The organism is Allorhizobium paknamense (genome assembly GCF_030815125.1).
Taxonomy (GTDB): Bacteria; Pseudomonadota; Alphaproteobacteria; order Rhizobiales; family Rhizobiaceae; genus Allorhizobium; species Allorhizobium paknamense.
In genome coordinates this window covers 1-47,220 of the sequence record NZ_JAUSWH010000023.1, presented here as the reverse complement: position 1 = coordinate 47,220, position 47,220 = coordinate 1, and the positions used below count along the sequence as shown (strand labels likewise).

Genomic DNA, 47,220 nt, shown 5'->3' with positions numbered 1-47,220 from the left:
ACAAACTCGCCGCCAACTTTCTCGGTTTCATTAAGCTCGCCAGCATAATGCTATGGATCAAATAACTAATTTGTCACTACAGCCTAGAGCATTTCCACGAAAAGTGTCGTCGCGGTTTTCCGTTCGGTAATGCGTAAAAACAGAAGCTTAGAGCCTGTCCAGTGAACCCGTATTCATCGGACAGGCTCTAGCACTAAAAAGCCGGTCTCATTCCTAGGAAATGAGACCGGCTTTTGCTGTTCGTGTTTTTCTCGGAGCCCGCCTCAGGCGGCCCGGCGCTGGACGGGCTGGATGGAGATATTGCCTTGCAAGTGAAAGCGGCTGATCAGGTTTCTCAGCCGGTCGGTTTCCGAGGCAAGGGTTGCGCTGGCCGCGTTGGATTCCTCCACCATGGCGGCGTTCTGCTGGGTCACCTGATCCATCTGGTTGATGGCCGTGTTGACTTCGGAAAGTCCCGTTGCCTGCTCGCGGGCCGAGCTTGCAATCGCCTGCATGTGCTCGTTCACCGCGACGATGTTCTGCTGAATGGTCTTCAGCGCGTCGCCGGTTTCGCTGACCAGTTTCACGCCGTTGCGAACCTCCTCGGAGGAATTGCGGATCAATTCCTTGATTTCCTTGGCAGCCTGCGCAGAGCGCTGGGCAAGTTCGCGCACTTCCTGGGCAACGACGGCAAAGCCCTTGCCTGCTTCGCCTGCACGCGCCGCTTCAACGCCCGCATTCAGCGCCAGAAGATTGGTCTGGAAGGCAATTTCGTCGATCACGCCGATAATATTGGAAATCTGACTGGACGACGCCTCGATCCGCGCCATGGCATTGACCGCCTCAGCGACGATTTCGCCTGAGCGCGAGGCGCTGGCATCGGCGGTCTGGGTTGCATGCCGGGCTTCCTCGGCGCGCTTGGAGGCATTGTTGACATTGGCGGTGATTTCATCGAGCGCGGCGGCGGTTTCCTCCAGCGAGGCGGCCTGCTGCTCCGTACGCTTCGACAGGTCCTGGGCGCTATGGCTGATTTCCCGTGTACCGCTATCGATCAGGTCCGTGGACTGGCTGACCGCAGACAGCGTGCCATTCAACTGGGCAATCGCTTCGTTCATATTGTTGCGCAGGGACTCGAAGTCCGCCGCGAAGGGCTTGTCCAGCTTGACGGCAAGATCGCCTGCGGCAAGAGAGGCCAAGGCTGCCCCGATGGTATCGACGGCATAGACGCGGTCGGTGACGTCCATAGCGAATTTGACCACCTTTGTCACCCGGCCCTTTTCATCGAGGATGGGGTTGTAGGAGGCATTGATCACCACCTTTTTGCCGCCCTTGCCGTAACGGACAAATTCTTCCGCCTGATATTTGCCGCTGCGCAGCGTTGTCCAGAACTCCTGATAGGCGGGGGAGGCCGCGTAATCCTTGTCCACGAACATGCTGTGATTCTGACCCTGGATTTCTTCCAGTCGGTAGCCGAGCGCATCCAGGAAATTCTGGTTGGCGCTGATCACCTTGCCTTCCGGCGTAAAGGCAATGATGGCCTGGACACGGCTGATCGCCTCCATCTGGTTCTGGAAGTCGAGGTTCAGCAGGCGTTCCTTGGCATTGGCCCATTCCACCACGAAACCGGTGATGGTCGCACCGCTTTTCAGCGGCGTGACGATCAGGTCGAAAGCCCGCTGGCCCACCCAGATGGTGGCGCGGTGCTGGGTTTTCAGGTTTGCCAGCATGTTGCGCTGGTGGCTGGGATTTTTATGGAAGATGTCGATGTTGCTGCCGATCAGCGACTGCATGTCGAAGCGCGGCAATTCCTTTTTCAGGTCGCTTTCCGCTTCGCTGAGAAGCGCCTTCACGGCGCCGTTCATATAGCGGATGTTCAGCTTGGCATCCGCGATCATGATATTGGCGTTGATCGTTTCCAACGCCTCGACTTTCGATTTGGTCTCTCTCGATAACCCGTACATAGCAACTCCTGCGCTTCAGCCCCCACCACGAGTCCTTCGCGGTTTGTTTTCCGAGCGCAAGAAAAGCATATACGCTAGAAGTTGCCCCCCGGATCACAGGAAACAAATTAAATATTAGGAGTAACGCAAATGTTAATGCAAAATCCGGATTTGTTCGGTTTTGCAGAAAAAACCCGCAAAAGCTGCGGGTTTTTTGGCGGAGCTGCTTCAGGATGTAAGTTAGGACGCCCTCAATAGAGAACGCTCGCCCCCATATCCGCAGGGCCTGCAACCCGGCGAAGGGGAGCGAACAATTCCCGGCCCATGCCGAATTCATTGTCGGAGAGATCGATTGTCACAGCTTCCCGGCTCTCGAATTCCTGCTGATCCACCAGAACTTCCAGCGTGCCGGCAATGGCGTCGAGCCGCACCATGTCTCCGTCCTTGATCTTCGCGATCGGCCCGCCATCCACGGCCTCGGGCGTCACATGAATGGCGGCGGGAACCTTGCCCGATGCGCCGGACATGCGGCCATCGGTGACGAGGGCAACCTTGTGGCCGCGATCCTGCAGTACGCCGAGCGAGGGTGTCAGCTTGTGCAGTTCCGGCATGCCGCACGCCTTTGGTCCCTGGAAGCGCACCACAGCCACGAAGTCACGGTTCAACTCGCCGCGCTTGAAGGCATCCTGCATCTCCTGCTGGCTATGGAAGACCAGCGCCGGGGCCTCGATGACGTGCCGCTCCGGCTTGACGGCGGAAATCTTGATGACGGATTTGCCGACATTGCCGGTCAGCATCTTCAAGCCGCCATTGGCCTGGAAGGGCGTTTCGATCCGGGCGAGAACCTTGGGGTCATGGCTCTCCTCAGGGGCGGGCTGGCGCGCCACCGTGCCGTCGGCATTCAGCTTCGGCTCGATCGTGTAGGCGGCCAGTCCCTGGCCATAGACGGTGCGCACGTCGTCATGCAGCAAGCCGCCCTTCAGCAATTGTTTGATGAGATAGCCCATGCCGCCTGCGGCGTGGAAATGGTTCACATCGGCAAGCCCGTTCGGATACACGCGGGCCAGAAGCGGCACGATATCGGAGAGATCGGAAATATCCTGCCAGGTCAGCTGAATGCCACCCGCCCGCGCCATGGCAATCAAGTGCATGGTGTGGTTGGTGGAGCCGCCGGTGGCATGCAAGCCGACAACGCCATTGATGATCGAGCGTTCATCGATCATCTCACCCGCTGGCGTGAACTCATTGCCGAGCGCGGTGATCTGCAGGGCGCGCTTGGCGGCCTCCTTGGTCAGGGCATCGCGCAGCGGCGTGCCGGGATTGACGAAGGACGCGCCCGGCAGGTGGAAGCCCATGATTTCCATGAGCATCTGGTTGGAATTGGCGGTGCCGTAGAAGGTGCAGGTGCCGGGGCCGTGATAGGACTTGGATTCGGCTTCCAGCAGTTCGGCGCGGCCCACCTTGCCCTCGGCATAAAGCTGGCGCACCCGCACCTTTTCGTCATTCGACAGGCCGGATGTCATGGGCCCGGCGGGCACGAAGACGGCAGGCAGATGGCCGAAGGTCAGGGCTGCGATCATCAGGCCGGGCACGATCTTGTCGCAGACACCGAGATAGACCGTGCTGTCGAACATATTGTGCGACAGGCCGATGCCTGCCGCCATGGCAATCACGTCACGGGAAAACAGCGAGAGTTCCATGCCCGGCTGGCCCTGGGTCACGCCGTCGCACATGGCCGGAACGCCGCCGGCCACCTGCGCCACGCCGCCTGCCTCGCGGGCGGCGTCGCGGATCAGCGCCGGATAGGTCTCGAAGGGCTGATGCGCCGAGAGCATATCGTTATAGGCAGTGATGATACCGAGATTGGGGACGGTGTCGCCGGCGAGCGCCGCCTTGTCCCCGGGGGAACAGACGGCAAAGCCGTGGGCAAGATTGCCGCAGGCGAGAGAGGCCCGGTGCACGCCCTTGGAGGCCGCCCGGCGAACGCGGTCTAGATAGGCCTCGCGCGTCGGCTTAGACCTTTCGACGAGGCGTTTGGTGATGGCTTCAATGCGATGATCGGCACTCATGGAACACGCTTCCTTCCCAAAGCACGCCCCGGAAAGGGAGGATGGATTTCCGGACGTGGATTTCAGTTAAACCGGCGGATGGAGCATTTCCTGCTCTACAGCCACCATCGCCCTTTGCGGGCACCCCTTTCGAATATCTCAAGCCCTTGATGCATTTGAGATATTCGAAATTCTTTCAAGGCGAGGATGCGTTAGCATCTTCGAGCCTTGATATTATGTGTCGTTCCTATTGCAGCCGCCCAGGGGGCGGCCGCAAGTGGGCTGCCTCACGGCGCCCAATAGATGTCGGTCTTTGCGGGCGCACGTTCAAGCACGGCCCGGATCGGCATCTCCGCCTCATCCGTGCCGGAAAGCGCCTTTTCCAGCACCGCTTTCTTCTCCGCACCTTCGATATGCAGCACCAGCAGGCCCGCATCGGCCAGGGCCGAGAAGGAGAAGGTCAGGCGTGGTTCGCCTGCGCCCGCCGCTTCCATGGTCATAACCCGGCGCGGGGCCGAAAGGTCGAGCGCTTCCGCAAGATGATTGCCGCCGGGAAAGAAGGAGGCCGTGTGGCCATCCGTCCCCATGCCGAGAATGACGGCATCGAAGGGAAACAGCCTCGCGGTTTCCCGTGTCGCCACCCTGGCGGCAGCCTCGATATCGGCTTCCGGATGGAAAAGCGGCACGAAACCGGCCTTTGCCGCCTTACCCTTCAGAAGATGCGTCTTGACCAGCAGATGGTTGGAGCGCGGATTGTCTTCCGGCACGAAGCGTTCATCCACCAGCGTGACGGACACCTTGCTCCAATCCATCGGCTTCTGCGACAGCGCCTCGAAAAACGCCTTGGGCGTGGAGCCGCCGGAAACGGCAAGCGTGGCCTTGCCGCGGGCGGCAACCGCCGCAGCCAGTGCCGCCGCCACCCTGTCGGCCAGACTGGCGGCAAGCGCGCCGCCATTGTCGAAGCTCAGCAATTCATGCGCCATGCCGTCGCTCCTCAGTCCACTTCATGCCAGGTACGGCCGTCGCGCTCGATCAACGCAATCGCCTGGCTCGGACCCCAGGTGCCGGAGGTATAGCCCTGCGCACGCTGACCGATCTCCTCCCAACCCTTCAGGATCGGGTCCACCCAGGTCCATGCCGCTTCCACTTCGTCGCGGCGCATGAACAGTGTCTGGTTGGAGCGGATCACGTCCATCAGCAGGCGTTCATAGGCATCGGGATTGCGCACGCCGAAGGATTCGGCAAAGCTCATGTCGAGCGGAACATGGCGCAGGCGCATGCCGCCCGGGCCGGGATCCTTGATCATCAGCCACTGCTTCACGCCTTCATCCGGCTGCAGACGGATGACGAGCTGGTTGGCCTCGATGCGGCCAGCGGCCTCATCGAAGATCGAATGCGGGATCGGTTTGAACTGGATGACGATTTCCGAAACCCGCTGCGCCAGCCGCTTGCCTGTGCGCAGGTAGAAGGGCACGCCCGCCCAGCGCCAGTTGTTGATTTCCGCCTTGATGGCCACGAAGGTTTCGGTGTCGGAGGCCGCTTCCAGCTCTTCCGCATAGCCCTTCACGGCGCCGCCAGCGGATGCGCCCGCCTTGTACTGGCCGCGCACCGTCATCTTTTCGACATTGGCGGTGTCGATGGGCTTCAGGGCGCGCAGCACCTTCAGCTTTTCATCGCGCAGCGCCTCGGAATTCATCGAGGAGGGGGCTTCCATGGCCACGAGGCAGAGCAATTGCAGAATATGGTTCTGCACCATGTCGCGCAGTGCGCCCGCCTTGTCGTAGTAGGTCACGCGGCCTTCGAGGCCGACGGATTCGGCCACCGTGATCTGCACATGGTCGATATGGGCGGAATTCCACAGCGGCTCGTAAAGCGCGTTGGCAAAGCGCAGCGCCATCAGGTTCTGCACCGTCTCCTTGCCGAGATAGTGGTCGATGCGGAAGATCTGCTCTTCCTTGAACACCTTGCCGATGGTGTCGTTCAGCGCCTGGGCCGACACGAGATCGCGGCCGATCGGCTTTTCCACCACGATGCGGGTGGATTTGGTGATCAGCTTGTGATCGCGGATACGCTCGGCAATGTCGCCGAAGATCGAGGGCGAAACGGCGAGGTAGAAGGCGCGAACGATGTCCTTGCCCTGGTCCAGCAGTTTCTTCAGGTCATCCCAGCCCTTGTCGGACTTGGCGTCGACGGAGATGTAGTAGAGGCGGGCGCAGAATTTATCGACTTCCGCATCGCTCCACTCGTCGGCTTTCAGGAATTCCTTCAGCGCCTTGCGGGCGAAATCCCGATATTCCTCATGGGCCATGGGCGAGCGCGAGGCGCCGATGATGCGGGTGGGTTCCGTCAACTGACCCGCGAGCTGGCGATGATAAAGCGCCGGCAGAAGCTTGCGTTCGGCAAGGTCGCCGGTGCCCCCGAAGACGACATAGTCAAAGGGTTCGACGGGAATAATCTGGCTGCTCATGCGCGCATCTCTCATTCTTGTCCGTTGGTGGGCTTATAATTCAATCGATTTAAAAAGGCCAGTGGGAGACCGAAAAATTATGGGCCACCGGCTTTTTCAAAACCTGTCCCGCAGCGCATACCAGCTGAGCGCCAGGAACAGAAGCGGTGAACGCAGACGTGCCCCGCCGGGGAAGGCCGGGATTTTCAGTGCCTTGAAAAGCTCGAGTTCCGAGGCCTGACCCAGCACCGATTTTGCAAAGAGCGTACCGCAATAATTTGACAGCATCACGCCATGGCCGGAATAACCGGCGACGGAAATCACCCCCGGCAGGACCTCCCGGGCAAAGGGCTGCCGGTTCATGGTGATGCCGACCGAGCCGCCCCAGGCATGGCTGATCTCGATCTCGTTCAGCGCCGGGTAAATCTCGGCGATCTGCTTGCGGATATGCTTCGAAATGTCGCGCGGGCTATCGGCGGTATAGGCCTCGCGTCCGCCAAACAGCAGGCGGCCATCCCGGCTCTTGCGGAAATAGCGCACCACGAAGCGGCTGTCGGCCACCGCTTCACGGCCCGGAATCACAGCGGGAAAATCATCGAGCGGCACGGTTGCGCCAATGAAGGAGCGGATCGGCATGACATGGGCGCTCGTGACCGGCTCCAGCCCGTTGATATAGGCATTGGTGGCAATCAGCACCTTCGAGGCGGTGATCGTCCCCCTGCCGGTCTCGATCAGCGTCTTGCCGCCGGATTGGCGAAGGGCTTTGGCGGGCGTCATCTCGTAAAGCTGCGCACCGGCATTGGCTGCCACCCGCGCCAGTCCCACCAGCAGTTTCAACGGATGGATATGGCCGGTGCCGATATCGTAAATGCCGCAATGATAATGGGTGGAACCGAGCCGCTCCGCCGTCTCCTGCCGGTCCATGAAATGCATGTGCGGATAGTTGAAGCGGGTGGCGGCGATCTCCACGCTGTCGCGATAGTCCTTTTCCTTGCCCTTCTTGTGCTCGACATTCATCTGGCCGGGCAGGAATTCCATGTCGATCTGGTGTTCGCGGGCAAAGTCGAGAAGATAGGCCTTGGCGTGCTCGGCCATGTCAAACAGCGCCTTGGCGCGCTCGAAGCCGAATTCGGCTTCCAACTCCTCCGGCCAGGCGCGCTGGCCGGTGCCGAACTGTCCGCCATTGCGGCCGGATGCGCCATCGCCGAAGCGGTTGCCGTCGATCAGCACCACCTTCACACCGGCTTTCGCCAGGGTGAAAGCGGCCTGCAGTCCGGTAAAGCCGCCGCCGATAATGGCGGCATCCGCCGTGATCGAGCCGTCAAGGGCGGGATAAAGGGGCCTTTCGCCCACGGTGGCCTGATACCAGGACAGGCCCGGTGCAATGGGGCTTTGCCACATGGGAGTTCCTTTCCAGTATTTTCCGTATTTCCGGATGGAAAACCGCTTCCCGATTTTGTCGGGACGATACTCCGGATCACACGTTCAGCAGCAGGAATTCCCGCTCCCACGGGCTGATCACCTGCATGAAGGTTTCAAATTCTCCCCGTTTGACGCCGGCATAGATATTGATGAAGTCCCGCCCGAAGACCTCCTCGAAATCCGGCTCGTCCTCCATCAGCGCCACGGCTTCCAGCAGGCCGCGCGGCAGTTCGATGGAGCCCTCATTGGCTGTATCCTCCGTCGGCGCGGTGGGCTCGATTGCCTTGCAGATGCCGAGATAGCCGCTGCCGAGCGAGGCGGCCAGCGCCAGATAGGGATTGGCATCCGAGCTTGGCAGCCGGTTTTCCACGCGCCGCGCCTGCGGATCGGAAATCGGCACGCGGAAAGCCGTCGTGCGGTTGTCATAACCCCAGGCATTGTTGACCGGGCAGGCCATGTCCGGCTGCAGGCGGCGATAGGAATTGACGTAAGGCGCCATCATCACCAGCGCATTCGGCACATATTTCTGCATGCCGCCGATGAAGGCGAAGAACTCTTTCGACGGCGACCCGTCCGGATTGGAGAAAATATTCTTGCCCGTCTCCACATCCACCACGGACTGGTGAATATGCATGGCGGAGCCCGGCTGGCCCTGCATGGGCTTGGCCATGAAGGTGGCGTAGATGCCGTGCTTGAGGGCGGCCTCGCGAATGGTGCGCTTGAAGAGGAAGACCTGATCGGCAAGCTCGATGGGATCGCCGTGACGCAGGTTGATTTCGAGCTGCGCCGGGCCTTCCTCATGGATCAGCGTGTCGATTTCCAGACCCTGCTTTTCCGAGAAGTGGTAGATATCGTCGATCAGTTCGTCGAATTCGTTGATCCCGGCAATGGAATAGCCCTGACCGCCGAGAATGGAGCGGCCCGACCGGCCCTTGGGCGGTTGCAGCGGATAATCCGGGTCGTCATTCTTGGCAACGAGGTAGAACTCGATTTCCGGCGCCACCACCGGCTTCCAGCCCTTTTTCTCATAGAGCGACAGCACGTTTTTCAACACGTTGCGCGGCGTGTAGCCCACCGGCTTGCCATCGGTATCGACAATATCGCAGATTACCTGCGCGGTGGGGTCGGTTTCCCAGGGCACCACCGAGAGGGTGGAGAGATCCGGCATCAGCTTGATGTCGTTGTCGCGCGCATCGTAGCGAAAGTTTTCCGTCTCATCCGGATATTCGCCGGAAATCGTGTGGCGGTAGAGCGCCGATGGCAGGGCAAGCGAGGTATTGCCGGTGAATTTCGAGGTGGGCATCATCTTGCCGCGCGGCACCCCGGCAAGGTCGGGGGTGATGCATTCGATATCCTCGATGCCGCGCACGCGCAACCAGCTTGCGGCTTCCTTCCAGGTCTTGACGCCGCGCTTTCCGTCGGTGTCCGGGGGCATCAGGGTTTTCTTGGATGCTGCGCCTTTGGGTCTGAGCATTGTCTTTCTTGCAGGCATGTCTCACCGAACTGGAGTTGATCCTTCATCCATCATAACGGCCTGAGAAGAATTGGCGAGAGGGCTCGATCATTTCCAGGAAAAGTGTGGAGCGGTTTTCCGTCCGGAAATGCGAAAAACAAACTACCGGCAGGGAATTGACATTGATTTCATATTCGCAAAGGAAACGGCGGGATCAAAAGGAGCCGGACCTTGGCGAAACAGGTGGATGTGCTGATCATCGGAGCAGGGGCCGCCGGGCTGATGGCGGCCATCTTTGCCGGACGGCGCGGCAGGCGGGTGCTGGTGATCGATCATGCCAAGGCGCCGGGCGAAAAAATCCGTATTTCCGGCGGCGGCCGCTGCAACTTCACCAATATCCATGCGGAGCCGAAAAACTATCTCTCGGCCAATCCGCATTTCGCCAAATCCGCGCTGGCGCGCTTCACGCCCCGGGATTTTCTCAAAATGGTGGAGCGTCATGGCATCGGCTGGCATGAAAAGACGCTGGGCCAGCTGTTCTGCAATGATAGCGCCCGCGACATTATCCGCATGCTGCTGAAGGAATTGGCGGAGGCCGGTGCGGTCCTTGAGCTACAGGTTGCGGTGGAGGCGGTGGAAAAGACCGAGACCGGTTTCCTGGCCCGCACGGGCGAGGGCGATATTCTCTCCTCATCGCTGATCATCGCCACGGGCGGCAAATCCATTCCGAAAATGGGCGCCACCGGCTTTGCCTATCGCATTGCCGAGCAGTTCGGTCTTCCGCTTGTCGAAACCCGCCCCGGCCTCGTGCCGCTGACGCTCGATCCCAACCTGTTGGCCGAACTTGCGCCGCTCTCTGGCATTGCCGTCGATGCCGAGGCAAGCCACGGCAAGACGCGGTTTCGCGAAGCGCTGCTCTTCACCCACCGGGGCCTGAGCGGCCCGTCCATCCTGCAAATCTCCTCCTATTGGCGGGAGGGGGACGGCATCGTGCTGACCATCGAGCCGGAGGTCGATTTTGCCGCGCTGCTGAAGGCGGCGAAGCGGGAGAATGGCCGTCAGGCGGCGCAGACAGTGCTGGCCCAGCATCTGCCCAAGCGCCTGGCGCAGTATGTGGCGGAGCGTCAGGCTCTGACCCGGCCGCTGGCCGATCTCGGCGACAAGGCGCTGGATGCGCTGGCGCAAAGCCTCCGGCACTGGGTGGTGGTGCCCGCCGGTTCGGAAGGCTACCGCACGGCAGAGGTGACGCTGGGCGGCGTCGATACCGGCGCGCTCGACTCGAAGTCCCTTCAGGTGAAGGCAGTGCCGGGGCTCTATTTCATCGGCGAATGTGTCGATGTTACCGGCTGGCTTGGCGGCTATAATTTCCAGTGGGCCTGGGCCTCCGGCCATGCGGCGGGGCTGGCGGCTTGATCACTCCGTTCCATCAATTCTTTTTTAGCCATTGATGAAATGCGCCTTACTCTCGCCTGCTTTTTTCAAGACTTATTAATTTTGCTGAGCCATCGTGATCTTTACCGCCGCTGATTTTCTGTTGTTTCCGGCGGATTGGGGTTAGGCTCTGCAAGAGAGATCGATTCTCTCTTCAATTTGGGAAAGTGCAGCCGATGAACAGACCCACGCATAAGGCTCGTGCCGTAGCAATTGCAAAAGCCCGGGAAGATCTGAACAAGGTTATTTTTCGCACGGCCATGCTGGGCATGGGCGCATCCCTGCTGGTGTACGCGGTGGCGCTTCTCGCCCGCTAAGCCTTTTGTCGTTGGTTGATGCGTGTCTGCTACAGGCGTGTGAGCGCTTGTCGATTTGAAAGATGCGACAAAACCAAACCATCGCCTTCAGGCGATGGTCCGATCATGCGGTATCACCCTCTCAAAACCCGGTGCGTGATTTTCAAATACGCAACGTGTCCCTTAACATTGACTCTGCCGCGCTTGATGAAGCCGCAGATACTGCCATGATAGCCGATCTACGGTTTTCTGTGCCATTGCTGCGCCGCAGCAATTTTCTATTAACTTTTACTCTTAATTCCCCCCTGAAAAGATCCCGGTGAATCTTCCGGGTTGCGCGCATTCAGACATTTTTAGGTGGTGCGTGCCACAAACCGCTTACGGCACATAGAGAATAAACTATACGTTAGCCGTCACTAAAGTGGGGAATCTTCATGTTCTTTGATCGGCTGCTTCAGCGATTCCGGATCCAGACAAAGGTTCTGGTCTTCATTATTCCTTTCATTCTCAGTCTTTCGGCTGTGGGGTTCACGGGCTTTTACGCCTCCAGCCTGTTGCAGGGGCGCATGGAAATGTCGGCCTCGGTGCTGAAGGCGCTGAGCGGTTTCAAGAATGTCTATGCCGGCATGACGCTTTTCCTGCAGCAAACCAGCGAGGAGAACAAGGCGGCGCTCGATCGCAAGGTCAGTGGCCAGCTTGAGGTTCTGCGCGGGTTGCAAGGCGCCATTCAGGGGGCCGAGGGGCAGGCGGAAATCGAGGCGGCGGTCTCCGGCACCACAGCCATGTCGGATCAGGTCAACCGGCTGTGGGGCCTTTACCGGGATGAAATGGCGCTGCGCCAGGATATGGAAAAGACACTGACGACGCTGGCCAGCCAGCAGTCGGACCTGTCGCGCTATGCCGAAGGCGTGCGCGCCGCAACGGCGGGAGACGAGGCCAAGGCCAAGACCATGCTGCGCGAGGCGGAAAAGCTGACGCGCGGTTCGGCGCTGATTGCCAAGCTGGTCACCGATTTCAACGCCCAGACGGCACTGGATGCCAAGTTCGACCTTTTCCGGCAGAAGATCGGCGAATTGACCACGGCCAGCGAGGCCATCCTCGCCGCACTGCCCGCCGATCAGAAGATGGTGGGGCAGGGCATTGTCGACAACGTCAAGCTGATCCGCGAGCAACTGGATATCGGCGTGGCCAATGAAGCCACTGTCGGCGCCATCGACCGGGCGGTCAATCTCATGCGCCCGGCCTCCATCCGTCTTCAGGGGGCCGCATCCCTCAAGGCGCGCGACGCCACCCAGGTCTTCGGCTCGCTGGACCAGCCGATTGCCGAGGCGACGGCCCTTCTCGATGCCACGCGGCAATTGGTGGAGGTGGTGGATTCCGTTCAGCTGCGCGGATCCCGTTTTCTCGCCAATGCTTCCGATGATAACGGCCAGAAGCTGGAGGCTGCACTGGGCAGCCTCAGCCGCCGCGCCTCTGCCCTTGCCAGTGGCGACGGGCTGGCTGCGGATGTGAAGGCTCGCTTTGCCGCCATCGGGCCGCAGGCGGAGACGCTTTCCGCCAAGATGTCCCGGCTTCTCGCCCTGTCGGCGGAGAGGGATCGCGCCTTCAAGACCTCGGCAACCGAAATCGATCAGCTCTGGTCGAAGCTCACCGGCTTTGCCGCCGTGCAGCAGGAGGCCGCCGATGTCGAACGCGACCGCGCCAATACGATTTCCGTGCTGGCCACGGGGCTTGGCATCGTGATTGCGATCTTTGCCGGCATCGGCCTCGTGGTGACCTTCAAGGGGCCGATCGGGCAGATCACTGCCGCCATGCGGCGGCTGGCCTCCGGTGATCTGCAAACCCACATCGCCGGTGAAACCCGTGCCGACGAAATCGGCGACATGGCGCGCGCGCTCGGCGTATTCAAGGACAATGCCGAGGCGAAACTGCGCATCGAAGCCAGGAGCGAAGAAGAGCGGGCCGCCGCTGAAGCCGAGCGTCAGCGCAACGATGCCGAAAAGCAGGATGCCGAGCGGCAGGTGCAGTTTGCCGTGGCGGCCCTGGCCGAAGGGCTGGAACGGCTGGCCGGTGGCGATGTCTCCGTAACCATCGACACGCCCTTTGCCGGGCAGTTGGAACGGTTGCGGCTGGATTTCAACCGCTCGCTTACCCGTCTCCAGCAAACCTTGTCGCAGATCAAGGGCAATGTGGTGGCCATCCAGGGCAATGTCCGGCAGATGTCGCAGGCGGCGGACGATCTCTCCCGCCGCACCGAAACCCAGGCCGCCTCGCTGGAGGAAACCGCTGCCGCTGTCGGTGAAGTCACCAACAATGTGCGCTCTGCCGCCGAACAGGCCCGCCTTGCCAACAGCCTGGTCGGCGAGACCCGCGATCAGGCCGAAAGCTCGGTCGTCGTGGTCGGCAATGCCATTGCTGCCATGGGCCGGATCGAGCAGGCCTCGGGCCGGATCGAGCAGATCATCGGCGTGATCGATGAGATTGCCTTCCAGACCAATCTTCTGGCGTTGAATGCCGGCGTGGAAGCCGCCCGCGCCGGTGAGGCGGGCAAAGGCTTTGCCGTGGTGGCCCAGGAGGTGCGGGAACTGGCGCAGCGGTCTGCCGGTGCGGCCAAGGAAATCAAGGCGCTCATCCATACCTCCACCACCGAGGTTACCGCCGGTGCCAAGCTGGTGCAGGAAACCGGCGCCGCGCTGACGGCGATCGGCAAGCAGATCTCCACCATCAGTGAGCGGGTGGAGGGCATTGCCGCCACCAGCCGCGACCAGTCCTCGGCGCTGGGAGAGGTCAACAGCGCGGTCAACCAGATGGACCAATTGACCCAGCAGAATGCCGCCATGGTGGAGGAAACCAGCGCCGCCAGCCGTCAACTGGCAGAGGAGGCCGACCAGCTCGTCCTGCTGCTGCAGCAGTTCCGCACGGAGCAGGCAGCGCGGCAGGCCGGGCGCTTTGCCGCCTGATTGACCTGCGGAAGAACAGAAGACCGCGCCGGGACACTCGCGCGGTCTTCTTTTGCCATTTGCAGACGGCCAGGGGCGATTATTGGACGGACTGTCAGGCCGCGTGGCTTGCCTTGCCGGCCTCTTGCCGCGTCACGACGATGGGGATCAACAAGTCACCCCAATTGCCATCACCCCCGTGATGGCGGGCCGAGCGCACCAGCTCGACCGAAACCCCGGCCTCGACCGCCTTCATCACTGAATGGTTCAGGCGGTGCAAATCGTTGGCGAGCATGCGGATCAGCGCCTGCTGGTCATTGTTCATGGCGCAGGACTGCTCCTCGGCGCGCTCCTTGACGCGGGTCTGTGGGGTCATGGCATTTCTCCTCTCGTTGTCGCGGGGTTCTTGAACGGGTTTATTTATTCAGCCGCCGGGCGGAACTGGTCGTGCTCGGTGGATTCCTTCATGGCGGTGGTGGAAGACTTGCCGCCGGAAATTGCCAGCGAGACCGCATCGAAATAGCCGGTGCCCACTTCGCGCTGGTGCTTGGTGGCAGTGTAGCCGTTGATCTCGGCGGCGAATTCCGCCTCCTGCAATTCGGAATAGGCGGCCATCTGCCGGTCCTTGTAGCCGCGTGCCAGTTCGAACATGCCGTAGTTCAACTGATGGAAACCGGCGAGCGTGATGAACTGGAATTTGTAGCCCATGGCGCCCAGTTCCCGCTGGAACATGGCAATGGTGGCGTCATCCAGGTTTTTCTTCCAGTTGAAGGAAGGCGAGCAGTTATAGGCGAGCTTCTTGCCGGGATGCACCTTGTGCACGGCTTCCGCAAAGCGGCGGGCCTGGGCAAGATCCGGCTTGGAGGTTTCCATCCAGATCAGGTCACAATAGGGCGCATAGGCAATGGCGCGGGAAATGCAGGGCTCGATGCCGTTTTTCACCTGATAGAAGCCTTCCGGGGTGCGTCCGGCATCGTAATCGACGAAGGGCTGGTCGCGCTCGTCGATATCCGAGGTCAGAAGCTTGGCGGCCTCCGCATCCGTGCGGGCAATGATCAGCGTTGGCGTGCCCATGACGTCGGCGGCAAGCCGTGCCGCGGTGAGGTTGCGAATATGCGCCGCGGTCGGGATCAGAACCTTGCCGCCCAGATGGCCGCATTTCTTCTCCGAGGCCAGTTGGTCCTCATAGTGAACGCCCGCCGCACCGGCCTCAATGAAGGCCTTCATGATCTCGAAGGCGTTCAAGGGTCCACCAAAGCCGGCTTCGGCATCCGCGACGATCGGCGCGAACCAGGTGTCGACCGAAAGCCCCTTGCCTTCCTGCGTCTCGATCTGGTCGGCCCGTTGCAGGGTGCGGTTGATGCGCCGTGCAAGCTCGGGGGCGGCATTGGCCGGATAGAGCGACTGGTCGGGATACATGGCGGAGGCCGTATTGGCATCGGCAGCCACCTGCCAGCCGGAGAGATAGATCGCCTTCAGCCCGGCCCGGACCATCTGCATGGCCTGATTACCCGAGAGGGCGCCCAGCGCGTTGACGAAATCGTCTTCATGGATGAGCTGCCACAGGCGGTTCGCCCCCATTTCCGCCAGGGTATGGCGGATCTCGACCGAGCCGCGCAGGCGCTTGACATCTTCTGCGGTATAGCTGCGCTCAATGCCCTCGAAGCGGCCCTTGGGCGCGGTGGGGACAAGTGTGTAAAAATCAGTCATGACTGGCTCCCTCTCACTCTCCAGGCGGCCATTCCTTCATCTTTCTGGCCGCGTTCTGATGTCTTGGAATTTACAATGCGCTGCAAAATATCCCAAGAAGAAACGTATAAATGAGGCTTTGAAAGGGGTTAGGTTGTCTTGTCTTTCACAAGCTGCCATTGTAAATTTGTAAAAAATGTAAAAGTCCGAAGTTTGTGAAATCCTGTCAAAGAGGCCTGCATGGCAGAGCGCAAGATTTTTGCCGGTCCGCGATTGCGGCGCATTCGCCGGGAACTGGATCTGACCCAGACGGCCATGGCGGAGGGGCTTGGCATCTCGCCCTCCTATCTCAATCTCATCGAGCGCAATCAAAGGCCGCTGACGGTGCAGTTGCTGGTCAAGCTGGCCGCCGTCTACAAGGTGGAGCCCGATGCGCTGCAAGGCGATGCGGGCGGGGTGGGGCCGCTCCGCGAGGTGTTTTCCGATCCGCTGCTGGCGGGTGAAATTCCCGGCGAACAGGAATTGTCGGAGCTGGCGGAAGCCGCCCCCAATGCCGCTGCCGGTGTGGTGAAGCTCTACCGCGCCTATCGCGAACAGGCCAAGCGGCTTTCGGATCTGGCCGAGCTTCTGGCGAGGGAAGGGCATGAAACGGCGCTGTCTTCCGCCCGCCTGCCGATGGACGAGGTGCGGGATGTGCTGGAGGCGCGGCCTTTTCATTTCCCGGGCATCGAGGCGGCGGTGGAGGCGTTCTACGCCGCTCTTGCCCCGGGGGAGGAGCTGGAAACCCGGCTGAAGGAATGGCTGCGCAAGACACATGGCATCGTGGTGCGGTCGCTGCCGGTGCATGTCATGCCGACGCTGCGCCGCCGCTATGACCGGCATTCCCTGCGGCTTTTCCTGTCGGACCGGCTCTCCCCCTTCGATCAGCTGCGGGAAGTGGCGATGGAAACGGCGCTCATGGCCTTTCCCGAAGCAATCGATGCCGTGCTGGCGGGCTTGCCGCTGACCTCCGGCGAGGCGCGGCGGCTCGCCCGCTTCGAACTGGCGCGCTATGCGGCGCATGCGCTGATCATGCCGCTCTCGACCTTCCAGCCCGCCGCCGAGCGGGCGCGCTATGACATCGATGTGCTGCGCGCCCGCTTTCGCGTTTCCTATGAGCAGGCGGCCACCCGTCTGGTCAGCCTGCAAAGACCCGCCTCATCTCCGGGTGGGGCGGGGCCGCAGTTTTTTCTGATGGAAATCGACAGCGCCGGCAATGTTCTGCGCCGGGCAGGCGCACAGGGCTTTCCGCGCGCGGCCTTTGGCGGGCAGTGCCCGAAGCTCAACCTGCATGCGGCCTTTTCCCAGCCGGGGCAGGTGCTGGCGGAGGCCGTGACCTTGCCGGATGGCGCGACGTTTCTCACCGTATCCCGGACGCTGGAAGGGCCGCAGGCTGCTTTTCACGAGCGGCCACGGCGCACGGCGCTGATGCTTGGCTGTCCCCTGACCGAGGCCGCCGCCACCGTCTATGGCGAGGCCCTGTCACGATCCCTGGAGATCGGCCCCGCCTGCCGTCTGTGCGAGCGGCAAGGCTGTCTCTCCCGGGCCGAGCCGCCGATGACAAGGCCGCTCGGTCTCGATGAGATGGCGGCAGGGCTGAGTGTGTTCGACTTCCAGTGACGATATCAGCCGATGGTGGCGAGATAGGCCTGGACGCCAGCGGATGTGGTCATGATGCCCATCAGCTTGTTGTCGATCACCGTATTGCCGGTGGAGACGCCGGTGCTGCCGGGATAGGCGACGGGAACCCAGTGCGCCTTGCCGAAGCCGCCGGTTTCACTGCGCTTGATGATCACATAGGCCGCGCCGGCGTCGGTGGTGGCGGCCAGGCTGTAGCCATCGGCAATGCCGCTGATGCCTTCGAAATGGGTGACGATGCCCGGCTTGCCGTCATAGCTATAGGTGGTGACATGGCTGATGGCCTGCGATGCGCAATCGTAATCCAGCACGAAACCGAGATTGAGGCCTTCCTCACCCTTGTAGCCGCCGACAATCGTATAGGCATGGCTGCCATCGCCGCCGTTCTGCCAGATGCCATAGGCCGTGGTGAGCGGCCCGAGGCTCAGTTTGATGAAGTTTCTGCTGCGCATATCGTAGATGAAGGCGCTGGCCGAGCCCGGCTTGTCGGCAAGGTCGAAATTGCCCACCACCAGATCGCCCATGGTGCTGTGGGGAATGGTCGAAGAGACCGCGCCGCCGGCAATCTCTTCCGGAACGTCGAGATTGGTCCAGGTCCCCGTGCCGTCGAAGGGGCCTTCATACATCATGCCATGATCGGCCTTGGGCTCCGGGGCCTCGGCATATTTATAACTGCCGACGGCGCGGACATTGCCCTGGCCGATCCCGGGATTGAAGAGGGGCGTGTTCGGCCCGTAAAAGGTGGAGGTGGTCACGGTTTCACCCGTGAATTTCGGCGTAAGGGGCGCATAGCCGGAACTGGCCGTGGGGAAGAGAGGGCCGCGGTAGAGAAGTGCCTGCGGCTGTCCGCCTTCGACCGGCTGGTTGCCGGTCAGGACGACCGGATGGCCGTCACCGCCATCCTGGCGCACACCGGTGACAAAATCGCCTGCGGCGAGAATGGTGCCGTAATTCACATTGGTATCGCTCATGAATACACCTTTTTGTGAGTTGTGGCTCTATCTAAACCATAGGTTGTTTATGAAGGGTTGATGCTGCCTTGCGCAGCTCCGTTTTTGACGTCTACCTCTTTGCACCGGTGTCGCCACGGGATGGTCAAGATGATCCCTGCATGCTGCGCCACGGTATTTTGCGCTTGTCGGCGGCGATTTTCCTTTTTAGTCTGAAGAAAAACAAAGGGAACGCAGGTCTTGCTTCGCAGGCCCCGAAGACAGGAGAAATCATGACATCCGCTGTGCTCCGCATCACCGCCGTCGCCTTGACGGCCCTTTTTGCCGGTGTGTCCGCCAAGGCCGCCGACCGGGAGGTCCATGTCTACAACTGGTCGGATTATATCGATCCGCAGATTCTGGAGGACTTCACCAAGGAAACCGGCATCAAGGTCGTCTATGACGTGTTCGACAACAACGACCTGCTGGAAACCAAGCTGCTCGCCGGCGGGTCCGGCTATGACGTGGTGGTGCCGACCGGCCCGTTCCTGGCCCGGCAGATCCAGGCGGGCGTGTTCCAGAAGCTCGACAAGTCGAAGCTGCCGAACCTTTCCAACATGTGGCCGCAGGTCATGGACCGTCTGGCCAAATACGACCCCGGCAACCAGTATGCCGTGAACTACATGTGGGGCACCACCGGCATCGGCTACAATGTCAAGAAGATCAAGCAGATCTTCGGCGATGATGTGAAGGTCGATAGCTGGGATTTCATCTTCAAGCCGGAAAACGCCAAGAAGCTGAAGCAGTGCGGGCTCAACATCCTCGATGCTTCGGATGAAACCTTCGCCATTGCCATGAACTATGTCGGCAAGGATCCCGACAGCAAGAAGACGGCGGATCTGGAAGCGGGCGCCAAGGTCTATTCCGCCATCCGGCCCTACGCCAAGACCTTCAATTCCGCCGCCTATATCAATGATCTCGCCAATGGCGACATCTGCGCCACCATCGGCTGGTCGGGAGATATCGTCCAGGCCAAGCACCGGGCCGAGGAGGCCAAGAACGGTGTGGAGATCGCCTATGTGATCCCCAAGGAAGGCACCTATATGTGGTTCGACAACTTCGCCATTCCGGCTGACGCCAAGAATGTCGAGGAAGCCCATGCCTTCATCAATTACCTCATGAAGCCGGAGGTTATCGCCAAGGCTTCCGATTTCGTGGCCTATGCCAATGGCAATCTGGCCTCGCAGAAGCTGATCAGCCCGGATGTCTTCAATAACCCGTCCGTCTATCCGGATGAGGCGACGCTGAAGCGGCTTTTCACCATCTCGCCCTACGATCCGAAATCCCAGCGTGTGCTGAACCGGCTCTGGACGCAGATCAAGACCGGCAAGTAACGATATAGAACGGGGCTGAGAAAGCCCCGTTCTTCTTTGACAAGGGGTAGACAGATGGCGAAATCCTTGGGGCCGGTCAAACGCAGCTTCGCACCCTGGACCGATCCGGCTGAAAAGCCGTTCATCCGGTTTGAAAATGTCACCAAGCGCTTCGGTCCGTTCACGGCGGTGAAGAACCTGACGCTCGACATTTACGAGAAGGAATTCTTCTCGCTGCTTGGTCCCTCCGGTTGCGGCAAGACCACGCTGATGCGCATGCTGGCGGGCTTCGAGGAGCCGACCGAGGGACGTATCCTGCTTCAGGGCAAGGATCTCTCCGGCGTGCCGCCCTACCGTCGCCCCACCAATATGATGTTCCAGTCTTATGCGCTCTTCCCGCACATGACGGTGGCGAAGAACATTGCCTTCGGTCTTGAGCAGGACAATCTGCCCAAGGGCGAGATCGAGGCGCGGGTGGCGGAAATGCTCAAGCTGGTCAAGCTTGAGGAATTTGCCCGCCGCAAACCCAACCAGCTTTCCGGCGGCCAGCGGCAGCGCGTGGCGCTGGCGCGCTCGCTTGCCAAGCGGCCCAAGGTGCTGCTGCTCGACGAGCCGCTGGGCGCGCTGGACCGCAAGCTCAGGGAGGAAACGCAATTCGAGCTCATGGATATTCAGCACACGCTGGGGCTGACCTTCCTGATCGTCACCCATGATCAGGAAGAGGCCATGACTGTCTCCGACCGGATCGCGGTGATGGACAAGGGCGAACTGATGCAGGTGGCAACGCCTGCGGAAATCTACGAGGCGCCCAACAGCCGCTATGTGGCGGATTTCATCGGTGACATCAACATCGTTGAGGGCAGGTTTCAGGGCGAGGGGGCAACACCGCTTCTGTCGCGCATTGCCTGTGATGGCGGGCTGGAGGCCGTGGTGGCGTATCCGTGCGGGCAAGCGCCCGGCACAGCGGTGGCCTTTGCCATCCGCCCGGAAAAGATCCGCATTTCGCAGGACCCGCCTGCTGATACCTCCAGCAATGTGCTGCATGGCGAAGTGCTGGATATCGGCTATCTCGGCGATTTCTCCATCTTCATCGTCGGCCTTGCCGATGGACGCAGCTTCCGGGCGGCGCAGGCCAATATTTCACGGCTGGTCGATCGCCCCATCACCTATGGCGATCAGGTCTGGTTGAGTTGGCCGGCAGAGGCCGGCCTGCTTTTGACGCGATAGGGGGCTTTCATGGCAGAGCCGCAAACGCTTCCGCAGACGTCAAGAGCCCGCTGGCTGGTGGTGCTTATCCCGTATCTCTGGATGGCGCTGTTCTTCCTGGCGCCCTTCTTCATCATCGTGAAGATCTCGCTGTCGGACACGGCGATTGCCATGCCGCCCTATACGCCGGTCTTCGAAGGATTTTCGGCAATCGGCGATTTTCTATCGCAGCTCGATCTCGAAAATTTCTGGATGCTGGGCGACGATCCGCTGTATGTCGAAGCCTATATCTCCTCGCTGCGGATCGCGGCGATTTCCACGCTGCTCCTGCTGCTGATCGGTTATCCGATCGCGCTGGCCATGGCACGGGCGCGGTCGGACCTGCGTCCGACGCTGGTGATGATGGTGATTCTGCCTTTCTGGACCTCGTTTCTGATCCGCGTCTATGCCTGGATCGGCATTCTGAAGCCTGAGGGCCTGCTGACGCTCCTCCTGCAAAGCCTGCATGTTCTGGGCCCTGACCAGCAGGTGCATATCTATCAGACGGATACGGCGGTCTTCATCGGCATCGTCTATTCCTATCTGCCCTTCATGGTGCTGCCGCTTTATTCGGCGCTGGAAAAGCTGGACGGGACGCTGCTGGAAGCGGCCAGCGATCTCGGCTGCCCGCCCTGGAAGGCTTTCTGGCGCATCACCTTTCCGCTGTCCCTTCCGGGCGTGGTGGCGGGGGCGATGATCTGCTTCATCCCGATCACCGGAGAATACGTGATCCCCGATCTTCTCGGCGGCGCCGATACGCTGATGATCGGCAAGACGCTGTGGACGGAATTCTTCGGCAATCGCGACTGGCCGCTGGCGTCTGCCGTGGCGGTGCTGCTGCTCCTCATTCTCGTGGTGCCGATCGCGATTTTCCAGAACCAGCAGAAGAAGGTGGTGTGAGCCATGAAGCCCGGACGCCTGGACCCGATCATCCTCACCCTCGGCTTTGCCTTTCTCTATGTGCCGATCCTCATCCTCATCATCTATTCCTTCAATGATTCGAAACTGGTGACGGTCTGGGGCGGGTTTTCCACCCGCTGGTATGGCGAGCTCTGGCATAATCAGAGCCTGCTGGATGCAGCCTGGGTGACGCTCAGGGTGGGGCTTGTTTCCGCAAGCCTCGGCACGCTGCTCGGAACGCTGGCGGCGCTGGCGCTGGTGCGGTTTGGCCGGTTTCCGGGGCGGCTCCTGTTTTCCGGCATGGTCTATGCGCCGCTGGTCATGCCGGAGGTGATCACCGGCCTGTCGCTGCTCCTGCTGTTCGTGGCCATGGATGTCGATCGCGGCATCGTCACGGTGACGCTGGCGCATATCACCTTCACCATGTGCTATGTGGCCATCGTCGTGCAGTCGAAGCTCTTGACCTTCGATCGCAGCCTGGAGGAGGCGGCCCTCGATCTCGGCTGCCCGCCGGTTCGCACCTTCTTCCGTATCACCCTGCCGCTGATCCTGCCGGCGGTGGTTTCTGGCTGGATGCTGGCCTTCACGCTGTCGCTGGACGATCTCGTCATTTCGAGCTTCACGACGGGTCCCGGCGCCACGACCCTGCCGATCAAGATCTATTCGCAGGTGCGCCTTGGCGTCACGCCGGAAATCAACGCGGTCTGCACGCTGCTGATCGCCGTCGTCACCCTCGGCGTCATTGCTGCCTCCATCGGCACCAAACGGCGCGAAGTCCAGCGGCAGCGGGATGAGCATCTTGCCGCGCGGGCGGCGGGGTAAGATTTATATACAGCGCCGTGCGCCATATATGGCGCACGGCGCTGTAACGCTTTAAATCTGCTGCATAATTTTATCCTTAAATCGATCCGATTTAAGGAATTATGCAGTAGAGAGCATTTCCGGAAAAAGTGGAATCCGGTTTTTCGTCAGGAAATGCGTAAAAACAAATCTTCATCCCTTCGGCGTGACGGGGGAGAGAATGAGATCCGGCCAGGAGCCACCGATGAAGAAGCGCAGGCTGCCTGGGCTTTCCGCCGTGGATTGCATTTCGGCAGACAGCGCCAGCCCTTTGAAGTCATAGGGCACGACACCGCTGAAGGTCAGGCTGCGCGTGCTGTCGGCCAGCTTGCCGGATCGGATGTCGATGGTGCCGCCGGTCAGTTCCGCGCTCATGTCCAGTGTGTCGAAGGCCATGTCGCCGCTTCCGGCCTCGGCAAGGCGGAAGAAGGGGCGCGCCGTTGCCAGCGCCTGAATGCCTTGCGGGTTGAAGCGTGAGAGGCGGCCCGGACCTGCCTGCAATTGCACCTTGCCGCTGATATCGTGGCCGCTGGTTTGCCAGAGCGCCACATCGGTGCTGGCCGAGAGGGTCAGCGAGCCGGTGCCGAGCGGCAACGGGCCGGAGAGCGCAAGCCGTGCCTCGATATCGGAGAGATCGGCATTGGTCAGCGAGACATCCAGCCGCGCGCCCTGATCGAAACCGCCATCCCGGCCTTCCAGATGCCCGGTCAGCGTGCCGCCGGCGAGCGTGCTGTCGGCAATGTCGAAGGCCACGGACCCATCGGTGGCCAGAATGCTGGCGCCGACATCGGTGAGCGTCAACTGCGCCAGCGAGGCGCTGCGGGCCGAAAGGCTGAGATCGAATTCCAGCCAGTCCAGAAGTCCGCTTCTGCCTTCGCGGGCGGAGGAATCGGGAATGGAAAGCGAGAAGGCACCGAGGAAATTTGCAATATCCATCTGCTGGAAGGCAAGCGTGCCGCTGACCTTCGGCTTGCCGCTTTTGGCGTTGGAAATGTCGAGCACGCCGGAGGCGGTCGCGTCATTGGCCGTGAAGCTCAGATCTTCCAGCCGCAGCCGGTCTGGCTCTGCCGTGGCCGTGGTTTCCACGTAGATCTTGTGGAGCGCGCCGGTGCCCGGCAGTTCCATGCCGGCCCAGCCGAGCAGACCGTGGACGTCGCTGACATCGACGCTCAGCTTTCCTTCGGCAAAGCGGGCGGGAAACAGGCCGGCCTTGCCGCTGAAGGTCCCGTTGACGCTGGGGGCCGAGAGCTTGACCTGCATATCCGTCACGGCCCCGGCAAACAGCATCAGCGGTTCGGGGGCAGAAAAATCGATCCGGGTGACAGCACCGCCCAGCAACATGGTGGCCGTGCCCCGGATGGGCGCCGACATGACCGGCCAGGTGATGTCCGAGAAAATACTGTCCAGCGTCAGCATCCGGCCCGAGCCCTGATCCTGCAATTCAATCCGGCCATTTTCGATGGTGATGGAGCCAACTGCACTGTCATGCGGCCCGCCCCGAACGGCGGTGCCCTTGTCGCGCGCCTCGGCAATCGCTTCGGTCAACAGGCCCTCGCCGCCCCATTGCAGCCGTCCGAGCGGCGTGCGGTTCAGCCGGATCAGCGGACGGCTGAGGCGGAAATCGTCAAAAACCGGATGGCCGAGCGCCGCCTTGATGAGGCCGAAACCGGCCGAGAGCTCGGCGATTTCGGCAAGAACCCGCCGTTCTCCGTTTCTCCTGTCGCTGATCGTCACCTCGGGCAGAATGATCCGCGGTTCGGGCCAGAAGCGCAGGCTGGGCGTGCCGCGAATATCCACATCATGCCCGCTCCAGCGGCTGATGGCCCGCTCCATGCTGCCGCGCACAAGATTGCTGGAAACGATATAGGGAGCAGCAAGCCGGGAGGCGACGAAAACAAAAAGCAGGATGGCAAAGACCGTGACGGCGGCACGCGCCAGGCACGCCCATCTCTTCTGCGGCTTTCCCTTCAACGGCTTGTTCCTGTCTGTCTGGTCGCGGCAAGGTCCTGATCGCGGCCTTTAGCGCGGACAAGGAAAAACCGCTTATCCGGGATAAAGGCAACAAAACACAGGCGTTCCAGCCTTGGATACAGCAAAGCGCGCATCCCCGCAATTTGTAGGGCGGTCTGGCGGAAACCATCAACAAGGAGAGTACTGCACCCGATTAAAATACCCGACCATCTATTCACCGCCTTCATAGCAGCAATCATATCTAATGACTCTTCATCCTGCCGGTTTCGATGCAGAACATCGCAACTGCGGGATAGCGCCTTTCGCAACTGCGGTATAATCTCGCGGTCAGTGTGAAGCAGGGAGGTTTTTCAATGGAGAGTGTCAAGCCGTTATGGGTGCCGCGGCAGGAGGATGTGGCGGCAAGCCCGCTGGCGCGCTTCATGCAATGGTGCGAGGAAAGGGTCGGGCAATCCTTTGCCGCCTATGACGATTTCTACCAATGGTCCATCAACGATCGCGGCGGTTTCTGGTCTGCCGTCTGGGATTATTGCGGCGTCAAGGGCGAAAAGGGGGCGGTCGACCTCGAAAACGGCGATGACATGCTGGCGGCCCGCTTCTTCCCGCAGGCGCGGCTGAATTTCGCCGAAAACCTGCTGCTGCGTCAGGATGATGCCGATGCGATGATCTTCCGGGGCGAAGACAAGGCAAAAAGTCGCTGGAGCTGGAAAACGCTTCAGGACACGGTTTCCCGCCTGCAACAGGCCATGCGGGCGCTGGGCATCGGTGAAGGCGACCGCGTTGCGGCGATGATGCCCAACCTGCCGGAAACGGTGGCCTTGATGCTGGCCACGGCCTCCATCGGTGCGGTCTGGTCCTCCTGCTCTCCCGATTTCGGCGAGCAGGGTGTGCTGGACCGCTTCGGCCAGATCGAGCCGAAATTGTTCATCGCCTGCGATGGCTACTGGTATGCGGGCAAGCGGCAGGATGTGGCCGCGAAGGTGAAGGCGGTGGCCGCCAGGCTGGCCGCGCCGGTGCTGGTGGTGCCCTATGCGGGCGATGCCGAGGCGCTGGCAGGCGAGCTTGCCGAGGGGCGCACCCTGGAAGCCTTCATGGCCCCCCATGTGGCCGGTGCCGTGGATTTCGTGCGGCTGCCTTTTGCGCATCCGCTTTATATCCTGTTTTCGTCCGGCACCACCGGCGTGCCGAAATGCATCGTGCACTCGGCAGGCGGCACGCTGTTGCAGCATCTGAAGGAGCAGCGGTTCCACAGCGGTCTCCAGGAAAATGAACGGCTTTTCTATTTCACCACCTGCGGCTGGATGATGTGGAACTGGCTGGCAAGCGGGCTGGCCAGCGGGGCGACACTCTGCCTCTATGACGGCTCGCCCTTCCATCCCGATGGCAATGTGCTGTTCGATTATGCGGCTGAGGAAAAATTCGCGATCTTCGGTACCTCGGCCAAGTTTATCGATGCCGCCCGCAAGGCGGGGCTTTCCCCCCGCACCACCCATGATCTCTCGGCATTGCGCGTCCTTGCCTCCACCGGCTCGCCGCTTTCGCCGGAAGGCTTCGATTTCGTCTATGAGGCCATCAAGCCGGATGTGCATCTGGCCTCGATCTCCGGCGGTACGGATATCGTCTCCTGCTTCGTGCTGGGCAATCCGCTGAAGCCTGTCTGGTCCGGCGAAATCCAGGGTCCGGGTCTCGGCATGGCCGTGGATGTGTGGGACGATCAGGGCCAGCCGGTGCGCGGCGAAAAGGGCGAACTGGTCTGCACCAAAGCCTTCCCCTCCATGCCGGTGATGTTCTGGAACGATCCGGACCACGCCAAATACAAGGCCGCCTATTTCGAGCGGTTCGACAATATATGGTGCCATGGCGATTTTGCCGAATGGACGGAGCATGGCGGTATCGTCATCCATGGTCGCTCGGATGCTACGCTCAATCCCGGCGGGGTGCGCATCGGCACGGCGGAAATCTACAATCAGGTGGAAAAGCTCACCGAAGTGGCGGAAGCGCTGTGCATCGGCCAGGATTGGGATGGCGATGTGCGCGTCGTGCTGTTCGTGCGGCTTGCCCCAGACGTCAGCCTCACCGAAGAGCTGATCGGCGCCATCAAGACCCGCATTCGCACCGGAGCATCGCCTCGTCACGTCCCCGCCAAGATCATCGCGGTCACCGATATTCCGCGCACCAAATCCGGCAAGATCGTCGAACTTGCGGTGCGCGAGGTGGTGCATGGCCGCCCGGTGAAGAACAAGGAAGCGCTCGCCAATCCGGAAGCGCTCGATCTGTTCGCCGATCTGGCGGAGTTGAAGGGCTAAATCTCTCTAAAAAGATCTTGCAGATGCGACCCAATGAAGTTGCATCTGCTTTACTTTGCGTGATTTTCTCGTCAAAATCATCAATATAATCTGTAATTTTTTGTATTTGAGTAGTTTGAAGGCAAATGGTAACACGTAAGCAATCTCTAGGTGCTTTCGGTGAGGAGCGTGTCGTCAAAGATTGTACGTGTCCTAGATGCAAGCGCCTCAAGACGCTCGTGCGTCTTCCAGTGAATTTTAAATGCGCGGATATAGTCTGTGATTTCTGTGGATATTTAGCTCAGGTAAAAACAAAAACGACAAAATATATTGATAAAGTTCCAAAATATGTTCTTGGGGCGGCTTGGGGGCCGCAAAATGAAAGAATGCAAGCAGCTATTTATTTTCCTTTATTTTTAGTTTTGGTGGATCTAGATAAATATTATTCGATTTTCTATCTTTCGGCAGATTTGCAGGAGCCCGACCTATTTAAGCCGAGAAACCCTTTATCTCAGACAGCTAAAAGAGCGGGTTGGCAGGGTTTCATTTACGACTTAACGGTTGTGGAAAGTCGTCTTGTACGTATTCGGTAATAAATTAAATCCGCGTCTGTTTTTCACCCCGCCAGTACCCGTGGTGAAGGGAAGCTGATTTCCACCAGCGTTCCCTCATTGGGGGTGGAGTGGATGGCGAAGCTGGCGCGGTTGGCGTCCACCATGGCCTTGGTCAGCGGCAGGCCGAGGCCGGTGCCGTCGCCGCGCAATCGGGTGCCGCCGGGGGAAACCTGGCGGAAGGGCTTCATCGCTTGTTCCAGCTCCGAGCGCGTCATGCCGATGCCGGTGTCGCGAATGCGCAGCGTCACGCTGCCATTCGGCTCATAGGCGGTGGAGACGATGATCTGCCCGCCCGAGGGCGTGAAGCGGATGGCATTGGCGAGAATGTTGAGCACGATCTGCTTGACCGAGCGCAGGTCGGCCACGACATTCGGCACCGATTGCGACAGCGCCGTGCGGATGATCACGCGCTGGTTATTGGCCTGCGGCTGAACGATGGCGACAGCCTCCGACACCGTTTCGTTCAGCCCGACGGCCACGAAATCCAGATCCATCTCGCCCGCCTCGATCTTGGAAATATCCAGGAGATCGTTGACGATATCCAGCACATGCCGGCCCGAACGGCCGATATCGGCAGCATATTCTGCGTAGCGGGAATGGCCGATCGGCCCGAAGCGCTCATCCGCCATGATATCCGAAAAACCGATAATCGCGTTGAGCGGCGTGCGGATTTCATGGCTGACGCGGGCCAGGAAGTCGCTCTTATGGGCATTGGCGGTTTCGGCGGCGCGCTTGGCGTTGCGCAATTCCTCTTCCGTCCGCTTCCATTGGGTAATGTCGCGGATGACGGCGCAGAAGCCGTTGGAGGAGGAAAGCCGGCCAATGGTCATGAACAGCGGAATGAAACCGCCGGAGGATTCACGACCGATGACCTCGCGCCCATCATTCAGCACGCTGGCCACCCCATGCCCGGTCAGCCCGTTCAGATAATCCAGGATCGAACGCTGGCTTTCGTGGGCAAAGAGCGTGACGAAGGGTTTGCCGCGAATATCCTCCTCGTCATAATTGAAGAGGGCGCTTGCGGCACGGTTGATCGAGCGGATATCGCCGTCTGCGCCCAGCGTCACCACGCCATCCGTCGCCGTTTCCAGAATGGAGCGCAATTCCTCTACTTCGACGCTCAGCGCCGCAATCTCGTGAGAGGCTGCTTCTTCCGGTTTTTGCGGTGCGGGCGCGGCCTCAGTCACGGCATTGGTGCGCACCAGCGCCAGCAGCAGGGCGCTTGCCTCTTCCCAGCGGATGGATTGCAGCCGTGCCGAAACCGGCACCAACTCGTCATCGGCGCGCACGATCACCAGCGATCCGGCTTCCCCTTCGGTCGCGGCAAGATCGTCCCGCTGCAGCAGGGCATCCAGACCGCCCGCAGCCTGCAAGGCCTCCAGCGTTTCATAGCCGGTGAGCGCGAAAAATTCCGGATTGGCGTGAATGAGCCTGTCGCCGCGATGAGCCAGCAGCGCCACCGGCAGCATGTCCAGCACATCCGGCGTGAAGCTCACATCCCGGCGCGAGCGGGGAAAGGCCAGCACGGCACCCTCGGATGGTTCGTCCGCAGCGCCTTCAGGCTGGGTCGTGTCCGTTTCCGGTGCCGCAGCCGCCGCGTCGGCCTCGGTCTCCGCCCTATGCTGCTCCGCTTCGGTCTCCGCTGCTTCATGGACAGGTGGCAGGGCCTTATCGGTGCTGTCCTCGATGTCTGTCTCGGGTGAAGCATCGATCGGGGAGGGATCGGCTTCCGCCTTTTCCGGCATCTCGCTCTCAGGCATTTCGTCCAGCCGCTCCGGGCGAGGCGGAATGCCCATGGCGTCGAGCTTGCGGGCAATTTCCCGGAAGGCTGCCTGCTCGCTATTGCTCAAGCCGTCACGCCCGCGAAAGCGGCGCTCTTCCAGCTGGATCACCTTGTCCGACAGGCGGCGTGCGGCGGTTTCGGTCAGGCTGAGGGCAGGCGGTTCGGTCCGCTCGGGCGCTTCGGCAACCGGGGCCTCCGGCTGCGGCGTATCCTCATGCTCTTCCTCTTCCACCGGATCGGCCTCGGTTGCGTCAGGCCCGGTGGCCTCTAGGCTCACCTCTTCCGTCTCGGCCTCGTCATCACCGGCAAAATCGAAAGGCGTCGTTTCTTGCGCATCGTCCTGCCGCTCGGAGGCGGCCTCTTCGCCCTCCGGCAGGAAGGTCATGCCCACGCCATCCGGGTCTTCCACGGCATCGGCCAGGCGCACGACACCAAAGCCCCGGAATCCATCGAAATCGCGATTGCGCGTATAGGTGGGAAGGGCGGCCAGATCCACCGGCACTTTCAGCCGCGTGCCTTCCACCGGCCAGTAGATCGTACGCCCCGACCAGGTATCGCGGCGCTTCAGCAATTCGGCAATCTTGCCATCCGGATCGAGATTGAAGAGGGCAGCCAGATCGCCAAAGGCCTGACCTTCGATGGCGGCAGCACGCGGGCCGACCGCACGGGCAAATTCCGGCGATACATCGCTGAAACGGCCAAGGGCATCGATTTTCCAGACAAAGCGCTGCGCCCGCTGCGAGGGCTCGAAAGTGAAGACGGGTTCGTCCATCGCTTCCGCATGTTGCTGGGGTGCCTGTTCCGGTGCGACCTCTGCTGCTGCAGGCGCTTCGGTTTCCTGTGGGGCCGCCTCTTCGGTCACGACGGGCTGTTCCGGCTCTGCCTCCGGCTCCAGGATGCCGGCCATCTCTGGCTCTTCCGTTGCGGCCTCATCGTTCGTTTCGTGTGAGACGGTGTCAGCGATTTCCGGCTGATCGGCCTCTATGGCCGCGCTGTCTTGCGCCTGCGAAAGTGGCTCCTCCTCCGCTGCCTCATCGGCTAAGGGCTCCGGCGTTTCGACAGAGGTGATTTCGGGTTCCGGCTCGATATCGGTAATGCCGCCCAAGGCATCCACGACATCATCGAAGCTCTCGGCAACCGGTTGTTCGGGGGAGGGCGCTTCCTCTTCCGGCGCCTCAACTGCGCTTTGCGCTTCCGCAAGTGCGGTCAGGGGACTGTCTGCCGCCGGAGGCATGGGGGCTGGCTGCGGTGCGGCGTTAAAGCCATCGCTCGGGTCCAGCATGCCCAGAATGGTTTCCACGGCAAAAACCAGGAAAAGCGCGGGCTCATCGCTCAGCTTGCCGATGGCTGCCGGCAGATAGCCCTTGGCGGTGGGGATCGGCCGCTTCATCAATCCGTCGTCATCGGCGCTGACCATGCGCACCAGCATGGCGGCCGTCTGCGGGCTGATGCCGAGGCGGGCAAAATGCTCCGAGGCGCTGACAATGCCGCCCTCGCCATCCAGCAGGGCCATATGGGTATCGGGATCGCCAAAACCGCTGAGCATGGCTCGCGCGCGGGCCTTGTCATCGGCATGGGAAAAAGGCAGAGCAAAGAGAATGCCGATCTCACCCGGGCTGATCGTCAGCGTTTCCAGATGCGCTTGCAGCGGTAGACGGCGAAAGCCGCTGCCCACCCGCACCATCAGCGTACGGGTTTCGCCCTCCTGCTTCAGATGCCGGGCCGTTGCGGCAATCTGGCGAAAGGTGACATCCTGCTGCGGCGGCGGCTGATCCAGGAAATCATAAATGGAGGCTGCGCCAAAAAAGCTGGCGCCCGCACCATTGGCCCACAGCACGCGCTCCATGTCAGCGGAAAACAGCACGAGCGCCTCGCCCCGCGCAAACCGCGCCCGCACCTTGCCGTGCACGGCAATGTCGATGAAGGGGTATTGAACAGCGGGCATGATCATCCTGTCGGCTTCGCTGGAATGGTGCGAGATTAACAGTTTTTTAATAACTTCACACCCGGTTTTGGTCCAGCAAAGCCCTTGTCAATTGCCAAACAGGGTTAATACCCACCGAGTCGTCTTCAGGCGGAAAGTGGCGACCGTCTGCGACAATTTGCGCGTCATAAGCGCATTGTGCACTGCACAACAATATTGCAATGCACAAGGAAATCGCCTATATTCACAGGCATGGAAACACCAGGGGCCGGGGAGCACACGGTCCAACCAGGAGCGAAAACCATGGCAAATACCAAGACCGCAACCAAAACTGCCGATGTCTTCTCTTTCTCCGCCTTCGATCCGGCCAAGTTCTCCGAGAGCCTGCGCGACTTCGCGGAAAAGGGCGCTGCCCAGTCCAAGGACGCCTATTCCAAGATGAAGGTTGCCGCCGAAGACGCTTCCAAGACCGTTGAAGCCACGCTTCAGAGCGCCCAGAACGGCAGCGTCGAGCTTGGCCTCAAGGCTGTCGAGGCACTGCGCACCAATGCCGAACTGTCGCTGTCGCACATGGAAGCCCTGCTGACCGTGAAGTCCGTTGCCGAATTCGTCGAGCTGCAGACCTCCTTCATCCGCAAGCAGGCTGAAGTCACCGTCGAGCAGGCCAAGGCCATGCAGGAAGCCGCCCGCAAAGTTGCCGAAACCGTCTCCAAGCCGGGCAAGGAAGCCGCCGAAAAGGTGATCTCCACCTTCAAGGTCGCCTGAGTTTTTAACTGTATGTTTTGAAGGGCCGGGTTTCCGGCCCTTTTTTATGAAAGCAGCGTGATTTCGCCATCCGTCTTTCCACACCCTCTCTCGTGGTCTGAAAAAAAGGCTTGAAAAATCTTCCCGCTGCTCGTATGTGACGCCTCAAGAACGCTTCGGCGCTTGTGCGGTTGTAGCTCAGTTGGTTAGAGCGCAGGTTTGTGGCACCTGAGGTCAGTGGTTCAACTCCACTCAACCGTACCATTCCTCCCATGAATTCAGAAATATTGCAGAACATCGATCACGGTCGATGTGGAAGAAGCCCCTGTCAAGGGGCGTCTTCATGGTGCTGCGTTCGGCGTCAGGCGCGTTTTCGTGCGTCTCTCATACTGGATCCGCCATAGCCCAGCTGAAACTTGGACAGAAGGTCTTCCAACTGGCTGCTTTCCTGTGCAAGGCCCGCACCGGCGGCGTTCATTTCCTCGACCATGGCAGCGTTCTGCTGGGTGGTCTGGTCCATCTGGCTGACGGCATTGCTGATTTCTGCCAGTCCTGAGGATTGCTCCTGGGCAGCAGCGGCGATGGCTTCCATATGGGCGTTGACCTTGACGATCAGATCCGCAATCGCCTCCAGTCCGGAGCCGGTGCCAGACACAAGTCGTACCCCTTCGGACACGGCAGCCTCGGAATTGGTGATCAGCGTCTTGATTTCTCTTGCTGCACCCGCTGAACGTTGCGCCAGTTCGCGCACTTCCTGCGCCACCACGGCAAAGCCCTTGCCCGCTTCTCCGGCGCGTGCGGCCTCGACACCGGCGTTCAGAGCCAGCAGGTTGGTCTGGAAAGCGATCTCATCGATCACCGAGATGATCTGACTGATCTGGCGGGAGGCGTGGTCGATCCGCTCCATTGCCACAACAGCTTCACGGACGATTGCACCGGATTTATCCGCTTGGGTCTGGGCGTCGCGCGTCACCGTGCGCGCTTCGTTCGACCGTTTCGATGTTGCAGAGACGTTGGAGGTAATTTCCTCCAGAGCCGCGGCGGTTTCCTCCAGGGAGGCCGCCTGCTGCTCGGTGCGCCGCGAAAGGTCGTCCGAGGCTGCGGAGATCTCGGCAATGCCCTGGTTGACCGCCTGAACTGAGGTGTTGACCGTGAGCAAGGCCTGCCGCAACTGGTTGACCGATCTGTTGAAGTCCTCCCGTAGTGCCTCGAATTGCGGGGCGAAGGCTTCATGGATTTCACACTGCATATCGCCATCGGCAAGCCGTCTCAGGCCCATGGCCAGTGAGCCCGTTGCCCGGTTCAGCCTTTCCTCGGCTTCTGCTTCGGCACGTCTCTGGGTTTCCAGACGATCTTCCTCGGCCCGCTGGCGGGCTTGTTCTGCTTCGGTTTCCAACTGCTGGTTCCGGATCGCGTTCTTGCGGAACACCTCGACTGCTCGTGACATGTCGCCGATCTCGTCCTTGCGGTCGGCACCGGTCTCGTTTGCCGCCAGATCGCCATTGGCCAGTCGGCGCATGACACCCACGATCTGTCTGATCGGAGAGACGATCGTCACGGCCATGAATCCCGAGAGTGCAACCATCAGCAGTCCGCCAACCACGGAGAGGGTGAGAATACGTGTCAGACCAGCCAGTGCCGAAGACGCATCCAGCCGGGCGCGTTCGGCAATATGCGCCAGGCTCTTGTCTTCCACGGCCTTCATCGCATTGATGCGCGATGTCGCGGTTGCAAACCATTTCTTGCTGTCAAGATCGCTGAGCTCTGCGGCCTTGCCGTCGCCGATGATCCTGTTGCGAACGGCACGAATGTCTTCAAGGGCAGGAACCTGAAGGGCAGCCCTGTAGCTGGCCTTCAGGTCGTCGTCTTGCAGGTTGAGGAAGTTTGCCAGCAGCGCGTCCTGGGCACCGCCCATCTGCGCAAATTCCGTGAGCCGAGCCGGATCAACCTTGCCTGCCGCGATAAAGCTGTTGCCGATCGCTCGTTCCTGACCGGCAATTTCCTTGGCCCGCATCAATTGATTATAGGCCATCATTTCGGCGGCAACGCTGGAATCCATGCCCGTCATGGCAAGCCAGGAGGCCGTGCCGGAAAGATTGGCGATGATGCTGCTGTAAAATTCGAAGGACTGTTTGCCGTTGACCGAAAGCGTATCGATCTTGCTCCGGAACCCTTCCAGATCCGCCAGCCGTCCCTTGACCTCTGTCAGATTGCTGGCCAGTGCTTGATCCGCCAGATCGGCGACGGCCCGATAAACCTCGGGGAGGTGCTGGAGCGCCTTGTCGGACGCCTGCCGGGCTGCACCGATCTCCCCCGTGCCACTCTTGCCCTGGGACGAAAGGAACCCTGCCGACTGGCCGCGTTCAACCTGCAGTACATGCACAATGGCGCCGATTTCCGTCAAGCTGTCGCTGATTGCAACAATATCGTTCATATGCTGGTAGGAGGTCCAGAACTCCACGACCTGCAGGGACGCCAGATAAAACATGGCGAACAAAGGCGGCAGCACTGAAAGCCAGAGCCGCTTCGAAATGGAAAGGTTCGTAAAACGCATGATGATCCCCCGTCTCCGATCATTAGACGGTTATGTTTCGGATTGGCGAAGGATATGTTTCTAATATTACTATAAGTTAAATGGCATTTGTAATATCCCGGCATGGTTTGGTTGCCGCGGCAAAGCCGCACTACCCTGGCTCCCCGGGGCATGACAGGCGCTCCCTCCACTGCTAAAGCGTAATTCTGCCGGAGCAAAACAAAGATGGAAAAGCGCTCCCAGGGACAGATTTTCTGCGTCCTGTATGCAATAGCGGACAAAGCTCCTGCAGGAGCCTGTCCATAATCGTGGATGGTCTTTTTTGTCGGGTTTCATTCTGCCGCGTCTTAATAGCTGGTGCCGCACCCTGTTCCGTCTGGAGCGTGATCTGCACAAGGACAGCTATATTCCCGAAATCGATGTGCTGCGGGCGCTCGCCGTTGTTGCCGTGGTGCTTTATCACGCCGGCGTTCCGGTGCTGCGCGGCGGCTTTCTCGGGGTGGACATTTTCTTTGTCATCAGCGGCTTTCTGATCGCCCGCATCTATGCCCGCAGTGGCGTCACCTATTCGGCTTTGGTCTTCTACCGGCGGCGGTTTCTCCGCATTATTCCGGCGCTGGTCGCGGTGATCCTGCTGATCCTGCCCTTTGTCTGGCTGGTCAGCTTCGATGCGATTTTCAGCCAGTATCTGCGCAGCGGGCTCTATTCCCTGCTTTTTGTGGCGAATTTCGATTTCTGGAACCATGTCGATTACTTCGGCCCGACCAATGACGAGGTGCCGCTCCTGCATGTCTGGAGCCTCTCCGTCGAAGAACAGTTCTATCTGGTTGCGCCGCTCATTCTTTTCTGTCTCCGGCGCTTTCGCTCGCGCAGCGGCGTCATTGCCGCCGTTCTGATCCTCGGCAGTCTGATCTTGAGCCTGCTGCTGGACCGGCTGGCGCCCGATGCCGGTTTTTTCCTGATGCCTGCCCGCTTCTGGGAACTGGCGGCAGGCGCATTGATTGCCTTCATCGCCTGGCGGCCGCGCCTGACAAATGGGTTTGCCGGGGCGCTCGGTGTCGTTCTGCCGGTCCTCATGGCTCTTCTCTTCGCGGTCTACAGTGAGGATCGCGATCTGCAGACGCTGGGGCGTCTGGCTGCGGTGGTGCTGGCGGCGCTTTATCTTCTTGTGTTCGGCGAGGGGGGTTACCGTTCGCCGCTGGCAGGTTTTGCGCCGCTGCGCGGCCTCGGCAAGATCAGCTACAGTCTCTATCTCTGGCACAATCCCCTGCTGGCGCTGATCAGCCTGCAGGTGTTCCGGTCCTCCTCCCCGCAATTGGTTGCCGGGACTGTCGTGCTCGCTGTCCTGCTTGCCATCGTCAGCTACGTCATGATCGAAAATCCCTGGCGGCTGGTGGGGCGTAAGGTCAGTGCAGGACAGGCGCTCGTTTCCTCCAGCATTGCTGCGCTCATGATCCTGCTGATGATCGGTGTGCCTTTCTATCTGGCCAGCAACGGGTTCCGCGCCGATGAGCGGACCCGGCTGGTTCTGGAACAGGCCCAGACCCCGGTGCCGAAGCCTTACCAATCGCGCTGTTTCCTGGAGGCCAAATCCGGCATCCTCTCTTTCCCGGATGCCTGCAAGAGCGCGGTGACGGCGCAATCCACCCTAGTCTGGGGTGACAGTTTTGCCCGGCATCTGTCCTACGGGCTGCGCACGGTGCGGAACGATGTTCAGGAACTGAGCGGGGCCGGATGTCCGCCGGTCATCCATGTCTTCTTCGGCGGCAATCCGCGCTGTCAGGGGCTGAACGACCAGACCCTGGCCGAGGTGATCCGCGCCCATCCGGCGCGGCTGGTGCTAACGGCCTATTGGACGCGCAGCGAGATATATGATGCTTCTCCCGGCGTGGAGGCGACCGTGCGCCGGGTGCGCGAAGCCTCGCCCGAAACCCGGATCATCCTGATTGGCAGTCCGCCGATCTGGCGGCCGAAATTGCCGAGGCTCATCCTGCGGCGCAATCTCGATCTCAATCAGGACGCGGTTGAAAACACCTCATTGGTGGAGGTCGAAGCCTCCGATGCCACGCTCAAGGCGATTGCCGAGCGAAACGGTGCGCGCTTCATTTCGCTGAAGGATATGCTGTGTCACGGCACACTCTGCAGGGCCTGGGTGGACCCTCTGGGCCATCGGGCGCTGGTGACCTTCGATCACGGCCATTTCACCTATGACGGCTCGCTCTTCGTGGCGCGGCAGCTTTCGCTGGATCCATAAGCATTCCCAGGAAAACTGCTGCTTATACCAAGGCTCGAAGATGCTAACGCATCCTCGCCTTGAAGAAATTTCGAATATCTCAAATGCATCAGAGGCTTGAGATATTCGAAAAGGGAATACGAAGTGTCATTTTCAATGACTCTTCCTATTACTTTCCTGGAAATGCTGCAAATCCTATTCGAAAATCGCCCGTTCGGCCTTTACGCTGTCGCTGAGATAATCCACCACGGTGCGGATGCGGGCGATGGCGCGCAGGCTTTCATGATAGGTGGTCCAATAGGCGCGGCGGATGATGAGGTCCGGCAGCACGCGCACCAGTTCCGGATATTGCCGGGCGATATAGGCATGCAGAATGCCGATGCCCGCACCGGAGCGCACCGCCTCCGTCTGGCCGATGGCGGATGAGATTTCAAAGCCGGCATTCCAGTCCCGCAGGATTTCGCCGGTATAGTTCAGCGATGGCGTGAAGATCAGGTCTTCCACATAGCCGATCCGCCGGTGGCGCTTCAGCGCCTCGGCATTGTCCGGCGCGCCGTGGCGGCTAAGGTAATCGCGGGAGGCATAAAGGCCGAGCGTATAATCGGTGAGATGGGCGGAAACGAGCCTGCCCTGTTCGGGCCGCTCCAGCGTGACGGCGATATCGGCCTCGCGCTGCGACAGCGAAAAGGAGCGCGGCACGGGAACCAGTTGCACCTTCAGCTCCGGATGCTGCTCCAGCAAGGGGCCGAGCCGCGAAGCCAGAAAGAAGACGCCGAACCCGTCCGGCGCACCGATGCGCACCGTGCCCGCCACCCGCGCATCCGTATGGCCAAGCCGTGCCTGGGCTTCCAGCATCTCGGTTTCCATGCGCTCGGCGCTGGCCAGAAAGATCTCCCCTTCCGCCGTCAGTTCGCAGCCATGGGTGCGGCGAATGAAAAGCCGTGTCTTCAGCGCATCTTCCAGCGCCGTCAGCCGCCTCGACAGCGTGGCATGGTTCAGCCCCAGCCGCCGCGATGCCGCAAGGATCTGCCCGGTACGGGCCACGCTCAGGAAAATTCTGACATCATCCCAATTCATACTGCTCCCTCAACTTCAATTTACGCACAACGGATGCGTAAATCATCGCGTTGCGTTGTGCAAATTAAAGTCGGATACTCCCCTCCATAAACAAGGAGGATACCCATGTATCAGGTCGGTCATTTCATCGGCGGCAAGCATGTTGCCGGCACGTCCGGGCAGACGCAGCCCATTTACAACCCCGCTACGGGCGAGATTCAGGGTGAGGTTTCGCTGGCCAGCGCCGCCGAACTGAACGCTGCCGTGGAAAATGCCAAGGCCGCCCAGCCGAAATGGGCCGCCACCAATCCGCAGCGTCGCGCCCGCGTCTTCATCAAGTTCGTGGAACTGCTGAACCAGCACATGGATGAACTGGCAGCGCTTTTGTCCCGCGAACATGGCAAGACCATCGAAGACGCCAAGGGCGATATCGTTCGCGGCCTCGAAGTCTGCGAATTCGTCATCGGTATTCCGCACCTGTCGAAGAGCGAGTTCACCGAAGGTGCCGGGCCCAATATCGACATGTATTCGATCCGCCAGCCGGTTGGCATCGGCGCGGGCATCACCCCCTTCAACTTCCCGGGCATGATCCCGATGTGGATGTTTGCCCCGGCCATCGCCTGCGGCAATGCCTTTATCCTCAAGCCGTCCGAGCGCGATCCGTCCGTGCCGATCCGCCTGGCCGAACTGATGATCGAGGCTGGCCTGCCTGCCGGCATTCTCAATGTCGTCAACGGTGACAAGGCTGCTGTCGATGGCCTGCTGACCCACCCGGATATCGGCGGCATTTCCTTCGTCGGTTCCACGCCGATCGCCCGCTATGTCTATGGCACGGCGGCCATGAACGGCAAGCGCGCCCAGTGCTTCGGCGGCGCCAAGAACCACATGATCATCATGCCCGATGCCGATCTCGACCAGGCCGCAAATGCGCTGATGGGTGCGGGCTACGGCTCTGCCGGCGAGCGCTGCATGGCGATTTCCGTGGCCGTTCCGGTGGGTGAGGAAACCGCCAACCGCCTGATCGAAAAGCTGACGCCCATGGTCGAATCGCTCCGCATCGGCCCCTATACCGATGACAAGGCCGATATGGGCCCGGTCATCACCAAGGCCGCGCGCGAGCGCATTCTCGGCCTGATCGACAAGGGTGTGGAAGAGGGCGCTAAGCTCGTCGTCGATGGCCGCGGCTTCAAGCTGCAGGGCTATGAAAACGGCTATTTCGTCGGGGGTTGCCTGTTCGACAATGTCACGCCGGAGATGGACATCTACAAGACCGAAATCTTCGGTCCGGTGCTCTCCGTGGTGCGCGCCAAAAATTATGAAGAGGCGCTGTCGCTGCCGATGAAGCATGAATACGGCAATGGCGTTGCCATCTTTACCCGCGACGGCGATGCCGCCCGCGATTTCGCCAGCCGCATCAATATCGGTATGGTGGGCATCAATGTGCCGATTCCGGTGCCGCTGGCCTATCACTCCTTCGGCGGCTGGAAGGCCTCTGCCTTCGGCGATCTCAACCAGCACGGCACGGACGCCATCAAATTCTGGACCCGCACCAAGACCGTGACGAGCCGCTGGCCGTCCGGCATCAAGTCCGGCGCGGAATTCGTGATGCCGACCATGAAGTGATATCGGGCGCGGCATCCGTGAACATCGATTTCGAGAAAGGCTCCCGTTTGGGGGCCTTTTGTTTTGGAGTCAGTGCATGTAGTAGATGATGGTGATGTAACCTGAAATTGCGTCCCTCTTTTCAGGGATGAGCTTGGGAAAAACCTGTGAATTTTGGAATTGTTCAAAACTGCAAATGACACTATATAAGGATGCGAAGAGCGAAGGAGTGGCCGAATGCGCCTGACGAAGCAGACCAATTATGCCGTTCGCATGCTGATGTATTGTGCTGCCAACAAGGACAGCCTGAGCCGCATTCCTGAAATCGCCAAGGCCTATGGTGTCTCCGAACTGTTCCTGTTCAAGATCCTGCAGCCCCTGAACAAGGCCGGGCTGGTGGAAACGGTGCGAGGCCGCAATGGCGGCGTGCGCCTTGGCCGTCCGGCGGAAAAGATCAGCCTGTTCGACGTGGTGAAGGTCACCGAAGACAGTTTCGCCATGGCGGAATGCTTCGAGGATGACGGCCAGGTGGAATGCCCGCTGGTGGATAGCTGCGGCCTGAACTCGGCGCTGCGCAAGGCGCTGAACGCCTTTTTCGAGGTGCTGATGGACTACAGCATCGACGACCTCGTCAAGGCCCGCCCGCAGATCAACTTCCTGCTGGGTCTCGAGGATCTGAAACAGGTTCCGGCCCCGGCGGCCTGAGTCCCGATAAGCAGCAGATGTTTCAAGCGCCCGGTTCTTGTGCCGGGCGTTTTGCTGTCCGGGTTTCTGGCGGGAAAGCTGCTATACAGGCTTGCTCGAAGTGTTTTATACCGCGTGTTCTAAGCCAAGCCTTGAGGAGGATTGCCATGAGCCTGCCCACCGATGCCAGAACACCCCTTGCCATTATCGTCATGGGGGTTAGTGGCTGCGGCAAAAGCTCGATTGGCGAGGGGCTGGCAGCGCGGCTCAAGGCGCCGTTTCTGGAAGGAGACAGCCTGCATCCCGAAGCCAATGTCGAGAAGATGGCCAAGGGCACGCCGTTGACGGATGAGGACCGCTGGCCCTGGCTGAAACTGATCGGGGAACGCATGCATGCGGCGCTGGAGAAGGGGCAGACGATCATCGTGTCCTGCTCGGCGCTGAAGAAGAGCTACCGGGACCTGCTGCGCGAGGCGACAGGCCACCGCACGGCCTTTGTCTATCTGGAGGGCTCGAAGGACCTGCTGACCCGGCGCATGGGTGAGCGCACCGGCCATTTCATGCCGGTCAGCCTGCTGGAAAGTCAGCTTGCCACCCTGGAAAACCCCAGCAGCGAGCCGCTGGTCGTGACCATCGACATCGACCGCAGCATCGAAGACATCGTCGATGCTGCGGTTGATGCGTTGGCTAGCCTCAAGCCTTGAAGCGCTCGGGCCGCCAGGCGGTGATGTCGAGGAAGGGCTTTTCACCGCACATGGCCTCGGCAATCAGCCGTCCCGTGACCGGTCCCAGCGTCAGTCCGTGATGGGCGTGGCCGAAGGCAAACCACAATCCCTTGTGGCGCGGCGCCCTTCCGATCACCGGCATCATATCCGGCGTGCAGGGGCGGGCGCCCATCCAGGGCTCCGCATCCAGCCGTTCGGCCAGCGGGAAGATAGTGCGGGCCACGGCTTCGGCGCGGGCGAGCTGCACCGGCGTTTTCGGCGCATCGCGATCGGCGAATTCCGCGCCCGTGGTCAGCCTGATGCCCTTGCTCATCGGTGCCAGGAAATAGCCGCGCTCCTTGTCCATCGTCCAGTTGTTCAGCACCGCATTGCCCTGCGGCGCATAATGCATGTGGTAGCCGCGCTTGACGCCGAGCAGGAAGCGGTAGCCGAGCGGGGCCGTCACCTCATCCGACCACGGCCCGAGCGCCACCACCAGTTCCCCGGCCTCCACGGGGCCGGTTTCGGTCTGCACCTGCCAGCCTGCCCCATGCTGGCGCAGGGACTTGGCGTCGCCCTTGATGAAACGTCCGCCCAGGCTTTCGAAATAGCGCAGATAGGCCATGGTGAGCCCGTGCGGGTCCTTGACCGACCAGGGGTCTTCCCATTTCAGGCCGCCGATGAAGACATCCTTCAGATGCGGTTCTTCCGTGGCCAGCGCCTGCTGATCGAGCTTGCGGAACCGGATGCCATAGTCCCGCGACAGCCGTTCGGCCTCGGCATATTCCTTGTCGCGCGCCGCTTCACTGCGGAAGGCTTCCAGCCAGCCATCCTTGCGGATCAGGTCTTCCGCCCCCGCGGCCTTGATCAGCACGTCATGCTCGCTGACGGAATGTTCGATCAGCGGCGCATAGGCCTTGGCAATGGCCTCATGGCGCGCTTTGTTGGAGTTCCACCAATAGGAGGAGAGGAAGGGCACCAGCTTCGGCAGGGCGCGGGCGTGGTAATGCGCATCGATGCGGTTGTTGAAACCATAGCGCAGAATAAGGTTCCATTCCTGCGGAAAACCATAGGGCACGACGCCTTCGCGCTGGATCAGCCCGGCATTGCCGAAGGAGGTTTCCTCCCCCGGTCCGCGGCGGTCGATCAGTACGACGGATTTGCCCCGGCGGGCGAGGTGAAGGGCGGTGGACACGCCGATGATCCCGGCGCCAAGAACGATTACATCTGCGGACATGGAGAAACCTGTCATAAAGAGCTTGGACTCCTATTGTGCGACGCACAGCCGCAGATAGGAAACCAAGTTGCCCGTTGGCACAGGATTTTCAGCCGAAAACCTTTCCGGTTGCGCAATCCTGCATCAGCGACCATGCAAAAGCCGTGGCTGCGGCGCAAACAAAAAATCGCCGCAGTCACAAAAATCCGCCCTTACAGCGCCGTGCGCCATATATGGCGTACGGCGCTGTAGCGCTTTAAGTCTGCTGCATAATTTTCACCTTAAATCCACTCCGATTTAAGGAATTATGCAGTCGCTTTTCAAGGAGAGCCGCCCATGGAGCCCCGCATCAAAACCCGTCCGGTCGGCGCAACTGCCGTGCTCGGCAGAACGGGGTTTCCCGCCATCACCTCCGCCACCGGCGGTGAACTCACCATCGTCACCGGGCCGTCGCAGGCGGGCTTCAATCCGCTTGATCTGCTCCATGCCTCCTTGGCCGCCTGTCTCACCATGAGCGCCCGGATTGCTGCAAGCGAAATGGGGGTGATGGACCGGATCGAGGAGATTTCCGCCGCTGTCAGCGGTGAAAAGGCAAAGGACGGCAAATCCCGCATTGCCCGCTTCGACATCCGCCTGACGATCCGGGGCGAGATCGACGAGGCCACCCGGCGGGAGATTGCCGAGCGGGCCGAGCAGGAGATCTGCACCGTCAGCAACACCATCACCTCCGATCCGGTGCTGGAGATGACGGTCTTATCCTGACCATTATCTGCCGCAGGTGAGCCGGATGGTCTGCGGCACGATCAGTCCGGCAAAGTAGCGGTGATCGGGATCAGCCGCTACATCTGTCCGGCACTTGCCGTCGTCATCGCCTCTGATCTGCAAGGGCGCGGTCTCGGCCAGCCGGAAGGCCGCCTGGAAATCGGGATCATGAATGTCGAGGCTGACGCCTCTGCCGCGCAGATCGACCGAGCCTGCAAGATTGAAGGCAAAGGTGACCGTGACGATGCCGCCGGCAACGCTGGCGTTGAAATCCGCCGGCTCCAGCCGCGCCACCCTTTGCCCATCCATGCTCAGCCGCGAGAAATAGCGGGTGGGGCCGAGGTCGGCGATCAATCGCTGCCCCAGGTCCAAGCTTTCCATGCCGTCCAGATGGCCGTCGCCATTGCGGTCGTAAAGCCGCATCAGCGTAGCGCTGTAGGCGGCGTCAAAGGTCAGGCTTTCGCCAATCCCGGTCAGCACGCCACGCTTCAGGTTGAACAGCACCCTGAGCGTGATGGCGATATCCGGATGCGCCGTGGCGGGGAGGGCAGGCAGCAAAAAGCCGCCAAGCAGCGTGGCGAGAAGAAGGCGCATCATGGGTGCTGCTCGTTGCTGAAGAGCGGCCTTTGCGGGCCGATCCGGTCGAAGGCCTTCAGCACCGGGGCAAAGCCCGGAAACGCCTCGCTGGAGACGACGGGTTGCGAGAAAGGTGGCGGGGTCAGTTCCGTTTGGCGGGAGGCCATATAGGCGCCGCCATAAAGCGCGCCGATGGCCAGCAGCCAGCTTCCGGCAATGCGGCTGGCAATGCCGGTCCAGCCCTGTTTGAACAGCGATGCCGCAAGTGCGACGATGAGAATGAGCCATAGCCCGGCCAGAACGGAAAGCGGCGGATAGCGGATATCATGCAGGCCGGGGTTGGAAAAATCTGCCGCCAGCGCCAGCAGCGCGCCAAGCCCCAAAAGAAGTGGCAGGCCGGGCCAGAAGCGCAGTCTGGGGGGCAGAACCAGGATCAGCCCGGCAAGAAGACAGGCGAGCGGCCCCACGAGGAAGAAATGCGTCGGCGCGCCGGGTAGCGCCTTCAGCAGGGTGATCAATGCCTCCTTGAAAGCAAATCCCGCTGCCGTTCCAAGCGCCAGCGCCAGAAAGGCGGGGATCCGGCGCAGCGCCTCAAGCTGGCCGATGATCATGCCGGCACCGATCAGCGGCAACAGCCGCTCTGCCGTCAGCACCGGTTCCAGCAGCCAGAAGGCGGACGGAACGCTCCGCCACTGGCTCCAGAGGAGATGGAAGCAAAGCGCAAAGGCGCCGAGCATCACCATGGCCAGCGCCAAAAGGCGAAGCCAGCCTTCTACCCTCCGTTGCGCGATTTCCATCATGCCACGAGGAAATAGAGGCCACCCAGCGCGATCAGCCCTCCCGGTACCCGAAGCAGATTATTCCCCAGCGCCCGCTGAATACCAAGTCCGAGGCCAATCCCGGCAAGATGGATCAATCCTGTGGCAATCACGAAACCGATGGCGAAATCCGCCGGATCGGAGGCAACCGGCAATTCCGCGCCATGGGCATAGCCGTGGCAGATGGCAAAAAGGCCGATGACCGTCAGCGCCAGCCATTCCGGCGGTCGCCAGACGAAGGCGATGGCGGCACCCAGCACCAGAATGGAAAGCGCAATGCCCGTCTCGATGGCAGGCAGTGGCACACCGGCGATGCCCAGAACACCGCCCAGCACCATGATCAGCGGAAAGGTGATCGGCAGGGTCCAGACATTGCGCCCACCCATCTGCGCACCCCAAAGCCCGACGGAAAACATCGCCAGAAGGTGATCGGCACCTGACAGCGGATGTTCGAAACCCTGAACGAACCCGCCCGCGCCACCCTGGGTAATATGGGCTTCCGCCACGCCGGGCAGCATCAGCGCCAGCACCGTGCAGGCCGCTGCCAGAACCTTGCTGTCGAAACCCTTGCGCGGATATCTGTCCATGATCTGCTCCCGTTCTCATTTTCTGGGTGTCGGAATCGGACGCAAGAGTAAACGCAAGCCGCTTCCTTGGCCATGGTTTTCCACTCATCGGGTCCGATGTCCCAATCCGGTCGCAAATCGGCTTTTCCATGGCGCGCTGAACGGGGTAAGGAAAGACCCGCCGACAAGACGAGGAGCCCGCATGATGGAAAGACCAAGAATGAGCAAGACTGTTCGGCGGCTTCTGCAGCTTTGCCTGGTTGTCTGCGCTTTTATCATCCCGGGCGTGGCGGAAGCCCATGTCCTGGGCGGCCCCATGGGCGGCTTCGGCAGCGGTTTCGAACATCCGCTGCTGGGAGCGGATCATTTTCTCGCCATGCTGGCCGTGGGGCTTTGGGGCGCGCAAATGGGCGGGCGCTCGGTCTGGACCTTACCGGCCACCTTTCCGCTGATCATGTGCGTGGGGGGTGTCATCGGCATGATCGGGCCTTTGCCGGACTGGTCGATTTCCGCAGGCATTGCCCTGTCGCTTCTGGCGCTCGGGCTTTCGATCGCGCTGGCCTGGTGGGCGCCCGAATGGGCTTCGCTCGGAATCATTGCGCTCTTTGCGCTCTTCCACGGTTATCCGCACGGGCAGATCGCGCCCTCGGCTGCCGATCCGGCAGCTTATACGGTGGGCTTCGTGGTGGCGACCGGCATGATCCATATTCTCGGGATCGGGCTGGGCTATGGTCTCGGCAGGCTGTGGAACGGGCTTTTGGTTCGGGGTCTGGGAGGGGGGATCGTGCTGGCCGGGATCTATTATCTGGTCAGCGGCCAGATTTGAGAAAACCTCCGTCCGGGCAAATCTTTTGCCCGGACGGAGAGCGAGGGGGCTTACATCTGCTCGCTTTGCGCGCCGCTGTTCGGGCGGGCGGGTCCGAGCACCGGTTCTTCGCCCATGGATTTCATCGGCATGGATTTGAACGTGCCCTTGCCATCGATGGACGGTCCTTCCGACCAGCGGCCCGGGGCCGGTTCGCTGCCATCGGCCATGAAGCCCAGATAGGCGTAGCTGAACTCCTCAAGTTCCTGCTCCTGCGGGAAGCTGTTGGGAATGGGGAAGGCGCCACGGGTGCCGCCCAGTTCCTCCAGCGCCGCCATCCACTGGTTCTGGTGCATGGTGTCGCGGGCGATCAGATAGGAGAGCATTTCCTTCATGCCCGGATCATTGGTCATTTCGTAAAGGCGGACCGCCAGCGTCCGCCCGGTGGATTCGGCGGCAATATTGGCGGTCATGTCGGCGGCGATATTGCCGCTGGCATAGATATGCGACATGTCGAAAGGCACGCCGTCGGAATCGACCGGCATGGCCGAAAGGCCGGATGAAAGCAGGTTTTTCAGGTTGAGCCCTCCAAGGATCGCCCCGCCCACCGGATCGGCGGCCACCTCTTCCTTGAGCTTCAGCGGAGCGCCTTCCAGGTTCAGTGCTACCGCCGTTGCCAGCATCTCGATATGGCCAAGCTCCTCTGCCGCCGTGTTCATCAGCAGGTCGCGGAATTTCGGATTGCCGCGGGCGCCGCACGCCTGGAAGAAATATTGCATGGCCACCCGGATTTCGCCTTCCACGCCGCCAATGGCCTGTTGCAGGGCACGGGCGAAAAGCGGGTTTGGCGTTTCCACGCGCACTGGAAACTGCAGCTTGCCATCGGTGTAGAACATCAACTCTCTCCTTCTGTTGGTGTGCCGGCCCAACACACCGTCTGGTAGAAAGGTTCGTTCGAGATCCAATTTTTTGTCGCCACCGAAAAAGCGCCTGTCGCAGGAACAATAGAGCGCCAGCCCGGTTGGCAGGCCCAGGAGATCATCGGGCAGCCGACGCCTGAGGGCCGATAACAGGAGGAAAACCCCATGCACCGTCGTCACATCATTCAGTCTCTTGCCGTCGCCGGAGCGCTTCCGGCTTTTCTGGCCGTGCGGACTGCCTCGGCCCAGAGCCCTGCTTCGCTGGGAGAGAACGAGAAGAAGCACGCCGAGGCCACGAAGCGCATCGGCAGTCTTTCGCTTTTGACCAGCCGGCTTGCCGAGGGGCAGGCAAACGACGCCATGGTCAAGCAGTTCGCGAAGTTCGAGGTGGCAGAGCAGGAAACCATTGCCGATATCCTGAAATCCATGGAAAGCGGCGGCAAGGTGGAAGGCGCGCTGAAACCGCCGAGCGACAGCGAGGCTGAGGCTATGCTCGACCCTGAGGGCAAGCCTGCTCTGGAAAAACTGCGCGGCATGAAGGGGGCCGATTTCGACAAGGCCTATGTGAAAGCCCAGCTCGAAGGCCATCGCAAGCTGCTTGCCGCCCAGGAGGACTATCTGAAAGTGGGCGACAACCGCGAACATCTGAGCGTGACGAAACTCGCCCGCGGTATGATCCGGGAGCACATCGATCATCTCGAAATGCTGCAATCCAGGCTTGGCTAGGGTGTGTGGACATTCGGCTTTGGGCGTGGCGAAAACGGTGATTTTCGAGAACCGGAGCGGAGTGTACTTGAGTACATGAGCACCGGAAGCG

Annotated in this window: 37 protein-coding genes and 1 tRNA gene; 19 read left to right on the top strand and 19 right to left on the bottom strand. The window is 60.8% G+C overall.

Annotated features, from left to right (window positions below):
- Positions 1 to 263 precede the first annotated feature (263 nt).
- The 6 genes from QO005_RS22375 to QO005_RS22350 form a co-directional block, all read right to left on the bottom strand.
- Positions 264 to 1,940, bottom strand: coding sequence for a methyl-accepting chemotaxis protein (locus QO005_RS22375; protein ID WP_307160248.1), 1,677 nt, complete (start codon positions 1,938 to 1,940; stop codon positions 264 to 266).
- A gap of 230 nt (positions 1,941 to 2,170) precedes the next feature.
- Entirely contained in the window at positions 2,171 to 3,988 is a 1,818-nt protein-coding gene (edd, locus tag QO005_RS22370) for a phosphogluconate dehydratase (protein WP_307160247.1), read from the bottom strand.
- Between the two features lie 266 nt (positions 3,989 to 4,254).
- Positions 4,255 to 4,950, bottom strand: a complete 696-nt coding sequence (pgl, locus tag QO005_RS22365) for a 6-phosphogluconolactonase (RefSeq protein ID WP_307160246.1) — start codon at positions 4,948 to 4,950, stop codon at positions 4,255 to 4,257.
- A gap of 11 nt (positions 4,951 to 4,961) precedes the next feature.
- Complete coding sequence (gene zwf, locus QO005_RS22360) at positions 4,962 to 6,434, bottom strand: glucose-6-phosphate dehydrogenase (RefSeq protein ID WP_307160245.1); 1,473 nt, start codon at positions 6,432 to 6,434, stop codon at positions 4,962 to 4,964.
- A gap of 96 nt (positions 6,435 to 6,530) precedes the next feature.
- Entirely contained in the window at positions 6,531 to 7,814 is a 1,284-nt protein-coding gene (locus tag QO005_RS22355; RefSeq protein ID WP_307160244.1) for an NAD(P)/FAD-dependent oxidoreductase, read from the bottom strand.
- A gap of 76 nt (positions 7,815 to 7,890) precedes the next feature.
- On the bottom strand, positions 7,891 to 9,327 hold the full coding sequence (locus tag QO005_RS22350) for a glutamine synthetase family protein (RefSeq protein ID WP_307160243.1): 1,437 nt from the start codon (positions 9,325 to 9,327) through the stop codon (positions 7,891 to 7,893).
- A gap of 243 nt (positions 9,328 to 9,570) precedes the next feature.
- Between QO005_RS22350 and QO005_RS22345 the strand changes: the two genes are divergently transcribed.
- The 3 genes from QO005_RS22345 to QO005_RS22335 all read left to right on the top strand — a co-directional run bounded on the left by QO005_RS22345 (position 9,571) and on the right by QO005_RS22335 (position 13,975).
- On the top strand, positions 9,571 to 10,701 hold the full coding sequence (locus QO005_RS22345; RefSeq protein WP_370878140.1) for a BaiN/RdsA family NAD(P)/FAD-dependent oxidoreductase: 1,131 nt from the start codon (positions 9,571 to 9,573) through the stop codon (positions 10,699 to 10,701).
- A gap of 194 nt (positions 10,702 to 10,895) precedes the next feature.
- Positions 10,896 to 11,036 (top strand): hypothetical protein, encoded by a 141-nt coding sequence (locus tag QO005_RS22340; RefSeq protein ID WP_307160241.1) that lies wholly within the window; start codon positions 10,896 to 10,898, stop codon positions 11,034 to 11,036.
- Between the two features lie 413 nt (positions 11,037 to 11,449).
- On the top strand, positions 11,450 to 13,975 hold the full coding sequence (locus QO005_RS22335; protein ID WP_307160240.1) for a methyl-accepting chemotaxis protein: 2,526 nt from the start codon (positions 11,450 to 11,452) through the stop codon (positions 13,973 to 13,975).
- A 94-nt stretch (positions 13,976 to 14,069) separates the two neighbouring features.
- On the opposite strand, the gene QO005_RS22330 is transcribed toward QO005_RS22335, so the two are convergent.
- Positions 14,070 to 14,330 carry an SMc00767 family acetate metabolism repressor gene (locus tag QO005_RS22330; RefSeq protein WP_307160239.1) on the bottom strand — a complete coding sequence of 87 codons (261 nt, stop codon included), beginning with the start codon at positions 14,328 to 14,330 and terminating at the stop codon, positions 14,070 to 14,072.
- Positions 14,331 to 14,374: 44 nt separating this feature from the next.
- Positions 14,375 to 15,664 carry an isocitrate lyase gene (gene aceA, locus QO005_RS22325; protein WP_307160238.1) on the bottom strand — a complete coding sequence of 430 codons (1,290 nt, stop codon included), beginning with the start codon at positions 15,662 to 15,664 and terminating at the stop codon, positions 14,375 to 14,377.
- Between the two features lie 219 nt (positions 15,665 to 15,883).
- Here aceA and QO005_RS22320 point away from each other — a divergent pair, with 219 nt between their 5' ends.
- Entirely contained in the window at positions 15,884 to 17,302 is a 1,419-nt protein-coding gene (locus tag QO005_RS22320; protein ID WP_307160237.1) for a helix-turn-helix domain-containing protein, read from the top strand.
- Between the two features lie 5 nt (positions 17,303 to 17,307).
- On the opposite strand, the gene QO005_RS22315 is transcribed toward QO005_RS22320, so the two are convergent.
- Positions 17,308 to 18,291 (bottom strand): hypothetical protein, encoded by a 984-nt coding sequence (locus QO005_RS22315; RefSeq protein ID WP_307160236.1) that lies wholly within the window; start codon positions 18,289 to 18,291, stop codon positions 17,308 to 17,310.
- Between the two features lie 251 nt (positions 18,292 to 18,542).
- Between QO005_RS22315 and QO005_RS22310 the strand changes: the two genes are divergently transcribed.
- From QO005_RS22310 to QO005_RS22295, 4 genes are read left to right on the top strand one after another with little or no spacing between them, the layout of a single operon-like run.
- Positions 18,543 to 19,643, top strand: coding sequence for a polyamine ABC transporter substrate-binding protein (locus QO005_RS22310; protein ID WP_307160235.1), 1,101 nt, complete (start codon positions 18,543 to 18,545; stop codon positions 19,641 to 19,643).
- A gap of 54 nt (positions 19,644 to 19,697) precedes the next feature.
- A complete protein-coding gene (locus tag QO005_RS22305) occupies positions 19,698 to 20,849 on the top strand; it encodes an ABC transporter ATP-binding protein (protein WP_307160234.1) in 1,152 nt (383 codons plus the stop codon).
- 9 nt (positions 20,850 to 20,858) lie between these two features.
- A complete protein-coding gene (locus QO005_RS22300) occupies positions 20,859 to 21,767 on the top strand; it encodes an ABC transporter permease subunit (protein ID WP_307160233.1) in 909 nt (302 codons plus the stop codon).
- 3 nt (positions 21,768 to 21,770) lie between these two features.
- Entirely contained in the window at positions 21,771 to 22,589 is an 819-nt protein-coding gene (locus QO005_RS22295; RefSeq protein WP_307160232.1) for an ABC transporter permease subunit, read from the top strand.
- A 171-nt stretch (positions 22,590 to 22,760) separates the two neighbouring features.
- Here the strand turns inward: QO005_RS22295 and QO005_RS22290 are convergent, their stop codons facing one another.
- Both QO005_RS22290 and QO005_RS22285 read right to left on the bottom strand, forming a co-directional pair.
- Complete coding sequence (locus QO005_RS22290) at positions 22,761 to 24,578, bottom strand: AsmA family protein (protein WP_307160231.1); 1,818 nt, start codon at positions 24,576 to 24,578, stop codon at positions 22,761 to 22,763.
- Positions 24,575 to 24,817 (bottom strand): hypothetical protein, encoded by a 243-nt coding sequence (locus QO005_RS22285; RefSeq protein ID WP_307160230.1) that lies wholly within the window; start codon positions 24,815 to 24,817, stop codon positions 24,575 to 24,577. The genes QO005_RS22290 and QO005_RS22285 overlap by 4 nt, the downstream gene beginning before the upstream one ends.
- 114 nt (positions 24,818 to 24,931) lie before the next feature.
- On the opposite strand from QO005_RS22285, the gene QO005_RS22280 reads away from it, so the two are divergent.
- Positions 24,932 to 26,884: an acetoacetate--CoA ligase gene (locus QO005_RS22280; RefSeq protein WP_307160229.1), complete on the top strand. Its 1,953-nt coding sequence runs from the start codon at positions 24,932 to 24,934 to the stop codon at positions 26,882 to 26,884.
- 125 nt (positions 26,885 to 27,009) lie between these two features.
- A complete protein-coding gene (locus QO005_RS22275) occupies positions 27,010 to 27,456 on the top strand; it encodes a DpnI domain-containing protein (RefSeq protein WP_307160228.1) in 447 nt (148 codons plus the stop codon).
- A 23-nt stretch (positions 27,457 to 27,479) separates the two neighbouring features.
- On the opposite strand, the gene QO005_RS22270 is transcribed toward QO005_RS22275, so the two are convergent.
- Positions 27,480 to 31,205, bottom strand: a complete 3,726-nt coding sequence (locus QO005_RS22270; protein WP_307160227.1) for an ATP-binding protein — start codon at positions 31,203 to 31,205, stop codon at positions 27,480 to 27,482.
- 282 nt (positions 31,206 to 31,487) lie between these two features.
- On the opposite strand from QO005_RS22270, the gene QO005_RS22265 reads away from it, so the two are divergent.
- Positions 31,488 to 31,949 carry a phasin gene (locus QO005_RS22265; protein WP_307160226.1) on the top strand — a complete coding sequence of 154 codons (462 nt, stop codon included), beginning with the start codon at positions 31,488 to 31,490 and terminating at the stop codon, positions 31,947 to 31,949.
- 166 nt (positions 31,950 to 32,115) lie between these two features.
- Positions 32,116 to 32,192: transfer RNA gene (locus tag QO005_RS22260), tRNA-His, on the top strand.
- Between the two features lie 97 nt (positions 32,193 to 32,289).
- On the opposite strand, the gene QO005_RS22255 is transcribed toward QO005_RS22260, so the two are convergent.
- Entirely contained in the window at positions 32,290 to 34,482 is a 2,193-nt protein-coding gene (locus QO005_RS22255) for a methyl-accepting chemotaxis protein (protein WP_307160225.1), read from the bottom strand.
- 301 nt (positions 34,483 to 34,783) lie between these two features.
- Between QO005_RS22255 and QO005_RS22250 the strand changes: the two genes are divergently transcribed.
- On the top strand, positions 34,784 to 36,715 hold the full coding sequence (locus tag QO005_RS22250) for an acyltransferase family protein (protein WP_307160224.1): 1,932 nt from the start codon (positions 34,784 to 34,786) through the stop codon (positions 36,713 to 36,715).
- Between the two features lie 174 nt (positions 36,716 to 36,889).
- On the opposite strand, the gene QO005_RS22245 is transcribed toward QO005_RS22250, so the two are convergent.
- Positions 36,890 to 37,771: a LysR family transcriptional regulator gene (locus tag QO005_RS22245; RefSeq protein WP_307160223.1), complete on the bottom strand. Its 882-nt coding sequence runs from the start codon at positions 37,769 to 37,771 to the stop codon at positions 36,890 to 36,892.
- A 105-nt stretch (positions 37,772 to 37,876) separates the two neighbouring features.
- On the opposite strand from QO005_RS22245, the gene QO005_RS22240 reads away from it, so the two are divergent.
- The 3 genes from QO005_RS22240 to QO005_RS22230 all read left to right on the top strand — a co-directional run bounded on the left by QO005_RS22240 (position 37,877) and on the right by QO005_RS22230 (position 40,740).
- Positions 37,877 to 39,373, top strand: coding sequence for a CoA-acylating methylmalonate-semialdehyde dehydrogenase (locus QO005_RS22240; RefSeq protein WP_307160222.1), 1,497 nt, complete (start codon positions 37,877 to 37,879; stop codon positions 39,371 to 39,373).
- Between the two features lie 216 nt (positions 39,374 to 39,589).
- Positions 39,590 to 40,057 (top strand): iron-responsive transcriptional regulator RirA, encoded by a 468-nt coding sequence (gene rirA, locus QO005_RS22235; protein ID WP_307160221.1) that lies wholly within the window; start codon positions 39,590 to 39,592, stop codon positions 40,055 to 40,057.
- 146 nt (positions 40,058 to 40,203) lie between these two features.
- On the top strand, positions 40,204 to 40,740 hold the full coding sequence (locus QO005_RS22230) for a gluconokinase (RefSeq protein ID WP_307160220.1): 537 nt from the start codon (positions 40,204 to 40,206) through the stop codon (positions 40,738 to 40,740).
- Here the strand turns inward: QO005_RS22230 and QO005_RS22225 are convergent.
- The gene (locus QO005_RS22225; protein ID WP_307160219.1) at positions 40,730 to 41,977 is read right to left on the bottom strand and encodes an NAD(P)/FAD-dependent oxidoreductase; all 1,248 of its coding nucleotides are present in this window, start codon (positions 41,975 to 41,977) and stop codon (positions 40,730 to 40,732) included. The genes QO005_RS22230 and QO005_RS22225 overlap by 11 nt on opposite strands.
- A 315-nt stretch (positions 41,978 to 42,292) precedes the next feature.
- On the opposite strand from QO005_RS22225, the gene QO005_RS22220 reads away from it, so the two are divergent.
- Entirely contained in the window at positions 42,293 to 42,718 is a 426-nt protein-coding gene (locus QO005_RS22220; protein ID WP_307160218.1) for an OsmC family protein, read from the top strand.
- Between the two features lie 3 nt (positions 42,719 to 42,721).
- Here QO005_RS22220 and QO005_RS22215 read toward each other — a convergent pair whose 3' ends face one another.
- The 3 genes from QO005_RS22215 to QO005_RS22205 are packed head-to-tail and all read right to left on the bottom strand — an operon-like array spanning position 42,722 to position 44,699.
- Positions 42,722 to 43,315 carry a DUF1007 family protein gene (locus QO005_RS22215; protein WP_307160217.1) on the bottom strand — a complete coding sequence of 198 codons (594 nt, stop codon included), beginning with the start codon at positions 43,313 to 43,315 and terminating at the stop codon, positions 42,722 to 42,724.
- The gene (locus tag QO005_RS22210; RefSeq protein ID WP_307160216.1) at positions 43,312 to 44,037 is read right to left on the bottom strand and encodes a hypothetical protein; all 726 of its coding nucleotides are present in this window, start codon (positions 44,035 to 44,037) and stop codon (positions 43,312 to 43,314) included. The genes QO005_RS22215 and QO005_RS22210 overlap by 4 nt, the downstream gene beginning before the upstream one ends.
- A gap of 53 nt (positions 44,038 to 44,090) precedes the next feature.
- Positions 44,091 to 44,699 carry a HupE/UreJ family protein gene (locus QO005_RS22205; protein WP_307160215.1) on the bottom strand — a complete coding sequence of 203 codons (609 nt, stop codon included), beginning with the start codon at positions 44,697 to 44,699 and terminating at the stop codon, positions 44,091 to 44,093.
- Between the two features lie 199 nt (positions 44,700 to 44,898).
- Between QO005_RS22205 and QO005_RS22200 the strand changes: the two genes are divergently transcribed.
- Positions 44,899 to 45,504, top strand: coding sequence for a HupE/UreJ family protein (locus tag QO005_RS22200; RefSeq protein ID WP_307160214.1), 606 nt, complete (start codon positions 44,899 to 44,901; stop codon positions 45,502 to 45,504).
- A 50-nt stretch (positions 45,505 to 45,554) separates the two neighbouring features.
- Here the strand turns inward: QO005_RS22200 and QO005_RS22195 are convergent, their stop codons facing one another.
- The gene (locus tag QO005_RS22195) at positions 45,555 to 46,379 is read right to left on the bottom strand and encodes a manganese catalase family protein (protein ID WP_307160213.1); all 825 of its coding nucleotides are present in this window, start codon (positions 46,377 to 46,379) and stop codon (positions 45,555 to 45,557) included.
- A gap of 189 nt (positions 46,380 to 46,568) precedes the next feature.
- On the opposite strand from QO005_RS22195, the gene QO005_RS22190 reads away from it, so the two are divergent.
- A complete protein-coding gene (locus QO005_RS22190; protein ID WP_307160212.1) occupies positions 46,569 to 47,129 on the top strand; it encodes a DUF4142 domain-containing protein in 561 nt (186 codons plus the stop codon).
- The last annotated feature ends 91 nt before the right edge of the window (positions 47,130 to 47,220 follow it).

Coding starts and splice junctions, on each gene's coding strand:
- QO005_RS22270 (WP_307160227.1), bottom strand. CDS start 31,205: ATGCCCGCTGTTCAATACCCCTTCATCGACATTGCCGTGCACGGCAAG.
- QO005_RS22295 (WP_307160232.1), top strand. CDS start 21,771: ATGAAGCCCGGACGCCTGGACCCGATCATCCTCACCCTCGGCTTTGCC.
- QO005_RS22275 (WP_307160228.1), top strand. CDS start 27,010: ATGGTAACACGTAAGCAATCTCTAGGTGCTTTCGGTGAGGAGCGTGTC.
- QO005_RS22305 (WP_307160234.1), top strand. CDS start 19,698: ATGGCGAAATCCTTGGGGCCGGTCAAACGCAGCTTCGCACCCTGGACC.
- QO005_RS22230 (WP_307160220.1), top strand. CDS start 40,204: ATGAGCCTGCCCACCGATGCCAGAACACCCCTTGCCATTATCGTCATG.
- QO005_RS22320 (WP_307160237.1), top strand. CDS start 15,884: ATGGCAGAGCGCAAGATTTTTGCCGGTCCGCGATTGCGGCGCATTCGC.
- QO005_RS22350 (WP_307160243.1), bottom strand. CDS start 9,327: ATGCCTGCAAGAAAGACAATGCTCAGACCCAAAGGCGCAGCATCCAAG.
- QO005_RS22355 (WP_307160244.1), bottom strand. CDS start 7,814: ATGTGGCAAAGCCCCATTGCACCGGGCCTGTCCTGGTATCAGGCCACC.
- QO005_RS22210 (WP_307160216.1), bottom strand. CDS start 44,037: ATGGTGATGCTCGGCGCCTTTGCGCTTTGCTTCCATCTCCTCTGGAGC.
- QO005_RS22205 (WP_307160215.1), bottom strand. CDS start 44,699: ATGGACAGATATCCGCGCAAGGGTTTCGACAGCAAGGTTCTGGCAGCG.
- QO005_RS22285 (WP_307160230.1), bottom strand. CDS start 24,817: ATGATTGCTGCTATGAAGGCGGTGAATAGATGGTCGGGTATTTTAATC.
- QO005_RS22265 (WP_307160226.1), top strand. CDS start 31,488: ATGGCAAATACCAAGACCGCAACCAAAACTGCCGATGTCTTCTCTTTC.
- QO005_RS22195 (WP_307160213.1), bottom strand. CDS start 46,379: ATGTTCTACACCGATGGCAAGCTGCAGTTTCCAGTGCGCGTGGAAACG.
- aceA (WP_307160238.1), bottom strand. CDS start 15,664: ATGACTGATTTTTACACACTTGTCCCCACCGCGCCCAAGGGCCGCTTC.
- QO005_RS22375 (WP_307160248.1), bottom strand. CDS start 1,940: ATGTACGGGTTATCGAGAGAGACCAAATCGAAAGTCGAGGCGTTGGAA.
- QO005_RS22190 (WP_307160212.1), top strand. CDS start 46,569: ATGCACCGTCGTCACATCATTCAGTCTCTTGCCGTCGCCGGAGCGCTT.
- QO005_RS22340 (WP_307160241.1), top strand. CDS start 10,896: ATGAACAGACCCACGCATAAGGCTCGTGCCGTAGCAATTGCAAAAGCC.
- QO005_RS22315 (WP_307160236.1), bottom strand. CDS start 18,291: ATGAGCGATACCAATGTGAATTACGGCACCATTCTCGCCGCAGGCGAT.
- QO005_RS22300 (WP_307160233.1), top strand. CDS start 20,859: ATGGCAGAGCCGCAAACGCTTCCGCAGACGTCAAGAGCCCGCTGGCTG.
- QO005_RS22335 (WP_307160240.1), top strand. CDS start 11,450: ATGTTCTTTGATCGGCTGCTTCAGCGATTCCGGATCCAGACAAAGGTT.
- QO005_RS22245 (WP_307160223.1), bottom strand. CDS start 37,771: ATGAATTGGGATGATGTCAGAATTTTCCTGAGCGTGGCCCGTACCGGG.
- QO005_RS22280 (WP_307160229.1), top strand. CDS start 24,932: ATGGAGAGTGTCAAGCCGTTATGGGTGCCGCGGCAGGAGGATGTGGCG.
- QO005_RS22225 (WP_307160219.1), bottom strand. CDS start 41,977: ATGTCCGCAGATGTAATCGTTCTTGGCGCCGGGATCATCGGCGTGTCC.
- zwf (WP_307160245.1), bottom strand. CDS start 6,434: ATGAGCAGCCAGATTATTCCCGTCGAACCCTTTGACTATGTCGTCTTC.
- rirA (WP_307160221.1), top strand. CDS start 39,590: ATGCGCCTGACGAAGCAGACCAATTATGCCGTTCGCATGCTGATGTAT.
- QO005_RS22215 (WP_307160217.1), bottom strand. CDS start 43,315: ATGATGCGCCTTCTTCTCGCCACGCTGCTTGGCGGCTTTTTGCTGCCT.
- QO005_RS22345 (WP_370878140.1), top strand. CDS start 9,571: ATGGCGGCCATCTTTGCCGGACGGCGCGGCAGGCGGGTGCTGGTGATC.
- QO005_RS22220 (WP_307160218.1), top strand. CDS start 42,293: ATGGAGCCCCGCATCAAAACCCGTCCGGTCGGCGCAACTGCCGTGCTC.
- QO005_RS22240 (WP_307160222.1), top strand. CDS start 37,877: ATGTATCAGGTCGGTCATTTCATCGGCGGCAAGCATGTTGCCGGCACG.
- QO005_RS22200 (WP_307160214.1), top strand. CDS start 44,899: ATGAGCAAGACTGTTCGGCGGCTTCTGCAGCTTTGCCTGGTTGTCTGC.
- edd (WP_307160247.1), bottom strand. CDS start 3,988: ATGAGTGCCGATCATCGCATTGAAGCCATCACCAAACGCCTCGTCGAA.
- pgl (WP_307160246.1), bottom strand. CDS start 4,950: ATGGCGCATGAATTGCTGAGCTTCGACAATGGCGGCGCGCTTGCCGCC.
- QO005_RS22255 (WP_307160225.1), bottom strand. CDS start 34,482: ATGCGTTTTACGAACCTTTCCATTTCGAAGCGGCTCTGGCTTTCAGTG.
- QO005_RS22330 (WP_307160239.1), bottom strand. CDS start 14,330: ATGACCCCACAGACCCGCGTCAAGGAGCGCGCCGAGGAGCAGTCCTGC.
- QO005_RS22310 (WP_307160235.1), top strand. CDS start 18,543: ATGACATCCGCTGTGCTCCGCATCACCGCCGTCGCCTTGACGGCCCTT.